This window comes from Streptomyces sp. NBC_00203 (assembly GCF_045206325.1).
Taxonomy (GTDB): Bacteria; Actinomycetota; Actinomycetes; order Streptomycetales; family Streptomycetaceae; genus Streptomyces; species Streptomyces lutosisoli.
Map to the genome: position 1 here is coordinate 5,035,836 of NZ_CP108126.1, position 57,671 is coordinate 5,093,506.

A 57,671-nucleotide genomic window follows, 5' to 3' on the forward strand; every position below is an offset into this window, starting at 1 on the left:
GGGGCGGCGCATCCGGCGACCGGGGGCACGCCGGGTGCACTCGGCGGCCAACCCTGAGTGGGCTGCTGGGGTGCGCGCACTCGCCGCCTCGGTGTGGGCACGTCGGTCCTGTCCGCCGACCGCGCCCCCTGCTTCCGCCCGGTTCCACTGAATGAGGCGGCGATTGGCAGATCCGTTCCACGCAGGGCCCCGCTCCACCCACGTACTCCTGCCTAGTCCTGCCTCCCGCTGGAACAGATCTGCCAATCACCCCCCTCCGGCACCCTCCGGCACCCTCCGCCCCCTTCCAGTCCCCTTTCCCCACGGCCCACCGGCCGCTCGCCGCTAAGCCAGCCCGGCGTGCCCCCACCGCCGAACGCGCCACCCCACTCACCGCTCGCCGCCAAACCCACCCGGCGTGCCGGCGAGGCGCGACCGCGCCCCACCAACCCCGGGCAACGACTCACCCCCGGCCGCCGGAAACCCACCCGGGGACCCCTCACCCCCGGCCGCCCGCTCGCTTCTCCCCCGTGCTGGAGCGGGCCGAGTCAAGGGTGGAGCGAAGCGGAATCGGCGCAGCCGACGCGTAGCGCAGCGGAGCGCCCTTTACTCGGCTCGCGGAAGCACGACACTGCCAAGAAGCGGGCGGCCCCAACGGCACCGTTCAGGAAGCCCGCGCCCCCGCGCCCCAAGTCAAGCCACCGTCAGCTTCCGGCCATCGAGAGCCCATTGCGGGGTATGTCGATCACCTCGGTTCGGTAAGGCGGAAGTCAGGATTCCAGATCTCTCTTGTTGTCACGCACTCAACAAGGAGAAGGTCTACGCGGGTCACACGGCCCCGCCGCCGGGGACACAGCACCGGCGCCGCGCAGCACCCGCACTGCCCCTGTCAACCACTCTCAGGAGGCTGTACGTTGCGTACCGCACCCCCCACAACCAGCACCAACAGATCGACCACACAGGCTAGTTGGCGACGAATAGGCGCCTCCGCCTTCGCCACCGCCGCCCTCGTGATCGGCGGTCTCGGCACCGCCGTCCACGCGAGCGCGGCAACCCCCGTTACTCCGAAGGCAGTCAGCGCCAAGGCCATCGCCGCCCAGGTCGCCAAGGCCCACGTGAAGTACACCTCGCAGTGTGACGCGACCCCGAAGAAGGGCTACGCCTCCTGCAACGCCCTGCGCGTCACCAGCGGCACCACCGCCTTCCAGGAGGAGCAGGCCGCCAAGAAGGGCATCGCCCCCAAGACCGTCAAGCCGAACGCCGCCTCCGCGACCCCCACCGGCTACGGCCCGAGCGACCTCCAGTCGGCGTACGGCCTGACCGACGCCGCCTCCTCCAACGGCTCCGGCGAGACCATCGCGATCGTGGACGCGTACGACGACCCGAACGCCGAGGCCGACCTCGCGACCTACCGCTCGTACTACGGCCTCTCCGCCTGCACCACCGCCAACGGCTGCTTCAGCAAGGTCAGTCAGACCGGTTCGACGACCTCCCTCCCCACCGCCGACAGCGGCTGGGCCGGCGAGATCTCCCTCGACCTCGACATGGCCAGCGCCATCTGCCCGAACTGCAACATCCTCCTCGTCGAGGCCAAGTCGTCCTCGATGGCCAACCTCGGCACCGCGGTGAACCGCGCGGTCACCAAGGGCGCGAAGTTCGTCTCCAACAGCTACGGCGGCTCGGAGTCCTCCTCCGACACCTCGTACGACTCCTCGTACTTCAACCACGCGGGCGTCGCCATCACCGTCTCCGCCGGCGACGAGGGCTACGGCGCCGAGTACCCGGCCGCCTCCAAGTACGTCACCGCGGTCGGCGGCACCAAGCTGTCCACGTCCTCCAACAGCCGCGGCTGGACCGAGAGCGTCTGGAACACCAGCAGCACCGAGGGCACCGGCTCCGGCTGCTCCTCGTACGACGCGAAGCCCACCTGGCAGACCGACGCGAGCTGCTCGAAGCGTATGATCTCCGACGTCTCGGCCGTCGCCGACCCGGCGACCGGAGTCTCCGTCTACGACAGCTACGGCTCCGACGGCACCGGCTGGAACACCTACGGCGGCACCAGCGCCTCGGCCCCGATCATCGCGTCCGTGTACGCCCTCGCCGGCACCCCGGGCAGCAGCGACTACCCGGCCAAGTACCCGTACGCCGCGGCCGGCACCTCCGCCCTCAACGACGTGACCAGCGGCAGCAACGGCTCCTGCACCACGAGCTACTTCTGCACCGCGAAGTCCGGCTACGACGGCCCGACCGGCTGGGGCACCCCGGAGGGCATCGACGCCTTCACCGGCTGACATCGACCTCCGAGCACCGAGCGGGTGCCGCCGAGGAAGGTATGTGGGGATACCCCGGCGGCATCTGAAACGGGCCGCGGCAACCAGCCGCGGCCCGTTCCCCTGTCCGCCTCCTGTCCGCGCGGCCCGTTCTACTCCCCCCGAGTCCGTTTCCGGCGCCATGACCACCGGTTTCGCCTTACTGACGAGCTGTTCAATTCCCTTGAAACGGCTGTGAGTTGAGTCAAGCGTCAACCACCTCCAAGCCATCCGGCGGCCATGGAGAAGTCACGTGAAGGCCCGCTTCGGTATGGCGGAAGTAAGGATTCCATAAGCCTCTTGTTGTCACGTACTCAACAAGGGATGGTCATCCGCGGGCCGCTCGGCCCACCGCCGGGGACCTCGTACCGGCGGCGCACCTGCACTGCCCCTGTCAACCACTTCCAGGAGGCTGTACGTTGCGCACCACACACCCCCAAAGACCGTCCGCGAGCGGTAGCCGCCGCCTCGGCCGGATAGGCGCGGCCGCCCTCGGCACCGCCGCCCTCGTCCTCGCCGGATTCGGCAGCGCCGGCAGCGCGGACGCCCAGGCGTCCCGCGTCGCGAAGGTCACCCCCCACGTCAGCTGGACCAAGGCGTGCGCCACGCCTACGAAGGCGGACGTCGCGGCCTGTAACGCCAAGCGCGTCACCAGCGGCGTCACCGAGTACATGTCGGAGAAGGCGTACGCCAAGGGCGTCACCCCCAAGGCCGCAGACGCCTCCACCCCGTCCGGCTTCGGTCCGACGGACCTCCAGGCCGCGTACGGTCTGACGTCGGCCGCCGCCTCCAACGGCTCGGGCGAGACCATCGCCATCGTCGACGCGTACAACGACCCCAACGCCGAGGCGGACCTCGCGACCTACCGCTCGTACTACGGCCTGTCGGCGTGCACCACCGCCAACGGCTGCTTCAAGAAGGTCAGCCAGACCGGCTCGACGACCTCGCTGCCGTCCAGCAACACCGGCTGGGCCGAGGAGATCTCCCTCGACCTCGACATGGCCAGCGCCATCTGCCCGAACTGCAACATCCTGCTCGTCGAGGCCAAGTCCGCCACCATCGCGAACCTCGGCACCGCCGTCAACGAGGCGGTGACGCTGGGCGCGAAGTACGTCTCCAACAGCTACGGCGCCTCCGAGTCCTCCTCCGACACGACGTACGACACCTCGTACTTCAAGCACACGGGTGTCGCCATCACCGTCAGCTCGGGTGACAGCGGCTACGGCGCCGAATGGCCCGCCGCCTCGCAGTACGTCACCGCCGTCGGCGGCACCGCGCTGACCAAGGCCACCTCCACCACCCGCGGGTGGACCGAGACGGTCTGGAAGACCAGCAGCACCGAAGGCACCGGCTCCGGCTGCTCCGCGTACGACCCGAAGCCGTCCTGGCAGACCGACACCGGCTGCACCAAGCGCACGATCGCCGACGTCTCGGCGGTCGCCGACCCGGCCACCGGCGTCGCGGTCTACGACTCGTACGGCATCACGGCGGGCTGGTACACCTTCGGCGGAACGAGCGCCTCGTCGCCCATCATCGCGGGCGTCTACGCCCTCGCGGGCACCCCGTCCACCAGTTCCTACCCGGCGAAGTTCCCGTACACGGCGGCCGGCACCTCGGCACTCAACGACGTGACCTCGGGCAACAACGGCACCTGCACCACCAGCTACCTCTGCACCGCCACGTCCGGCTACGACGGCCCGACCGGCTGGGGCACCCCTGAGGGGGTCGCGGCCTTCACCGGCTGACCTCCTGGGAGCGGGGGGCCGCCGGGGTCATGTGGGGATCCCCGGCAGCACCTGGAACGGGTCGCGGCAACCAGCCGCGGCCCGTTTTCCCGTGCCGGGAGACAGCGGGATAGCCTTTGGACATCGGCTGGACATCGGCGCGACGGCCCGTCAGAAACGGGACAGGCGTGCGGCATGGCTACGAGGCGGGCGGGGCGTGCGCCGCGTAGAAGGGGTTAACGACGGAACCACACCACAGGTTCCGCTCCGACTTCATTGCCCGGCGTGACCGGCCGTGATACACAGAGTGACCATACGACCCCCCGCATACCGTCACACGCCTCCCGCCAGGGTCCCGCGTAAGCCGGTGGCAAGGGATTCGTACGAAACCCGCCAATCAATGACGCCAAGTCGACATACGACGGCGTCTTTGTCGGCGAGAATGGGCCCGACCTCTGCGCGCAGTGGCAGAGGGTGCAGAACTACCCACTAGGGGCGGTGACTTACATGCTTTTCGCAGCCGATAAGGGCGACATCACCACGATCATCGGCGGGATCGCTCCGGACTGGGGTCCCTTCGGCAGCCTCGGCAACGAGGCGAAGGTGATGATCGAGGTCGTGATGGCGGTCGCCATCCTGCTCTGCCTCGGCATCGCGATCTGGGGCGCCGCCAAGCAGCGCATCGGCGCGACCGCCCTCCGCGACACCTTCAGCGCCGAACAGGGCAAGGGCCTCATCATCGCGGGCCTCACCGGAGTCTTCATCATCGGATCCCTCGGCACGCTCTTCACCATCGTGTACGGCATGGCGGTGTAGCGGTCCAGGGGGTGTCCGACACCCCCGCACCCGGCCGGGCGCGCCCGGATCCCTCTCCCCTCCGACCCACCTGTCCGTCGTGCCCACCGGCTGAGGTTGCGTTTCCCTGATGTCGAGTCACCACACCGCGCCCGCGCGGGAACCAGCACGGCTACCGTCGTACTACTTGGTTCAGCGAGAGGTTGAGGGGGCGTACGCGGCATGAGTCTCGGTGACGAACCCGGCGACGGCGCGCGCGGTGACGACGGGGGGTACGGGGGTTCCGGGCAGACACGCACCCGCTATCCCGACCGCACGGGCGACGTCTACGGCGGTGCGCGGCGCGGCCGCGGGTCTTCCTCACGGAGCCTGATCACGGTCGTCGGCGTCGTCGTCCTCCTGATCGCCGCCATCGCCTTCGCGAACCGTGGGGACGACTCCTCTTCGGGTTCGGGCAGCGGAGACAGCGACAAGACCAAGACCTCGCCCACGGCGGCTTCCGGGGAGCGCCCGGTGGATTCGAAGGCGGCGGGTATTCCGGCGGGGTTCGCGCACAGCGCGCAGGGGGCGCAGAGCGCTGCGGCGAACTATGCGGTGGCGTTGGGTTCGACGGGCATGTTCAAGACGGCCACTCGGCACGACATCGTCAACACCATCTATACGTCCGCTGCCGCCGGCCAGCTCCAGGGTCCGATGGACCAGGCGTACTCGGCGGACTTCCTCAGCAAGCTGGGGCTCGACGCGGACGGCAATCCGCCGGCAGGCAGCACCTTCGTCTCGCGCACGATTCCGGTCGGCACCAAGGTCCAGCAGTCCAGCGACAGCTCCGCCAAGGTCTCGGTCTGGTACATGGGGCTCATCGGTATGTCCGCCCAGACCTCGACCGATCCCGTCAGCTCGACCTGGAAGACGTGGACCTTCGAGCTCCAGTGGGACAGCGGTGACTGGAAGATCGTGACGGACTCCCAGAAGGACGGCCCCGCCCCGGTCCCGGGCGACGACAAGGCCGCCACCTCCGACGAGATCAGCAAGGCCATCGAGGAGTACGGAGGGTTCACGTATGCCCGGTAGCCGAAGCCACATCCTCAAACTCACGGCCGTCGTAGCCGCCGTACAGACCACGGCTGTACTGCTGGCCACCCGTGCCGCCGCGGCGCCATCCCCGACGCCGTCGCCGTCCACCTCGAAGGACCCGTGCGGCCTGCTGATCGGTCCCGCCAAGCAGTACTGCAAGAGCGACAAGGGAAGCGGCGGCTCCGGAAGCACCACCGACCCCAGCCTCACCTCCACCCTCGACCCCCTCTCCTCCCTCGCAAAGGGCTGCGCCGACGCCGCCTCCTGGACCGTCGACAAGCTCTCCGCCGCCGTGAACGACACAGCGAACGTCGACTTCACGAACCCCAAGTTCCTCCAGCAGTACGCGGTGGTCTTCGCGGCGTCGACGATCCTGACCCTGCTCCTGTGGCTGCTGGCCGTGGCGAAGAGGGCGGTGCGAGGTGTCCCCCTCACCACCGCGCTCTCCGAGGCGATCGGTTTCCTGTGGCTGACGGTGCTGGCGAGCGCCTTCACCCCGCTGATCCTCTACACCGTCGTGTCGGCGACCGATGGTGTCACCGAGGTTCTCGCCAAGACGACCGGCAACCAGACCGACTCGTTCTTCGGGACCTTCTCCGGCGCGCTGAACAAGGGCGAGGACATCGGCGGCGGCCCCATCATGCTCATCGTGGTGTCGCTGGTGTCGATCCTCGCGGCGGGTGTGCTGTGGCTGGAGCTCGTCATCCGCGCCGCCCTCCTCTACGTCGGCGCGCTGCTCGGCACCGTCGTGTACGCGGGCTTGGTCGACAAGAACCTGTGGGGCCACGTCCGCCGCTGGGCGGGGATCATGATCGCGGTGATCCTGGTGAAGCCGGTGATCGTGATCGTGCTGGGGCTGGCGGGGGCGCTGTCGACCGACAACGGCCCGGACGCGTTCTCCGCCGTGGTCTCCGGCCTCGCCATCATCCTGCTCGCCATCTTCGCCAGCGCGATGATCTACCGCTTCGTACCGGGCTTCGGCGACGAGATCGCCGGCTCCCGCAACAACCGCATCATGCAGGGTGCCGAGAGCAAGGCCGCGGCCGTGATCAGCTCACCGGCGACCCTGGTCGCGCAGGGCATCAAGACCCACAGCTCCCGCGCCGACAACAACGGCGGCGGAGGCGGCGGCAACCAGCCCCGCCCCGCCAACCCGGTGTCCGGCGGTGTGGCCGCGCACAGCACACGTACGCCGAACGGAGGCGGCGGATCTGTCCCCTCCGCCGCACCCCCACCGCGTACCAGCCCGGCCAACACCCCGCACGCGAGCAACACCCGCAACAGCAGTCCCAACCGCACGGGAGGTGAAGGGCGTTGACGACCGAGTCCCACGTGTCCCATCCGGTCACGCCCCGCCGTACATATCTGATCGGCCGCGCCCGGCCGAACGCGATCGTCGGCCGGAACCGTGAGTCCGGCGAGATCGCGCTCATCATCGGGGGCGCGTTCCTGGGCATGATGTGCGGCCTGCTCGTCCCTGTCCTCTCCCTGCGGATCGTGCTGCTGATGGGGTTCCCGCTGCTGGCGCTCGCCGCGGTGTACGTCCCCTACAAGCGCCGTACGTTCTACAAGTGGTTCGAGATCAACCGCAGTTACAAGCGGAGCCTGCGCCAGGGGACGGCGTACCGCAGCAATGTCATGGAGGCCGGTACGCGCGTCGACGGGCGGGAGATCGAGATCGGCCCGCCCCCGGGGATCGGACGGATCTCCTGGCTCGCCGCCCCCTTCGGCCCTGACGAGATCGCCGTCCTCCTCCACGCCGACCGCCGCACGGTGACGGCCGCCATCGAGATCGAGGGACCGGGCGTCGGTCTGCGCGACAGCGAGGACCAGGAAGCCCTCGTCGACCGCTTCGGCACCCTCCTCAAGCACGTCGCGAACGGCGACGGCTTCGTGACCCGGCTGCAGATGCTCGCGCGCACCCTGCCCGCCGACCCGGACGCCCACGCCAAGGACGTCTCCGTACGGGGCGACGAGCGGGCCCCCGGCTGGGTGCAGCAGTCGTACGACCAGCTCCAGTCCATGGTGTCGACTAGCAGCGAGCAGCACCGCGCGTATCTCGTCGCCTGCATGCACTACTCGCGCGAGCTGGCCGCCGAGGCCCAGGCGATGGCCCGCGCGGCCCGGCCGCAGGGCGGCAAGAAGGTGGACCGGGACGCGGGTCTCGCCGTCGTCATGGCGCGTGAGCTGACGGACATCTGCTCGCGGCTCCAGGAAGCCGACATCCGCGTACGGCAGCCGCTCGGTCAGGGGCGGCTCGCCTCCCTCGTGCACTCGATGTACGACCCCGACCACCCGATCGACCACATCCAGGCGATGACCAAGCGCAACGCCTGGCCCGCCGAGCTCGACGCCATGGAGCCCACCTACCTCCAGGCGAAGACCCGCGAGTCCTCCACCCGCGCCCCCTGGTGCCACGCCACGGCCTGGGTGAAGGAGTGGCCGATGACCCCGGTGGGCGTCAACTTCCTCGCCCCGCTCCTCGTCCACACCCCGGACGTCATCCGGACGGTGGCCGTCACGATGGACCTCGAACCCACCGAGGTCGCCATCGAGCGCATGCTGACGGAGAAGACGAACGACGAGGCGGAGGCGTCGCGCGCCGCCAAGATGAACCGGACCGTCGACCCCCGTGACGTGGCCTCCCACAACCGCCTGGACCAGCGCGGCGAGGACCTCGCGAGCGGCGCGGCGGGCGTCAACCTGGTCGGTTACATCACCGTCTCCTCCCGCTCGCCGGAAGCCCTCGCGCGCGACAAACGTACGATCCGCGCCTCGGCCGGCAAGTCGTATCTGAAGCTGGAGTGGTGCGACCGCGAGCACCACCGGGCCTTCGTCAACACACTGCCGTTCGCCACCGGAATCCGCAGGTAGGGGCTGATGTTCTGATGGGGCTGATGCTCTGATGCGGGATCCGCTGTCCGCCGCCACGGACGCCTTCACGTCCTTCCTCTTCGGCAAGGTCGAGACAACCCGCCTCCCCGTGCGTACGTCCACGGGCCAGGCCCAGGCGGTCTACCTGCCGACCGCCGCCCCGGGCCTCGGCGACTCGGGCGTCATCATCGGCCGCGAGGTGTACTCCGGGAAGGGCTACATCTACGACCCCTTCCAGCTGTACGGACAGCAGCTCCCGGCCCCGCACTGGCTGGTCCTCGGAGAGTCGGGGAATGGCAAGTCGGCGCTCGAGAAGACGTACGTACTCCGGCAGTTGAGGTTCCGTGACCGGCAGGTCGTCGTCCTCGACGCGCAGGGCGAGGACGGCGTCGGCGAATGGAACCTCATCGCGGAAGAGCTGGGGATAACTCCTATCCGCCTCGACCCGACCGCTGCCCTGGACATGGGCATCCGGCTCAACCCGCTCGACCCGGCGATCACGACGACGGGCCAGCTGGCGCTGCTGCGCACCATCATCGAGGTCGCGATGGGCCACGGCCTGGACGAGCGGTCCGGCTTCGCGCTGAAGGTCGCGCACGCCTACGTCAACGAGACGATCGTCGAACGCCAGCCGGTGCTGACCGACATCGTGGAGCAGCTACGGCACCCCGAGCCGGAGTCGGCCGAGGCGATGAACGTCGCCATAGACGACGTACGGGCGTGGGGTCTGGACGTGGCCCTGGTCCTGGACCGCCTGGTGGACGGCGACCTGAGGGGCATGTTCGACGGCCCCACCACGGTCGGAATCGACCTGGACGCCCCCCTCATCGTCTTCGACCTCTCCCACATCGACCGGAACTCGATCGCCATGCCGATCCTGATGGCGATCGTGGGCGTTTGGCTGGAGCACACGTGGATCCGCCCCGACCGGAAGAAGCGCATCTTCCTGGTCGAGGAGGCCTGGCACATCATCAACAGCCCCTTCGTGGCCCAGCTCTTCCAGCGCCTGCTGAAGTTCGGCCGACGCCTCGGCCTGTCCTTCGTCGCGGTCGTCCACCACTTGTCGGACGTGGTCGACGGGGCGGCGGCGAAGGAGGCCGCGGCGATCCTGAAGATGGCCTCGACACGGACGATCTACGCCCAGAAGGCGGACGAAGCACGGTCGACGGGCCGGGTGCTGGGCTTGCCCAGGTGGGCGGTGGAGATCATCCCCACCCTCACGCCCGGCATCGCGGTGTGGGACGTCAACGGCAACGTGCAGGTGGTCAAACACCTGATCACCGAGACCGAACGCCCCCTCGTCTTCACCGACCGCGCCATGACCGAGTCCTCCGCCGACCACCTCGCCGACGACGCCCTGCGCGCCGCGGAACTGGAGGCGGAGGAGCGGGCGGCGGCCTTCATGGAACAGCACCTCAGCGATCTGGACGATTCCTCCGAGTCCACAGTGGCCTGAGGGGTGGCGTGAGAGGTGACGTGAGATGAGACAGGACCAGCGCGACGGGCGTCGCGAAGGGGAAGGCGGCATCCCCGACGGGCTGTTGGTCGGGGTACTGGCCTTCCTCCTCGGCATGACGCTGATGGTGTGGACGGCGACGGGCCTCGCGGGCTGGTTCTCCCGCGGCGCCTGGCCACACGCCGTCACCTTCGCCCACACCCCCCTGGCCATGCGCCACCTCATCGGCCAACCGCACGACATGGCGGGCGCCTGGCCGTCCACCCCGGCCGCCCAGCTCTCCGGGTACGGCCTCTTCTGGGGCCTGTTCATCGGCCAGCTGATGGTGCTGCTGGTGCTGACGGTGTTCGTGATGGGGACGGTGGCGCGGTGGCGGGCGGGGAGGGCACGGAGGCGGGCGGAGGCGACGGCTGGGGTGGCGCCGGTGATGCCGGTGATGCCGGTGGTGCCGAGGCAGGCGGAGGAGCCGCGGCCGACGACGGCTGTTCGGACGGCTCCCTCTGCAACGGACGGTGAACGGGTGGGCGGGTGGGAAACCATCCGCGCCGAAGGCGCGGCTCCGACGGCTCCCGTTGCAACTGACGGTAAACGGGTGGGCGGTTGGGCAAAAACCCGCACCGCAGGCGCGGTCGTCCTGGCCCCGCCAGAATCCCGCCACACGACCGCAACCCAGGCCGTACGGGACGCGGAGGGCCCCGCCCTCATCATCACCTCGAACCCCGCCACGTGGTCGGAGACCAAGGACGCCAGAGCCAAACTGGGCCCCGTCCTCCTCTACGACCCCACGCACCTGTGCGACACCCCGGCCCGCCTCCACTGGTCCCCATCAACCGGCTGCGAGGACAAGGCAACGGCAGCAGCAAGAGCCACCGCCCTCCTCGCCCCCGTACGCCCCACCGCCAAGGTCGACCAGCCCATGGCAGACGTCGCGGAAACGCTCCTGCGCAGCTATCTGCACGCCGCCGCCGTGGAGGGCAAACCCTTCCGCCACGTCCACCGCTGGGCCCAGGGCACCCAGGTCCAGGACGCCGTACGAGCCCTCCGTACCAACCCCAAGGCCGCATCGGGCGCCGCCGGCGAACTCGAAGCCGCCCTCACCTCGCACACCGAACGCCGGGACATCGCCCAGGAGTTGACGGCCCGCGCGCTGTCCTCCCTCTTCACGGTCAACATCCGCGAGTCATGCACTGCAAATCGAACTGACAGCCTCGCCTTGGATTCCTTTGTGAACGAAGGGGGCACGCTTTATGTGGTCGGTGAACCCATCGAGGACCCCAAGGCGAACCCCGGCGCCATGCCGCTCCTGACGGCCCTCGCCTCAAGCGTGGTCGAGCGCGGCCGGCGCATGGCCGAACGGTCATCCTCCGGTCGCCTCGACCCACCACTTACGCTCGTCCTGGACGACGTCGCGGCCGTGGCCCCGCTCCCCCAGCTCCCGGACCTTCTGGCCACGGGAGCGGACCGGGGCCTGCCGACGCTGGCTCTCCTCCGCTCCCAGGAGCAGGCGCGGTCCCGTTGGCCCCAGTACGAACTCCCCCTCTAGCGGGCCCCGGCGTCCGGCCGCTCGATCACCAGCTCCAGCTCCAGCTCCCCGGAATCCCCCGGCGCCGCCACGGTCCGCCCACTCGGCACGAACCCGGCCTTCCGGTAGAACGCCTCCGCCCGGCTGTTCTTCTCGTGCACGAAGAGCCGTACGCGATCGAGCCCGATCCGCCAGGACCACTCAAGGGCGGCGTCGAAGAGCGCCCCGGTCACACCGACCGCACTCCCCCGGTGCTCGGGCCGCACATAGACCCCCACCAGGTGCCCCTGGCGCTGCTCGACCACGACGTCGTTGAAGTCCCGCTCCCCGGCCTCCTCGACCAGCACGGCCACGGATCCGCCCCACACCCCGTCCGCGTCCTCGGCGATGAACTGCTGCCGCTCCGTCGTCCCCTCGGCCGCCCCGGCCGCCCGCTCCTGCCAGAACGCGTCGGGCCTGGCCGCGGCATCCTCGTACGACTCAAGGAACGCGAGATGCGCGACGGGGTCCCGCAGGGCGTCGAGCCGGAGCTCCTTCACCTTGGCCCACTCGTCGGCACGTATGGAACGGATCACGTGGTTCATGGGAGCCACCGTAGTACGCGCGTACGACATCACTCATCCGATATCCCCCGGACATCCACCCTGCCGACGCCCGCCGTCCGGGCCCCCGTCATGCTCTTCCCTGTACGCACATTGATCCAGGGGAGAAAGCCGCATGACCAAGGTCCAACTAGAGGAACTCCGCGAGGTCATCCACCCTGCGGGCAAGCTGGAGAGCAGGGCGGAGCACTGGGCCGGCCGCCTCTACATGCGTGCGCTCTCCCTGCGGGTGACCCGCTTGATGCTGGGCACGCGCTTCTCACCGAACCAGATCACGACGGTGATGGTCTTCGCGGGCGTGCTCTCCGGGGTGGCCCTGGTCATCCCCGGCCTGGGCGGCGCCGTACTCTCCGTCGTCTTCATGCAGCTGTACCTGCTGCTGGACTGCGTGGACGGCGAAATGGCCCGCTGGCGGCGCCAGTTCAGCCCCCTCGGTGTCTACCTGGACCGTCTCGGCGCCTACCTCGCCGACGCCGCCGTCATGGTCGGCATGGGCGTCCGCGCCGCCGAACTCGGCCTGGACCCCTACCTGGTGGCCGGACTGGCGGCGGCCATCGGTGTGCTGCTCCTGAAGTCGTCCTCCGACCTGGTCCACGTGGCCCGCTCGGACAGCGGCATGGAGAAGGCCACCGACCAGTCCGTGGTGCCGCGCTCCAGCGGCCTCGCCCGGGTCCGCAGCCTCGCCTCGGCCGTCGGCCTCCACCGCCTGGTCAACGGCATCGAGTGCACCATCCTGCTGCTCGTGACGGCCGTCGTCGACCTGGCGCTCGGCGACCTGACGGCGACGAAGATCGCGACCGTAGCCGTGACGGCGATCGTCTGGCTGCTCGTCCCCGCGCACATCGTCTCGATCGTCGCGTCCTCCCGCCTGAAGTAACCGCACTCCCGCAAGCCCCCGCTCCCGGAGGGAAGCGGGGGCTCGCGTACGTCCCTCAGTGATCGTCACTAAATGGTCGACACTCAGTCGTCGTCATCCAGTTCCGCGGCCTGGTCATTGGGCACAGCCCCGTACAGATCATGCCGAGGCGCCGGCATCACGGACTCGGCTCCCCGCACGCTCTTCCAGATCGCCTCGTTGAAGGTCCGCTCGTCGATCTGGTCCTCCTTGGTGAGGTCCTGTTTCGCGGACACCTTCGCCATGGGCGAGTTGACCGTGTTCACAGCCGCCAGATCGGTCGACGGCTTCACAGCGTCGTACGCCTCGACACGCGGCCGCGCCGTGAACGAGTTCACCATCGGCGTCGCGTACGCGTCGAACTGCGTCATCGGCGACAGCCCGAGCAGCAGCTCGATCGTCCGCACCATCGAGGCGGTGCTGTAGAAGGTCGAGTCGACCCGCCCGGTCTGCGTATACGGGCTGATGACCTGCGAGATCGTCCGATGCGCGTCCACATGGTCAGGCCCGTTCTGCGCGTCGTCCTCGGTCACGAAGATCGCCGTCGACTTCCAGAACTTGGAGTGCGAGACCTCGTCGACCAGTTGCCCGAGCGCCCAGTCGTTGTCGGCGACGTACGCCTGCGGGGTCGGCATGCCGGCCTTGGTCCCGGAGGTATGGTCGTTCGGCAGCCGCACCATCTCGAAGGCGGGCAGCTCCCCGCTCGCCTCGTACCCCTGGAACTCCTTCTTCCACTCCTCGATCCGCGGGCTCCCACAGGTCGTACCGCGCGCGGGGAAGGTGTTCGCCGAGTCGGGGCAACTGAGGTTGTACGGCCCGAAGTCGTGGTCGGTCCCGGCGTTCAGCACCGGATCCTGGGCCGCGCCCTTCCCCGCCGCGTCCGCGTTCACGTAGAACCCGTAGTTGCGGAAGCCGACGCCCTTGTCCGCGAGCCGCTGCCAGATGTACGCGTGCTCGGGATCCTTGTTGGGCGCGATGGCCGGGTCACCGTTCTCGGACGGATACGAGTGGTTGCGCCCGGAGTAGTTGGCGGGCCATCCCTGTTCGCTGTACGGGTTGGAGTTGGCGGCCACGGTCCAGTTCCACCCCTGCGCGCTCACCTCGGCGTCCGCGTAGAAGTTGTCCAGCGTCACGAACCGCTGCTCCAGCGCACGGGCGTTGGGCGCGGAGTCGTCCCCGAACAGGTTGAGCGAGGCGTCCCCGTTGCCCTGGCCCAGCGATCCGAACTCCTGGTCGTACGTCCGGTTCTCCTTCACCACGTAAATGACGTGCTTGATCGGCGACTTCTCCCCGACCCGTCGCGGCACGACCGCCCCGGTCGCCCGCGGACTGTCCTTCTGCTCGAACCCGTTGTTGGCGACGACGGTCCGCGTCCACCGTCTCAACTGCTTCGCCCCGCCGTCCAGTTGGACGGTCGACAGGGTCCCCTTCATCATCGACCCGGAGTACTGGTCGGGCGAAGTCGCCGCAGTGGACGTCGGGTTGGGATACCCGGGCCCGTTGTTCGGCCCCGCTCCCAGCCCCTTGGCATTGGTGACATACAACTTCCCGTCATACGCGATGACGGCCGTCGGATACCAGGCGGTCGGGATCAGCCCGTCCGTCTTCCCATCCTTCAGGTCTACGACAGCGATGTCGTTGTTCCCCGAGTTGGCGACGTAGAGCCGCCGCCCGTCCTCGGAAAGCGCGAGCGCGTCGGGATTACTGCCCACGGGAGCGTGCCGGTACGGCGCGAGCCCGATGGTCCGCGTGACCTTGCGCGTCGTGGCATCGATGACGCTGACCTGGTCACTGTCCCCATTGGCGACGTAGAGGGTGTCCCCCTCGGCGTCGGCGACCACGGCATTGGGATGCGTCCCCACCTCGATGGAGTCGCTCTGCACGGGAGCCGCCCCACTGACATCCAGCACACTGACGGTGTTGCCGCCCTGGTTGGTGACATACGCGGTGTTCCCGCCATCAGCGAGGACGACGGCGTACGGGTCGTGCCCCACGGGCGTGGTCGCCATCGAACCGTCGCCGAGATTTACAACGGTCACAGCGTCCGCCAGCCGGTCGGCCACGACGAGCCGCTTCCCGTCGGGCGTCACGGCGATCCCGGCCGGATACATGTTCACGGCCTGCCCGTCGGGGTTCTTCGTGGGCAGCTTGACGGGGTCCTTCTCCGTCAGCCGCCCGTCCGCCACGTCATACGTGTGGATGATCTCGCGCCCGCCCCCACTGACGTAAGCGCGCTTGCCGTCGGGACTGAAGGCGAGCCCGGTGAAAATCGCCGCTGGGCTCTTGTACGAGATGGTCTGCACGACCTCCGAGTCCTCGGGGTCGACCACCTGCAAGGACTGGGTGCCCTGACCGGCGTTGCTCACCAGGAGCATGCTCTTGTCGGGCGACAGCACCGCGTTGAGCGGGAGGTTCCCGAGCTGGGCCTGTTGGCCGGCGGGGGTGACTTTGTAGCCGACGGGGGTGATGGCCGTTCCATCGTCCTTCGGACCTGCGGAGCCCTGCCCACCCGCGGCCGCGAGCGCGACGGCAGCCCCGGTGGCGAGAACGGCGGTACCTGCCAGCACAGTGACAACTCGACGTCTGTTTCTGCGTCTCAGGACCATGAGTCACGACGGTGACGCGAGGGCGTGACGGGAGAGAGGACTGTTGTTGACGTGGACATGACCGCACGGTGAACGCGAAAAAGCCCCAACTCTAGGTGTATACCCAAGAGTTGAGGCTTCTTCTCAAAATTTGTTCGGCGGCGTCCTACTCTCCCACAGGGTCCCCCCTGCAGTACCATCGGCGCTGTGAGGCTTAGCTTCCGGGTTCGGAATGTAACCGGGCGTTTCCCTCACGCTATGACCACCGAAACACTATGAAACTGTCAACCGGAGCCGTGGCATAGCTACGACGGTTGTTCGTGGTTTCAGAACCAACACAGTGGACGCGAGCAACTGAGGACAAGCCCTCGGCCTATTAGTACCAGTCACCTCCACCCGTTACCGGGCTTCCAGATCTGGCCTATCAACCCAGTCGTCTACTGGGAGCCTTACCCTCTCAAGGAGGTGGGAATACTCATCTCGAAGCAGGCTTCCCGCTTAGATGCTTTCAGCGGTTATCCCTCCCGAACGTAGCCAACCAGCCATGCCCTTGGCAGGACAACTGGCACACCAGAGGTTCGTCCGTCCCGGTCCTCTCGTACTAGGGACAGCCCTTCTCAATATTCCTACGCGCACAGCGGATAGGGACCGAACTGTCTCACGACGTTCTAAACCCAGCTCGCGTACCGCTTTAATGGGCGAACAGCCCAACCCTTGGGACCGACTCCAGCCCCAGGATGCGACGAGCCGACATCGAGGTGCCAAACCATCCCGTCGATATGGACTCTTGGGGAAGATCAGCCTGTTATCCCCGGGGTACCTTTTATCCGTTGAGCGACGGCGCTTCCACAAGCCACCGCCGGATCACTAGTCCCGACTTTCGTCCCTGCTCGACCCGTCGGTCTCACAGTCAAGCTCCCTTGTGCACTTACACTCAACACCTGATTACCAACCAGGCTGAGGGAACCTTTGGGCGCCTCCGTTACTCTTTAGGAGGCAACCGCCCCAGTTAAACTACCCATCAGACACTGTCCCTGATCCGGATCACGGACCCAGGTTAGACATCCAGCACGACCAGACTGGTATTTCAACGACGACTCCACAAACACTGGCGTGCCTGCTTCAAAGTCTCCCAGCTATCCTACACAAGCCGAACCGAACACCAATATCAAACTGTAGTAAAGGTCCCGGGGTCTTTCCGTCCTGCTGCGCGAAACGAGCATCTTTACTCGTAGTGCAATTTCACCGGGCCTATGGTTGAGACAGTCGAGAAGTCGTTACGCCATTCGTGCAGGTCGGAACTTACCCGACAAGGAATTTCGCTACCTTAGGATGGTTATAGTTACCACCGCCGTTTACTGGCGCTTAAGTTCTCAGCTTCGCCACCCCGAAGAGTGACTAACCGGTCCCCTTAACGTTCCAGCACCGGGCAGGCGTCAGTCCGTATACATCGCCTTACGGCTTCGCACGGACCTGTGTTTTTAGTAAACAGTCGCTTCTCGCTGGTCTCTGCGGCCACCCCCAGCTCATGAAGTAAATTCAATCACCGGTGATGGCCCCCCTTCTCCCGAAGTTACGGGGGCATTTTGCCGAGTTCCTTAACCATAGTTCACCCGAACGCCTCGGTATTCTCTACCTGACCACCTGAGTCGGTTTAGGGTACGGGCCGCCATGAAACTCGCTAGAGGCTTTTCTCGACAGCATAGGATCATCCACTTCACCACAATCGGCTCGGCATCAGGTCTCAGCCTTAATGTGCGACGGATTTGCCTATCGCACGGCCTACACCCTTACCCCGGGACAACCACCGCCCGGGATGGACTACCTTCCTGCGTCACCCCATCACTCACCTACTGCAGGTCTGGTCCGTCGGCTCCACCACTCCCCTTTGCCCGAAGGCTCCGGGGCGGCTTCACGGACTTAGCATCGCCTGGTTCAATGTTTGACGCTTCACAGCGGGTACCGGAATATCAACCGGTTATCCATCGACTACGCCTGTCGGCCTCGCCTTAGGTCCCGACTTACCCTGGGCAGATCAGCTTGACCCAGGAACCCTTAGTCAATCGGCGCACACGTTTCTCACGTGTGTATCGCTACTCATGCCTGCATTCTCACTCGTGAACCGTCCACCACTGCCTTCCGGCGCGGCTTCACCCGGCACACGACGCTCCCCTACCCATCACAGCGGGCGTTGGCCCTATTGCTGCAATGACACGACTTCGGCGGTACGCTTGAGCCCCGCTACATTGTCGGCGCGGAATCACTAGACCAGTGAGCTATTACGCACTCTTTCAAGGGTGGCTGCTTCTAAGCCAACCTCCTGGTTGTCTCTGCGACTCCACATCCTTTCCCACTTAGCGTACGCTTAGGGGCCTTAGTCGATGCTCTGGGCTGTTTCCCTCTCGACCATGGAGCTTATCCCCCACAGTCTCACTGCCGCGCTCTCACTTACCGGCATTCGGAGTTTGGCTAAGGTCAGTAACCCGGTAGGGCCCATCGCCTATCCAGTGCTCTACCTCCGGCAAGAAACACACGACGCTGCACCTAAATGCATTTCGGGGAGAACCAGCTATCACGGAGTTTGATTGGCCTTTCACCCCTAACCACAGGTCATCCCCCAGGTTTTCAACCCTGGTGGGTTCGGTCCTCCACGACCTCTTACAGCCGCTTCAACCTGCCCATGGCTAGATCACTCCGCTTCGGGTCTTGAGCGCGCTACTGAATCGCCCTATTCGGACTCGCTTTCGCTACGGCTTCCCCACACGGGTTAACCTCGCAACACACCGCAAACTCGCAGGCTCATTCTTCAAAAGGCACGCAGTCACGAGAGTGCATGCAAGCATGCACTCCGACGCTCCCACGGCTTGTAGGCACACGGTTTCAGGTACTATTTCACTCCGCTCCCGCGGTACTTTTCACCATTCCCTCACGGTACTATCCGCTATCGGTCACCAGGGAATATTTAGGCTTAGCGGGTGGTCCCGCCAGATTCACACGGGATTTCTCGGGCCCCGTGCTACTTGGGTGTCTCTCAAACGAGCCGTTGATGTTTCGACTACGGGGGTCTTACCCTCTACGCCGGACCTTTCGCATGTCCTTCGCCTACATCAACGGTTTCTGACTCGCCTCACAGCCGGCAGACTGTGAAAGAGAGATCCCACAACCCCACATGCGCAACCCCTGCCGGGTCTCACACGCATATGGTTTGGCCTCATCCAGTTTCGCTCGCCACTACTCCCGGAATCACGGTTGTTTTCTCTTCCTGCGGGTACTGAGATGTTTCACTTCCCCGCGTTCCCTCCACATACCCTATGTGTTCAGGTATGGGTGACAGCCCATGACGACTGCCGGGTTTCCCCATTCGGAAACCCCCGGATCAAAGCCTGGTTGACGGCTCCCCGGGGACTATCGTGGCCTCCCACGTCCTTCATCGGTTCCTGGTGCCAAGGCATCCACCGTGCGCCCTTAAAAACTTGGCCACAGATGCTCGCGTCCACTGTGCAGTTCTCAAACAACGACCAACCACCCATCACCCCCGGTTACCACCGGAGTTCACTGGGGCCGGCACTGAAGGCAGCCGTAATCGGCCGTACCTTCAGACACCCAACAGCGTGCCCGACACCCTCGCCACTCATGATCAGCTTTCCACGCCCCGAAGGACAGTACTCACAGCCCGAGATGACTGACGGTGCCGAATAATCAACGTTCCACCCATGAGCAACCACCGTCGGACGTGTGCCGACGTAATGGCCCTGGACCACCAAGCAAAGCTCGGCGGCCTAGATGCTCCTTAGAAAGGAGGTGATCCAGCCGCACCTTCCGGTACGGCTACCTTGTTACGACTTCGTCCCAATCGCCAGTCCCACCTTCGACAGCTCCCTCCCACAAGGGGTTGGGCCACCGGCTTCGGGTGTTACCGACTTTCGTGACGTGACGGGCGGTGTGTACAAGGCCCGGGAACGTATTCACCGCAGCAATGCTGATCTGCGATTACTAGCAACTCCGACTTCATGGGGTCGAGTTGCAGACCCCAATCCGAACTGAGACAGGCTTTTTGAGATTCGCTCCGCCTCGCGGCTTCGCAGCTCTTTGTACCTGCCATTGTAGCACGTGTGCAGCCCAAGACATAAGGGGCATGATGACTTGACGTCGTCCCCACCTTCCTCCGAGTTGACCCCGGCAGTCTCCTGTGAGTCCCCATCACCCCGAAGGGCATGCTGGCAACACAGAACAAGGGTTGCGCTCGTTGCGGGACTTAACCCAACATCTCACGACACGAGCTGACGACAGCCATGCACCACCTGTACACCGACCACAAGGGGGCGACCATCTCTGGCCGTTTCCGGTGTATGTCAAGCCTTGGTAAGGTTCTTCGCGTTGCGTCGAATTAAGCCACATGCTCCGCTGCTTGTGCGGGCCCCCGTCAATTCCTTTGAGTTTTAGCCTTGCGGCCGTACTCCCCAGGCGGGGAACTTAATGCGTTAGCTGCGGCACCGACGACGTGGAATGTCGCCAACACCTAGTTCCCACCGTTTACGGCGTGGACTACCAGGGTATCTAATCCTGTTCGCTCCCCACGCTTTCGCTCCTCAGCGTCAGTAATGGCCCAGAGATCCGCCTTCGCCACCGGTGTTCCTCCTGATATCTGCGCATTTCACCGCTACACCAGGAATTCCGATCTCCCCTACCACACTCTAGCTAGCCCGTATCGAATGCAGACCCGGGGTTAAGCCCCGGGCTTTCACACCCGACGTGACAAGCCGCCTACGAGCTCTTTACGCCCAATAATTCCGGACAACGCTTGCGCCCTACGTATTACCGCGGCTGCTGGCACGTAGTTAGCCGGCGCTTCTTCTGCAGGTACCGTCACTTTCGCTTCTTCCCTGCTGAAAGAGGTTTACAACCCGAAGGCCGTCATCCCTCACGCGGCGTCGCTGCATCAGGCTTTCGCCCATTGTGCAATATTCCCCACTGCTGCCTCCCGTAGGAGTCTGGGCCGTGTCTCAGTCCCAGTGTGGCCGGTCGCCCTCTCAGGCCGGCTACCCGTCGTCGCCTTGGTGAGCCACTACCTCACCAACAAGCTGATAGGCCGCGGGCTCATCCTTCACCGCCGGAGCTTTTAACCCCCACCCATGCGGGCAGAAGTATTATCCGGTATTAGACCCCGTTTCCAGGGCTTGTCCCAGAGTGAAGGGCAGATTGCCCACGTGTTACTCACCCGTTCGCCACTAATCCACCCCGAAGGGCTTCATCGTTCGACTTGCATGTGTTAAGCACGCCGCCAGCGTTCGTCCTGAGCCAGGATCAAACTCTCCGTGAATGTTTACCCGTAATCGGGTGGACACCACGAGAGCGGAACCAAGGAGAGGAATAATCCCCTCGGTTCACAGCGTCCTCGCTGTGCGCCTACCGAACATCGTCCGGCAGGACTTTTTCAAAGGAACCTCGTCCCAGCCGATCGGCCGGAGACGGGGTATCAACATATCTGGCGTTGATTTTTGGCACGCTGTTGAGTTCTCAAGGAACGGACGCTTCCTTTGTACTCACCCTCTCGGGCTTTCCTCCGGGCGCTTCCCTTCGGTCTTGCTTTGTTTTTGTTTCGTTCTTGCGTTTCCGACTCTATCAGATCGTTTCCGGTCCGATTTTCCTCGGTGCTTTCCAGGTTTCCGCTTCCGCGTTTCCCTTTCCGGCGTTTCCGACTCTATCAGATCCTTTCGGGCCTGATTCCCAGTCAGCGGGGCTTGTCTTCGCGGCTGTTGGGCCGTTCCGACGTCCCAAACTTTAGCGGATCCTCCCGGCAGTTCCTAATCGGGCCGCCGTGTCCGAATCGAATTGAATTCGGGCACGCCGAATTCGCCCCGGTCCGGGAGATCGTGCTGGTGGTTTGGGTGCCGCATCAGCGGCGGAGGTGCTACCGAAGAACCGTTACGGCTCCGTGGCAACTCGAAGAACCTTACGGACCGGGCGGGACGATGTCAACCGCCGCTGTCAAGATCTTTAATCGAGGTCGCTGAGCCGGCCGCCCGCGTCCGGCTGGGCGTGCTCCACGCGTCGTAGAAGACGGGTCAGAGCCTCACCCAGGACGCCGCGCTCCTCGGTGGACAGGTCCTGGAGCAGGTCCTCCTCGAAGACCGAGGCGAGGCGCATCGCCTCAAGCCACTTCTCGCGCCCCTCGTCCGTCAGCTCCACGATGACGCGTACACGATTGGACTCGTCGCGCTCCCGGGTGACCAGCCCCTCCGAGACCATCCGGTCGATGCGGTGGGTCATCGCGGCCGGGGTGAGGCCCAGCCGCTTGGCGAGCTCGCTCGGGCCCAGGCGGTACGGGGCGCCGGCGAGGACGAGGGCCTTGAGGACCTCCCACTCGGCGCTGCTGATCCCGAGTGCGGCGGTCTGGCGGCCGTAGGCGACGTTCATGCGCCGGTTGAGGCGGGAGAGGGCCGAGACGATCTTCTCGACCTGGGGGTCGAGGTCCTGGAACTCGCGCTGGTAGGCGGCGATCTGTTCTTCGAGTGTCGGCTCACTGACGCCGGGGGTGTCGCCCATGACCGCAGTATCGCACGCCATCACTTGGCCTTGAAGTCCTTCAAGGTGTACTGTTCAAGTTCTAACTTTAGCTTCGAAGTCTTCAGGCCTGCATCCATGTGCCCTGAAGGCTTCACGACCAAGGCAGGTGAAAGTGACCAGGGCGATGGGCGCAGCGATGCGCCGGATCCACGTGGGCAACGCACTCAGCGCGTTCGGGCTCGGCTTTACCGTCCCCTTCCTCTACGTCTACGTGGCGCAGGTTCGGGGACTCGGCTCCATGACGGCGGGCATCGTGCTCGCCGTCTTCGCCGTGGCCGCTCTTGTCGTGCTGCCGTTCGCCGGGCGGGCCATCGTCCGGCGCGGCCCGCTGCCGGTGCTGCTAGCCGCCCTGGTCACCGCCGCCTTGGGAGCTCTGAGCCTCGGGCTCGCGAACAGCGCCACGACCGTGCTGCTGTCAGCGGCCGCGCTCGGTGCCGGGCAGGCCGTGATGCAGCCGGCGCTCGCGACGATGATCGTGGACTGCTCCTCGGCGGACACGCGGTCGCGCGCCTTCGCGATGCAGTTCTTCCTGCAGAACCTCGGGTTCGGTGTCGGTGGTCTGATCGGCGGCCACATCGTCGACACCTCGCGGCCGGGGTCGTTCACCCTGCTGTTCTCGATCGAGGCGGCGATGTTCCTGCTGCTCGTCGTGATCATGTCGACCGTACGGATGCCGCACGCGCCGCGGATCAAGGGTGACGCGCCGCAGGCCAAGGGCGGCAGCTGGAAGCAGCTGCTCGACAACCGGGCCATGGTGCAGCTGTCCATGTTGGGCTTCGTGCTGTTCTTCGCCTGCTACGGACAGTTCGAGTCGGGGCTCTCCGCGTACGGCGTCGAGGCGGCCGGGATCTCCACGTCCGCGCTCGGTACGGCGATGGCCGCGAACACCGCGGTCATCGTGATCGCGCAGTTCGCCGTGCTCAGGTTCGTCGAGCGCAGGAAGCGGTGCCGGGTGATCGGCGCGGTCGGTCTGATCTGGGCGGTCGCGTGGCTCGCGGCCGGGTACGCGGGCCTCGGCCACGGCAGCCAGACCATGGCCACGGCGGCCTTCATCTCGACGTACGCGCTCTTCGGACTCGGCGAGGCGATGCTGTCGCCCACCATCGCACCGCTGGTCGCCGATCTGGCGCCGTCGGGCATGGCCGGTCAGTACAACTCGGCTTTCGCCCTGGTGAAGCAGCTCGCGCTGGCGATCGGTCCCGCGGTGGGCGGCCCGATGGGGGCGTCGCTGCACGGCCCGTACATCGTGACGTTCCTTCTCTTCTCGCTCGGCATCACGTTCCTGGCCGTGCGGCTCGGTCGGCAGCTCACCCCCGTGCAGAACCAGCCGTCGCTCGCGAAGAGCCGGGTGGTCGCGCAGGGCGGGACGCCGGCGGAGCCGGTCCCGGCGAGCGCCTGACGGACGACGGACCGGCAGACGTACGACGGCCGCCACCACGTTTTCGGACGTGGTGGCGGCCGCTTTTGTCTCTCAGCGGACCCCCGTCACCAGGTTGGCCGTAAAGGGGAGCGTCGCGCTGCCGTCGGGGGCGGTGCGGTCCGCGAGGTGTTCATGGACCGCTCGGCCCGCGCGTACGAGGGCGTCGTCGCCTTCGTTGTCGACGATCGCCTGGCCCCAGGACGTCGACGAGAGCTGGCCGGGGGCGTACTCGGCCAGCGGCGGGAAGGCGATGCCGAAGCTGACCTCGCGGCAGGTGACGTCCTGGAAGCCGGCGGTGCGCAGGGCGGTGGTGAGGCGTTCGGCGGTGCCGGAGAAGGCGCCCTCGTAGTCCGCGGCGATCTCTGGGCCGCCGTACTCCTTGACGGCCTCGTACTGGGCCACGAAGTACGGGATCAGGTTTCTGGCGGCCCAGGTGGTGGCGGCGAAGCGGCCTCCTGGGCGGGTCACTCGGGCCGTCTCCGCGAAGGCGGCATCCAGGTCGGGGAAGAACTGGGCGCCCTGCTGGCACACGACCGCGTCGAAGATGGCGTCCTCGTAGGGGAGTTTGTCCGCGGGGGCCGCCGTGAACGCGATGTCCGGGTACATCCGGGGCGCGCGTTCCCTGGCCACCCTCACCATGCCGTCGTTGACGTCCGCGCCCGAGACGCGGCCTGCCGGGCCGACGCGGGCGGCTGCCGCGCGGGCCGCGAAGCCTGTGCCGCATGCCAGGTCCAGGACCGTGGCGCCGGGGAACAGGTCCACGGCGTCCAGCACCGCCTCCACGAAGGGCGCCATGAACGGCGCGGCGTACTGCTCGTAGCGCTCGGGAGCACTTCCTTTGAGCTGAAAACCCGTTTCGTCTGCCATGGGGGAGCTACTAGCACCGGGCGGACCAGACGGCTAGGTGACGCGCGGGCCTGTACGCACCGGGCTTCCTCGCCCCAGACCCCCCTCAAAGATTGCGCCGTTCCCCGCGCCCCTGAAAGTCGGCTGCGGGACGGTGGGGGCTGGTCGCGCAGTTCCCCGCGCCCCTAACGGCTCGGGGCTGCGCCCCTTCGCCCCCGGCCCGCCCCGGGTGCTTTCAGGGGCGCGGGGAACTGCGCGACCAGCCCCCACCCACCCGCAGCCAAAGAACCGGCATACGGGGTCTGGGGCGGAGCCCCAGGAACGGGATGGGACGGGTAGGGGCGGCGGGGGCGAAAACACGCCCCTGGCAGGCGCGCTCAGTGTTCCCCGCGCGGTAGCGCGAACTCGCACCACACCGCCTTGCCGCCCCCAGGGGTACGCCGCGACCCCCAGCCGGAGGCAATCGTGGCGACGATGGCGATCCCCCGGCCGGCCTCGTCGGCGGGATCGGCGCGGCGCCGACGGGGAAGGTGATCGTCGCCGTCCGTGACCTCGATGATGAGGCGCCGGTCGGTGCGCCGCAGCCGCAGCCGCATGGGCGGGGTGCCGTGTTGCAGCGAGTTGGCGACGAGCTCACTGGCGGCCAGGACCCCCAGGTCGTGCAGCTCGGCCGAAAAACGCCAGCTCGTCAGCACGCCGGAGGCGAACGCACGCGCGCGTGGCGCCGCCTCCACACCCCCGAGCAACTCCAGGGCGGCATTGCGGAAGAGCTCGCTGTCCGGCCCCGTACGCGCGGGGTGCTGAAGGACCAGGACCGCCACGTCGTCGTCATGGTCGGCCGTGACACCCGCCGAACGGACAAGGCGGTCGCAGACCACCTGGGGGCTGCCGGTGGCGCCTGCGAGGGCGCGCTCCAGGGAGGCGATGCCCTCGTCCAGGTCCTCGTCGCGGCGCTCGACCAGGCCGTCGGTGTAGAGGACGGCGGTGGAGCCGGGGCCCAGCGGCACCGAGCCCGAGGCGTGCAGCCAGCCGCCGGTGCCGAGCGGCGGCCCGGTGGGCTCGTCGGCGCGGTGGACGGTGCCGCTCTCGTCGCGGACCAGGATGGGGAGGTGGCCCGCCGAGGCGTACACCAGCCGCCCCTCGTTGGGGTCGTGGACGGCGTACACGCACGTGGCGATCTGGTTGGCGTCGATCTCGGTGGCGAGGCCGTCGAGAAGTTGCAGGACCTCGTGGGGAGGAAGGTCGAGGCGGGCGTAGGCACGTACGGCCGTACGGAGCTGGCCCATGACCGCCGCGGCGCGCACCCCGCGGCCCATGACGTCGCCGATGACGAGCGCCGTACGGCCGCCGCCGAGGGTGATCACGTCGTACCAGTCGCCGCCGACCGCGGCCTCCGTGCCGCCGGGCTGGTAGGTGGCCGCGATGCGCAGGTCGTCGGGCTCCTCCAACTCCTGGGGGAGGAGGGAGCGCTGGAGAGTGACGGCCGTTTCGCGCTGGCGGCGCTCGCTGGCGCGCAGCCGCTCGGCGGCCTCGGCGTGGTCGGTGACGTCGGTGGCGAAGATCAGTACGCCGCCGCCCTGGCCCTCGGGGGAGGTGTCGACCGGTGTGCAGGTGAAGGTGTACGAGCGGCCGCTCTTCACCTTGCGGGACTTGACCGTGCGGGGCTTCGCGCTGCGCAGTACCTGGTCGAGGAGCGGCAGCAGGCCGAGCTCGTCCAGCTCGGGCAGCGCCTCGTGCGCGGGCTCGCCGACGGGGCGTACGCCGAAGGCCGCCGTGTAGGCGTCGTTGACGTACGCGAGGCGGTGCTCGGGGCCGTGCACGAGGGCGACGAGCGCGGGGACGCGGTCGAGGACCTCGCGCACCGGCAGCTCGTCGACGGCGAGCGCGGGCGGAGTGTCGTCGGTCAGCTGCTCGGCGCGGGCCGCGGGCACGGAGCCTTCCCCTCGTCGGTCCGGGGAGACCGTGTGCTCGGTCCGCGCTGCGGCGCGGCGCTGCGTTCCGGGGAGCCGGGCGCTCCAGCGCGTGAAGTTCACAGTGGGGAAAGCCTCGTGGGATAGAAGGGCGAGCGGTGGGCCCGCCCAAAGTCGTGGACCAGTCTGGCAGTCTGGCCGACCGGGCCGACATCCGTCAGACGCCGGCCCGACCGGTGGAGTTCCTGGGTCCGGTCAGGACGACCCCTTCGGGTCGAGCTTCGGGTCGAGAGGAGGCTTTCCACCGGCCGCGAGTTCGAACTCCGCTCGGGGGTGTTCGAGCGAACCGAGGGACACGATCTCCCTCTTGAAGAGCCCCGCCAGGGTCCATTCGGCAAGCACGCGAGCCTTGCGGTTGAAAGTCGGCACCCTGCTCAGGTGGTAGACGCGGTGCATGAACCAGGCAGGATAGCCCTTCAGCTTGCGCCCGTAGACGTGCGCGACGCCTTTGTGCAGCCCCAGGGACGCCACCGAACCGACGTACTTGTGGGAGTACGTCTCCAGCGCCTCGTCCCGCAGGGAGTGCGCGATGTTGTCGCCGAGGACCCTGGCCTGACGCACGGCGTGCTGGGCGTTGGGCGCGGTCTCCTTGTCGGGCTCGGCGGCGGTGACGTCGGGGACGGCGGCGGCGTCTCCCGCGGCCCACGCGTGCGTGACGCCGTCGACGGTCAGCTGGGGAGTGCACTGGAGGCGGCCGCGCTCATTGAGGGGGAGATCGGTCGCGGCGAGGATCGGGTGCGGTTTCACTCCGGCGGTCCACACGACCGTACGCGTCGGGAAGCGCGCGCCGTCACTGAGGACGGCGACCCGGTCAGCGCACGAGTCGAGGCGGGTCTCCAGGCGTACGTCGATGTTGCGACGGCGCAGCTGGGTGACCGTGTACTTGCCCATCTCCTCGCCGACCTCGGGGAGGATGCGGTTCGAGGCCTCGACGAGGATCCACTTCATGTCCTCGGGCCGGACGTTGTGGTAGTAGCGCGCGGCATAGCGGGCCATGTCCTCCAGCTCGCCGAGCGCCTCGACGCCGGCGTAACCGCCTCCTACGAAGACGTAGGTCAGGGCCGCGTCGCGGATCGCGGGGTCTCGGGTGGAGGAGGCGATGTCCATCTGCTCGATGACGTGGTTGCGCAGGCCGATGGCCTCCTCGACCGTCTTGAAGCCGATGGCGTAGTCGGCGAGACCGGGGACCGGGAGGGCGCGTGAGATCGAGCCGGGGGCGAGCACGAGTTCGTCGTACGTGATCTGCACCGGACCCGCGCCCTCCTCCTCGGTGGCGAGCGTGGTGAGCGTCGCGGTGCGCTTGGCGTGGTCGATCGACTGGACCTCGCCGATGACGATCCGGCACTGGTCGAGGACCCGGCGCAGCGGGACGACGACATGGCGGGGCGAGATCGAGCCCGCGGCGGCCTCGGGAAGGAACGGCTGATAGGTCATGTACGGCTCGGGTGAGACGACCGTGATCTCGACCTCGCCCCGTTTCAGTTCGGGCTTCAACTTCCTCTGCAGGCGCAGAGCGGTGTACATCCCGACGTAGCCGCCGCCGACAATGAGAATGCGCGCGCGTTCCTTCACCATCCCATGACGCACCCAGCTCTTGCGTTTGTCCACAGGCCCGACAATTTGTGTGACCGGCCGCCGACAACGCGCAGGGTTGGCCGATTTGCCGGAGTCCGCGGAAGATGCGCAGGTCAGCGGGGGTGAGCAGGGTACGCGGAGGGGGCGCAATCGGGACGTAACCGTCCCGTACTCCGATCGGGGGGCGCTCCGTGCGGAACCTGCCCCTTCTGAATTGACCCCCTCTCAACTATGTTCGTGTGTCGACGGGGTGTAGGGGGATGCGCTCGACGAGTCCGCAGGGCGGGCTCGTGCTCACAAGCTTGTTCCGCACGCTCCGGCTGCCAATGGCGGGGAGAGTCTCCGGGGGGAGACGTCATTACCGGGGGAACGCTTATGCACATTCAGGATTCTCATTGGGCTTCCGCGTCTGCCATCGCGTCCGGTGGCACGGTCGGCGCGGCGGCGAGCGGCAATGGCCGCGGTCCGGGTGAAGGATCGCGTACGGCGCCGCTGCGTGTGGACGCACAGCGCAATCTGGAGCACGTACTGCGCGCGGCGCGCGAGGTCTTCGGCGAGCTGGGGTACGGCGCGCCGATGGAGGACGTGGCGCGGCGCGCGAGGGTCGGTGTCGGCACGGTGTACCGGCGCTTCCCGAGCAAGGACGTCCTGGTCCGCCGGATAGCCGAGGAGGAGACCTCCCGGCTGACCGACCAGGCACGCGCGGCGCTCGGCCAGGAGGACGAGCCGTGGTCGGCGCTCTCGCGCTTCCTGCGTACGTCGGTGGCCTCGGGTGCCGGGCGGCTGCTGCCGCCGCAGGTGCTGCGGGTCGGCGTCGCGGAGGACGGGGCCGAGGCGGACGAGGCGCGGGTGCCGCAGCAGCGGTCCGGGCTCACTCCCGAGCTGCGGCTCGTCGAACAGCGGCCGGTGCCCGAGGAGGAGTCGGCGGTCGTGGCGGCGGACGACGCCGGTGCGGCGGCACTGCTCGAGGTGGTCGGCCGGCTGGTGGACCGGGCGCGCGCGGCGGGCGAGCTGCGGGCGGACGTCACCGTGGCAGATGTCCTGCTGGTCATCGCGACGGCGGCACCCTCGCTGCCGGACGCCGCCCAGCAGGCCGCGGCCTCGTCCCGGCTTCTCGACATCCTGCTGGAGGGGCTGCGCTCACGTCCGGCGTGAGCGTCCTTTGAGTACCGGGCCTTCCCGTGAGAACCGGGCCTTCCGTGAGTACCGGGCCTTCCTGGGCGCGGGTGCTGCGCCACTCGCGCCGGGTCTGCACCACTCGCGTACCGGGTACGGCGGGCAGCGGAGCCCGCGACAGCGCGCCCCGGACATTTCAGGCGTAACGGCAACTCCCGTCCGCGAGCCGTTCGTTGACTATTCCCCAAACGAGTGACCACTAGTGCGGTCGTGTGGCAAGTCCCCACGGACGAGTGGTTGGTCCGTACTGGGGAGCCGCGCCCCTGAAGCGTGTGGCACTCTTTCCCGGTATTCGGGTCCGAGTGTGCAGGCGGGGGCTTTCCGCGATGAGCGTTGACGGGCGGGACGAGTCACTCGGTGACGGTGGCGCGGAGACCGGCGGGCCGCCCTCACAGCAGGTGCCGAGCCAGGGTGGCCCCTCGACGGGCCGCGCGGCGCCTTCGGGCGACAGTGGCCCGGAACCCAGCGTTCCCGCGCAGCGCGACCGCTTCGACCGGCGCGACGGCGGCGTCCTGCCGCCCCCGGTCGATCTGTCCCCGGCCGATCTGTCCCCGGTCGGACTGGCCCCGTCCGACGCCGATCTGATCGAGCGGATGCGCGCGGGTGACGACACGGCGTACGAGGCGCTGTACCGGCGCCACGCGGACGCCGTGCGCCGCTACGCCCGCACCTGCTGCCGGGACGCGCACACCGCCGACGACCTCACCGCTGAGGTGTTCGCCCGCATGCTCCAGGCCGTACGCGGCGGCAGCGGGCCCGAGCATGCCGTACGCGCGTATCTGCTGACCACGGTCCGCCGTGTCGCCGCGAACTGGACGAAGTCGGCGAAGCGCGAGCAACTGGTCGACGACTTCGCGGTGTTCGCCACGCAGGCCGCCCGCGGCTCCGAGGTGTCCGACGACGACACATTGGACCTCGGCGCCGACGTGCGCGCGATGCACGAGGCCGAGCAGTCCATGGCCATGCAGGCCTTCCGCTCACTGCCGGATCGCTGGCAGGCCGTGCTGTGGCACACCGAGGTCGAGGACGAGTCGCCGAGCGAGGTCGCCACGCTCTTCGGACTCGACGCCAACGGCACGCGCGTGCTCGCCAGCCGCGCCCGAGAGGGCCTCAAGCAGGCCTACCTCCAGGCGCATGTGAGCGCCACGCTCAGCATGGACGAGGAGTGCGCGCGCTACGCCGACCGGCTCGGCGCCTACGCCCGCGGCGGGCTGCGCACCCGCGCCGAACGCGGGCTGCGCAAGCACCTGGAGGAGTGCGCCAAGTGCCGACTGGCCGCGGGCCAGATCAAGGAAGTCGCCAGCGGGATCCCGGCGGTCGTGCCGGTCGCGGTCATCGGCTGGTTCGGCGCCGCCGGCTACGCGAAGGCCGTCGCCCTCATCGCCGGTGGCGCCGGCGCGGGTGCGGCCGGAGCCGCGGGCGCGGCAGCCGCGGCGAGTGGCGGCTCGGGCGGGGCGAGCGCGGGTGGCGGCGCAGCGGCCTCGGAAGGAATCGGCGCGCCGGTCAAGGCCGGTATCGCGGCGGGTGTCGTCGCGGTGGCTGCGGCGGCGGTGGCGCTCGCCCTGGTCGGCAACGACAGCCCCGCCAAGAAGCCCGAGGCCAAACCAGCCACCTCACCCGCCGTCGAGGCGCCACTGCCGTCGCCGAAGCCCCCGAAGAAGACGCCTGCGCCGAAGCCACCGGTCGTGGTCGCCCCCACCCCGACTCCCACGCCGACGCCTTCCCCGACACCCAAGCCCACCCCGAAGCCCACACCCAAGCCGTCGCCAACCCCCACCCCGACAAAGGCGAAGCCGAAGCCCACGCCCAAGCCGACCCCGACCCCGACGCCCCCTCCCGCACCGGTCGTCTACCAGTGGAGCGAGCTGGAGTACGGCGTCAACGGCGACCACATCAAGCCCGAGATGCGGCTCGGCGAGAGCAGCTGGGTGTGGCAGCGCGACGGGGTGTCGATCGCGAACACGATGTACGCGCACGGGGTGACCGTCCACGGCCAGTCCTCCGTCACCATCGACCTCAACCGCAGCTGCTCCTCGTACGACGCGATGGTCGGCGTCGACGACCTGACGATGGGCCTCGGCAAGGCGCGCTTCTCCGTGTACGCCGACGGGTCACAGCTGTGGAAGTCGCCGCTGATCGAGGGCGGTGACCAGGCGATCCCCGTCCATGTGAACCTCACCGGCCACAAGACGATCCGCCTCGCCGTCGAACCCCACTCACCGTTCGACTCGGCGGCGCTGGCGGACTGGGCGGAGTCGAAGTTCCTGTGCCAGTGAGCGGGCACGGCTCTGAGGCGCGTGAGCGGATGCGGCTCCGGTGCGCGTGAGGGCGTGCGGCTCCGATGACGGGAAACACACGGGCACTTGTGCCTGAGCGAGGTGAGGTGAGCCCGAGCGGCTAGTCGGCGGTGGGGTGCTCATTCAGCGCCTCGGCCAGGTCCCGCAGCGCGTCGTCCGTGGTGAAGTCCGAACCCTTGGCCCGCTCGGACTCGTAGCGGACAGGTCCGAGGGCCGCGAGCGCGGCTGCCTCCGTACGCTCGGCTTGGACGCGCTCGCGCGGGGGACGCGGATGGCCGCCGCGCCAGCGGGCACCGGCGGCGAGCAGACGGATCGCGTGCGGGAAGTCGCCCAGCTCGGCCAGGAGGCCCGCCCCGACATCGAGGAAGCCCGCCTTCACCACATCGGCGCACCACGAGTCCACCGCCTGCCGCAGGGCGTCGAACAGCTTCCGCAGACCGCGCTCCGGACCGGACTCGGCGGTTGTGACGAGCGCGTCCACCCAGTTCAGTGCCGCCACGAACTGCGGAGGCGGGGTTCCTTGGAAGCCATCCTCTCGCGCCTGCTCACACAGTTCGCGCGCGAAGGCGACCTCGCCGTCGTCCAACGCCACCTGGGCCCGCAGCAGACGGATGAACGCCCGGGAATCCGTCACCCCGTACCGCTCGGCCGCCGCACTCGCCTCGTCCAGAGCGGTCAGCGCCCGGGACCGCTCGCCCGCGCGATAGGCGATCTCGGCCAGCCGCGCCATGAGGAACGGCGTCTCGGCATACGCGCCCACCTCGAAGGCGAGCCGCAGCGCCTCCTCGTACTCCCCCTTCGCCTCGTCGAACAGGCTGCGCGCCATCGCCGCCTCACCGGCCGCGCTGCACACCTGGGCCCGCATCCAGCGGTCCCCCACCCTGCGGCTGAGCACCCGCAGCTCCGCCAGGTCGTCGTCCACGCCGTCCATACCGCCCGGGGCGTCGACGACCATGTGCGTACGGAACATCAGGGTGACGCCGATCTCCCACTCGCCCCCGTACGCACGGCAGTTGGCGACCGCCGCGTCCATGACGGGCCGCAGATCGTCCGCGCCGCCCAGGAAGTAGGAGGCCATCGGCCAGATCAGTCCCGGCATCCGGGCCGCGTCCGGGCCGCCCTTCTCGAAGACGGCCCGCACCCGCTGGATGTACTCCCGCATCGGCCCGTCCACCCGCCCGTCCAGCGAGCCGACGTCCATCTTCATGAACAGGTGGAACAGCCGCAGCCGCATCCGCATCCCGCGCAACGGGTGCTCATCGCGCTCGGGGGCGTCGAGGAAGACCGCCACGGGGTCGACGGCGTCCAGCTCGGCGAGGAGGGCGTCACCGGAGACGGGCCGAGACCCGACGGGCAGCGCGCCCTCTCCAGGCTCTCCAGGCTCTCCAGGACCTGCGCCCGTGTCTTTCCGGGCACCCATGGTCGTGCCGGTCCGGGTACCCATGCTCGCGCCCGTCCCAGAGCCCGTTCTCGTGCCCGGCCGACTGCCCACAGCGGCGCCAGTCCCAGGGCTCACGGCCTGCGGCCTCCCTGGGGCAGGCGGGGCACCGGGCCCGGTCGCGTCGAGCATCGCGCCCAGCCGCAGCACGAGGTCCGTCCATTCCGTGCCCTCGCGGCGGAAGTTGCGCAGCCACCAGAACCAGCCCATGGCGAGGACCATGGCACCGCCCTCCTCCTCGTCACCGGCGACGATCGCGCGGAAGAGGGCAGCCCTGATGTTGTCGAGCTCGGTCTCCAGCCGCCGGATCCACGGGAGTTGCTCGGCGGAACGCAACAGCGGCTCGGCCTCCTCGACCAGCGAGCGCACCCATGCGCGATGCCGCCGCTCGGCCGCGATGCGCAGTTCGGGGACCTCGGCGGCGCGCTCGGTGGCGTACTCGTGGATGGTCTCCAGCATGCGATAGCGCATGCCGCCAAGCCGAACGCCATCTACGTGGCCATCTCCATGGCTATCTCCATAGACGCCTCCCTCCCCACCCTCGTCTCCCTCTCCGTCATACGGGGTGGCGACGATCAGGGACTTGTCGACGAGCGCCCCGACGAGATCGGCCGCGGGCCCGGTGCACACGGCCTCCGCGGCCGCCAGGTCCCAGCCGCCCGCGAACACGGACGCCTCGCGCAGCACGGTCCGCTCCCGCTCGTCGAGCAGGTCCCAGGACCAGTCGACGACGGCGCGCAGGGTCTGCTGGCGGGGCAGCACCGTGCGGCTCCCGGAGGTGAGCAGCCGGAAGCGGTCGTCGAGCCGGTCGGCGATCTGACGAGGGGTGAGCAGCCGCAGCCGGGCGGCGGCCAGCTCGATGGCCAGGGGCAGACCGTCGAGGCGCCGGCAGATCTCGTCCACGGCCGCCGAGTCGTGGAACGCGACGTCGGCGTCGGGACGCACGGCCGACGCCCGCTCCATGAAGAGGCGGCGCGCGGGATCGGGCGGCAGGGGCTCGACAGGGCGCACCAACTCGCCGGGCACGCCCAGGGGTTCACGACTGGTGGCGAGGATCGTGAGCCCCGGGCAGTGCGTCAGCAGAGTCTCGGCGAGCTCGGCCGCCGCGCCGATGACATGTTCGCAATTGTCAAGGATCAAGAGCTGGCTGCGCGGGGCGCAGTACTCGACGAGCAGGGCGACCGGGTCGTCCTGCGGGACCGCCATCTCGTTGGTGATCAGCACGGTTTCGCGCAGACCGAGGGCACTGACCACGGCACCCGGGACCGCCTCGGGCCGGTCGAGCGGGGCCAGCTCGACCAGCCACGCCTGCGGAAGCCCGGCGGCGGCTTCCTCGGCGAGGCGGGTCTTTCCCGAACCACCTGGTCCGGTCAGGGTGACCAGGCGTGCCCTCTGAACATCCGAACGGATGGCTCCGAGTTCGGGTTCCCGCCCGACGAATGAGTTCAGACGGGGACGAATGTTCCCGCTCCGCGGGGGCCGGAAGAGATCGCCCGACTCGACGGAACCGGCGGGCGCCGCCCCGCCGGCACGGACTTGGGGGCGAGCCGTGTCCCCTGCCCGAGCCCCGTTCCCGTTCCCGTTCCCCTGCCAGTACCCATGCCCCTGCCCGTACTCCTGCCCCTGCCCCTGCTCGCGCCCCTGCTCCGGTTGCGGATTCTGTTGCGGGTCCAGCAACTCCGCGTGCAGCGCGCGCAGTTCCCGCCCGGGATCCGCTCCCAGACCGTCCATCAGCCCGCGGCGCACCCCCTCGTACGCAGCCAAGGCATCCGCGCCTCGGCCGGCGTCGCGCAGGGCGCGGATGAGCAGGACGTGCAGCGCCTCGTCGTATGGGTGAGCCGCCGTCAGTTCCTTCAACTCCGGTACGACGTCGGAGGCGCGGCCGAGCCGCAGGTCCGCGTCGACGCGGGCTCGCTTCGCCTCCAGGCGGAGGGCCTCCGGGCGGGTCGCGGCGGTGCGGTCGGGGAGGTCGGCGAGGGCGGGGCCGTGCCACAGGGCGAGGGCCTCGCGGAGGCGGTCGGCGGCGGTTGTGGCGTCACCTTGGTCGAGTGCGGCCTTACCCTGCGCCACCAGTCGCTCGAAGACGAACAGGTCCACGTCGTCCTTGGTGGCCCGCAGGCGGTAGCCGCCCGCCTCGGAGGTGACCGTGTCCTTGCCGATGGCTCGGCGGAGGCGGCCGACCAGTGCCTGTAGGGCTGCGGGGGCGTCCTGTGGGGGATCGTCCGCCCACACCTCGTCGATCAGGGTGTCCGGGGTGGTGGTGTGTTCGGGGCGCTGGGCCAGGGCCGTGAGCAGCGCGCGTACGCGGGGGCCGCCCACGGTTATCTGGGCGCCCCGGTCGTCCTCCACCTGGGTGACCCCCAGAATCCTGTACCGCACCCACCCATTCTCACCGTCCCCGCAACCCGCGGCATCGGCTTTCCCCGGCGAGCCTTATCGGGCACGGTTTCCGCCCGCGGTGGTGCAGGCAGTGCGTTTCTCGCCCCCGCCGCCCCTACCCGTCCCATCCTCCAGGGGCTCCGCCCCTTCGACCCCGTTCGGTTGTGTGTCGGGTGCGGGTGGGTGGGGGCTTGTCGCGCAGTTCCCCGCGCCCCTTGGGTGGGTGGGGGTGGGGGTTGTTTGTCGGCTGCGGGTCCGTGCGGACTGGGCGCGCAGTTCCCCGCGCCCCTAAAGGACAAAAGACAAAGGCACCCGGGGCTGCGGCCCGCGATCCCCCAGGAACCGTTCGTCACACGGACCCGCACCCGGCGACGCACAGCCCCAGCCGACACGCACCCGCAGCCGGCGACGCACGACGGCCCCACCCACCCTCACCCGGTACGACGGCGGCGCAGTCGGCGACGCAGCGAAGGGGCCGTGTCGGTACGTCCAGCCCGTCGCTTACGTGGTTATGGGCAAGTTCATGCTGTGGAAGCAGGCAGTAATGCCCACCGGCGACGGGCTGGACGTACCGGCACGGCCCCGACCCACCCACCAACGCCGCCTACCCCCTCCGAACCGCCCCCGCCCCCGCACCCGCACCCAATGCCCGCCCCTGCGGCACAATCCCGGCCGGGACGGCGCGCTGTCGGGCGGGTGTTCCCGTCCAGCACGTTCCCCGCCGGGCCAGCAACCGGCGTAGCCACAGTTCCAGGGAGACCAGGTCGGCGAGACCGTCGAGGGGCAGGGGCTCGCCCTCCGCGGCCGCGCGGAGGGCCTTGCGGACGACGCGGGCCTCGACGAGGCCCGCCTGGGCGAGCAGGGGTGTGTCGAAGAGGGCGATCAGGGAATCCGCGGCCACCCGCAACCCCGTGCGTGCGGCCGCCGCCGAGGACGCGTGGGACGGTGCGCCCCACCCGGGAGGCAGATCCGCCACCCCGGCCCCCTCCAGCACCGTACGGAGGATCGCCGCGCGAGCGCCCGGCTGCACCCGCAGCGCCTCGGGAAGGTCACGGCACGCGCGTACCACCTGGTTGTCGAGGAACGGCGCGTGCAGCCGCTGGAAGCGGATCTCGGCGGCCTGCTCCAGGACGCGCACATCGGCCGCGTGACGCGCGAGCGCCGAACGCGCGCGGAAGTCGCCCGGCCGCTGCCCGGGCCCGACCCCCGGCCGCCCCGTCGCCCCTTGCAGGCGAACCGATACTTCAGCAAGCGCCTCACCGGTCAGCCAACGCGCCGCGGGCCCGGGCCTGGCCCAGGTGAGCGCGGCGAGCGACGCCCCCACGGCACCCCCCGGCTCCTCGAACCGCCGGTGCAGCAGCCGGTCGGCGAGCACGTCGACGCCGGTGCGGTACGGCGTACGGGCCAGCTTGCGCGCGGCGCCGTACACGCGCGCGGGGACCATCACCGAACCGTCCGCCTTCGCCAGCGCCGCGACGGGCCGCACCAGGTGACGCCGTTTGCGGTCCATCAGCAGGTCCGCGAGCCGCGCCGGATGGGCGTCCAGGACCTGCCGGGCCCCGTACCCCGTGAAGTGGTCCGCGCTCCCGGCCGACAGCCGCGCGCGGTGCCGGGCCGCCGTCACCAGTGACGGGCCCGGTTCGTCCGTCAGGGGGCCGTCCAAGTCGGCGTAGGGGAGCACCTCTTCGCCCCCGGTGACGACCACATGGTGCAGCCGGGGATTCGCGGCGAGCGTCCCGGCCCGCTCCAGCTCGGCCTCCCGTCCGCTGACGGCAAGGTCGTTGAAAGTGACCGCAAGAAGTCGCTCACCAGCGCCCGTGCCGTGCCCCAGAACAGTCCCCGGCGCCCCTGGAAGCCCCGCGGCGAGCAGCGCCAGCGTCCCCGAAGCGGGCCCTCCGGAGAGGTCGGCGCCGATCCCCGGCACCGGCATCCCGCGCGCGGCGCGCCGCTCGGCGGGCCCCATCCCGGGCACGGGCCCGGGGTCCACATCGGTGCCCGGCACATGACGCGGCGCGGCGAGACGCGCGCGTACGGCCTCTACGAGGGCGTCGCGCACGGCGTCCACGGCGCTCGTGGGGTCGGCCGAGGGCGCCGCGACCGCGAGGGAGGCGACCGGCTCGTACCCGGCGATCTCGCGCGCCCCGGCGCGCAGGATGAGCGCGTGCCCCGGCGGGATGCGCCGCACGCCGTCGTACGGGGTCGAGTCGTGCACCGCGGCCGGTACGTCGGGGGCGGCGAGCAGGGCCGCCAGGTGCCCGAAGTCCAGGTTCGCCTCGATGAGGTCGGCGAGGGGGAGCGCGGCGGTCGCGTAGGCCGTGCCGCCCGCCCAGGGGGTGTAGAACACGGGCCGCGCGCCCGCGAGATCGCCGCAGACGGTCACCCGCCGGCCCACCTGGACGACTGCCGTATAGCTGCCGGACCAGTTGGTCAGATGCCGAATCGCCCCTCCGCGCGCGGCGAACAGCCCGACGCGCAGCTCTTCGTCGGAGGCTCCGCAGGTGCCGAGTACGGCGATACGGTTCTGCGCGTCGGCCTTCACGACGCGCACCTCGTCGGGACGCCAGTCGCCGACGGCCCAGAGTGGATCGGGGTCGCCCCACAGGAGTTGGGAACCCACCGGGTGCACGGTCTCGCCGTCGCTTCCGGTGGCGCCCGCCGAGCCGATCTCAGGCGTTCTGGCGACGGTGCTGCTCCACCCCACCAACCATCGCATCGCCGCCTCCACAGGCTGTGGACAACCAGTGCACCGTACGAACTCGGCACCATGCTGCCACGAAGGACGCGCGTGGGAGGGCTCCTGCGGCGGCTTGCGCACCCTGAAGTGCGCCCCCGTGCGAGCGCCCGCGCCGCCAAGAAGCCGACGCACAACCGATGTCGGGCGAAGTCGAGCCGCCGCGCCGCCGACGAGAGGCCGCCTCCGGGCAAGCTCCCCGAGCCACGTCCGGGCGACGTCCGAGCGTCGTCCACCCCCCGCCGGGCCGACGCGAATGCGCCCCCGATACGCTCCCCCAAAACACCCTACGCGCCCTCAACTGACGTGGTAGGAGCCCTAATTGCCTCCGAGAGCCACCATCGATTTTCAGCCAAATCGGCTGCGGGCGGACAGGAGCGCACACGCTCCGTACAGGCCCTGCGCACCGCTCCGGCAACGCACAGTCCGGGAGGCGGAGTTCGCCTCCCGGACCGGTCCGCCGCCCGCGGGGATGTAGGCGGCGGTGTCCCCCAGCCCACTGGATCCAGTACAGCGGGCCGACCCACGCACGTTCCATGGAAGCGCTCCCCCAATGGCCGGAGAAGAGCGCACGGACGGGCGCACGGCCACACAGCGGGAGCACGCCGCAACCGTCCGTACTGTCGTACGGACCACAATCCCGCCATCCGGAACCAGGCCTCTTAACGCTTGGGATTGGGCGAACTACGCTGGGTTTACGAATGCCGCGTGGTTATGCCAGCGCGGCAGCCGTCTGTGTCGAGGGGTGGCGCATGTCCAGGGAGCAACGCGGGCCGAACGAAAAACTCGGCGCCGTTCTCGCCCTCGCGGGAATCAGCAACGCAGGACTCGCACGACGCGTCAACGACCTTGGCGCTCAACGCGGGTTGACTCTTCGCTACGACAAGACGTCGGTGGCGCGCTGGGTGTCGAAGGGAATGGTGCCGCAAGGTGCGGCGCCGCACCTCATCGCGGCCGCCATCGGCCAGAAGCTCGGCCGCCCGGTGCCGCTCCACGAGATCGGCCTGGCGGACGCGGATCCCGCACCCGAGGTGGGCCTCGCCTTCCCCCGTGACGTCGGACAGGCGGTGCGGTCGGCGACAGAGCTGTACCGCCTCGACCTCGCCGGGCGCCGGGCCGGCAGCGGCGGCATCTGGCAGTCGCTCGCCGGGTCATTCGCAGTGAGCGCATACGCAACTCCCGCTTCACGGTGGCTGATAACCCCGGCCGACAGCTCGGTGGCGCGCGAGGTGAGCCCCGGTGAGGGCTCCGGAGCACCGCTGAAAGTCGGCCACAGCGACGTGCAGAAGCTCCGCGAGGCAGCCGAGGACGCCAGGCGCTGGGACTCCAAGTACGGAGGCGGCGACTGGCGTTCATCCATGGTGCCCGAGTGCCTGAGGGTGGAGGCGGCGCCTCTGCTGCTCGGCTCCTACTCGGACGAGGTGGGCAGAGCCCTCTTCGGAGCCAGTGCCGAGCTCACCCGCCTCGCCGGGTGGATGGCCTTCGACACCGGCCAGCAGGAAGCCGCCCAGCGCTACTACATCCAGGCGCTGCGCCTCGCCCGAGCGGCCGCCGACGTGCCCCTGGGGGGCTACGTACTCGCGTCCATGTCCCTCCAGGCGACGTACCGGGGCTTCGGCGACGAGGGCGTCGACCTCGCCCAGGCCGCTCTGGAACGCAACCGAGGACTGGCGACAGCCCGCACCATGAGCTTCTACCGCCTGGTCGAGGCACGCGCGCACGCGCGCGCCGGCGACGCCCAGGCGGCCGGCGCCGCCCTGAAGGCCGCCGAGGGCTGGCTGGAGCGGGCCCGGGACGGCGACAACGACCCGTCCTGGCTCGGCTTCTACTCGTACGACCGTTTCGCCGCCGACGCGGCCGAGTGCTACCGCGACCTGAAGGCGCCACGCCAGGTGCGCCGCTTCACCGAGCAGGCGCTGTCGAAGCCGACGGAGGAGTTCGTACGCTCCCACGGCCTGCGACTCGTGGTGTCGGCGGTCGCCGAGCTGGAGTCGGGCAACCTCGACGCGGCGTGCGAGCAGGGCGTACGGGCGGTGGAGGTCGCGGGGCGCATCTCCTCCGCGCGCACCACCGAGTACGTGAAGGATCTCCTGCACCGGCTGGAGCCGTACGGCGACGAGCCGCGCGTGGCGGAACTGCGGGAGCGCGCACGGCCGCTGCTCATGGCCCCGGCGTAGGCGCTCCGCTTGGGGCAGGGTCCCTCGCATCTGCCGGGTTCCTGTGGTTTCGGGGCTGCGGGTGGTCTGTGGCTGGTCGCGCAGTTCCCCGCGCCCCTTTGGGGGCGCGGCCCGCCTCCGCCGGGTTTGAAGGCATTGTCAGTGGCGCAGTGCACTATCGAAGCCGGGAGGTGGAGCAGGTGCCGAGCGTGTACGACTGCGATGTGCTGGTGATCGGCGGCGGGATCGTCGGCCTGTCGACGGCGTATGCGATCACGCGCGCGGCGCCGGGCACCCGGGTGACGGTGCTGGAGAAGGAGCAGGGTCCCGCCCGGCACCAGACGGGGCGCAACAGCGGGGTGATCCACAGCGGGATCTACTACCGCCCGGACTCCCTGAAGGCGCGGTACGCGGTGCGGGGCGCCGCCGAGATGGTCAAGTTCTGCGCGGAGTACGGCATCGCACATGCCGTCACCGGCAAGCTGATCGTCGCCACGGACAAGGCGGAGCTGCCCCGGCTGCACGGACTGGTCCAGCGCGGCCGGGAGAACGGCATTCCGGTACGGGAGCTTGGCCCGGCCCAGATAGCGGAGTACGAGCCGGAGGTGCGCGGCCTCGCCGCCATCCACGTCGGCACCACGGGGATCTGCGACTTCGTCGCGGTGGCCCGGCAGCTCGCCGAGTCCTCCGGGGCCGAGATCCGGTACGGGGCGGCTGTCGTCCGCGTCGACCAGCGCCCCGGCGTCGGCGCCGCCGTCCGTACGGCCGACGGGGCGGTCGTCCGCGCGCGCGTGCTGGTCAACTGCGCGGGGCTGCACTGCGACGAGATCGCCCGGCTCGCCGGGGACGACCCCGGCATGCGGATCGTGCCCTTCCGCGGCGAGTACTACACGCTGGCGCGGCCCGAGCTGGTGCACGGACTGGTCTATCCCGTGCCCGACCCGGCCTTCCCCTTCCTCGGGGTGCACCTCACCCGGGGCATCGACGGACACGTCCACATCGGGCCGAACGCGGTGCCCGCGCTCGCCCGGGAGGGGTACGGGTGGGGTGTCGTCCGGCCCCGGGAGCTGGGCGCGACCCTGGCCTGGCCCGGTTCCTGGCGGATAGCCCGGCGGCACTGGCGGTACGGGGCCGGGGAGCTGCGGCGTTCACTGTCGAAGCCGGCGTTCACCGATGCGGTGCGGCGGTTGCTGCCCGCGGTGACCCCGGACGACCTTGTCCCCGCGCCTGCCGGGGTGCGGGCCCAGGCCGTCCTGCGCGACGGGACCCTGGTGGACGACTTCCTGATCCGGGAGGGCCCCCGGACCGTGCACGTACTGAACGCTCCCTCCCCTGCGGCTACGGCTTCGCTGCCGATCGGGAGAGAGGTCGCACGGAGGGCACTGGCTACGTTGGCGGCGGCGTGAGGGGGTAGTTCTCGCCCCCGCCGCCCCTACCCGTCCCATCCTCCAGGGGCTCCGCCCCCAGACCCCCGCTAAAGATTGCGCAGTTCCCCGCGCCCCTAAAAGGGGCGCGGGGAACTGCGCAATCTTTTAGGCCAGCCCCCATCCGCCCGCAGGCGAAACACAACCCACGGGGTCGAAGGGGCGGAGCCCCTGGGGGATGGGACGGGTAGGGGCGGCGGGGGCGAAGAACATGCCCTCTCCGCCCCGTAAAATCGATCCCACTGTGTCTGACTCCCTTCACTTCCCCGAAGAACCCGCACCCGCCGCCGCCCCCACCCCCGACGGCTCGCTGCATCACGCCCGCGCCAAGGGCGAGCCCCGTTTCCCGGACGGGCCGAAGGCCGACCCCGCGGGGTCGCACTTCGAGCGGCGGATCCGGAGTTTTCAGCCGCGGCGGAGCCGGGTGACGACCGGGCAGGCGGACGCGTTGCAGCGGCTGTGGCCCAAGTGGGGTCTGGACATCGACGGGCAGCGCACGATCGATCTCGCGGAACTGTTCGGGTCCGACCTCCCCGTCGTGCTGGAGATCGGCTTCGGCATGGGCGAGGCCACCGCGCAGATGGCGGCCGAGGACCCGGAGACCGGAATCCTCGCGGTGGACGTGCACACCCCGGGTCAGGGCAATCTGCTGAATCTCGCCGACCGGAACGGACTGTCCAACATCCGGGTCGGCAACGGCGACGCGATCATCCTGCTCAGGGAGATGCTCCCGCCGGAGTCCCTGAACGGCCTGCGCGTGTACTTCCCCGACCCCTGGCCCAAGAAGCGGCACCACAAGCGGCGGCTGATCCAGCCGGAGTTCCTCAGCCTCGTCGCGACCCGCCTCAGACCGGGCGCCCTCGTGCACTGCGCGACCGACTGGGAGCCGTACGCCGAACAGATGCTCGAAGTGCTGAGCGCGCACCCGGACTTCGAGAACACCCAGCCCGACGGCGGTTACGCGCCACGTCCCGACTTCCGGCCGCTGACCCGTTTCGAGGGCCAGGGACTGGACAAGGGTCATGTGGTGAACGACCTCCTGTTCCGGCGCGTACAGCACCTCGTACACCACCCGGACCAGCAGTCCAGCGGCGACTGAAGCCCCGCACACGGCACCAGGCGCCGTCGCGGGCTGTGCCCCTGTCTCGTTAGGGTCAATGCCGTGGCCACGTGTCCCCCGTACCCGACGCACCCCAGCGGTCCCGCCGGCGGTGCGCTGCGGCACGCGCACTGGTGGCAGCGGAAGCCTGTGCGCTACGGCGCGCTGATCACACTCCTCGCGATATCGGGGCTCGTGATCCTGGCCCTCGTCCGCGAACAGACCGGCACCGAGGGCTTTCTGGTGGGCCTCGGCCTCGCCGTGTTCCCCGTGCCGCTGCTCGTCGCCGCCTTCCGGTGGCTGGACCGGGTCGAGCCCGGGCCCTGGCGGAACCTGCTCTTCGCCTTCGCCTGGGGCGCCTGCGCGGCCGCGTTGATAGCGATCGTCGCCAACAGCTTCGCGACCAGATGGATAGCGACGGCGACCGCGGACCCGTCCAGCGCCGATACCCTCGGTGCGACCGTGATAGCGCCGATCGTGGAGGAGTCCGCGAAGGCCGCCGCCGTGCTGCTGGTCTTCCTCTTCCGCAGACGGGACTTCACCGGGATCGTCGACGGTGTCGTCATAGCCGGGGTCACCGCCACCGGCTTCGCGTTCACCGAGAACATCCTCTACCTCGGCACCGCCTTCGGCACCGACCAGCTCAGCGGCGAGCGCGGGCTGGCGTCCGTCACCGCCGCGACCTTCTTCGTCCGCGTGGTGATGTCACCTTTCGCGCACCCGCTGTTCACCGTGCTGACCGGCATCGGCTTCGGCATCGCGGCCATGTCCGCCGAACGCCGGCATCTGCGCCGCGTACTGCTGCCGCTGGGCGGGCTGCTGCTCGCCATGGGCATGCACTCCGCCTGGAACAGCTCGTCGAGCTTCGGGGAGTACGGGTTCTTCGCGGTGTACGCCGCGTTCATGGTGCCCGCGTTCGGGCTGCTGACCTGGCTGGCCATCTGGACACGGCAGCGGGAGCTGCGGACCGTGCGCGCGGAACTGCCCGCGTATGCCCTCGCCGGGTGGCTGACCGCGCCGGAGCCGTACGTACTGGGGTCGATGCGGGCGCGGCGGCTCGCCCGTGAGTGGGCGGGACATCACTTCGGGAAGGCCGCGGGGCGCTCGGTCGCGGAGTACGAGGCGTACGCGACCTCGTTGGCGTTTCTCCGTCATCGGGGGCGGCGGGGGCGTGCGGGGGCCGACTTCGTCGTACGGGAGCGCGAGTTGCTCGACGAGCTGTGGCGCCGCCGGGACATCGCCCGGCCGGCCCTGGCGTACGCCGCCCGGGCGACGGCTCCGGTGGTCCCGGTACCCCCGCCGTGGCCCGCACACGGCTACGCGCACACCTACGGCCAGCCCTACGCCCAGCCCTACGGACCTCCCGCGTACAACCCGTACCGCACGTAGCTTCTTCGCCCCCGCCGCCCCTACCCGTCCCATCCCTGGGGGCTGCGCCCCCAGACCCCCCTAAAAGACTGCGCAGTTCCCCGCGCCCCTAAAGAACTTGGGGGCGGGCGTGGGATCGCGGGGCGCAGCCCCGCGCCTTAGGGGCGCGGGGAACTGCGCGACCAGCCCCCACCCACCCCCAGCCAAGGAACCGGCCTACGGGGTCTGGGGCGGAGCCCCAGAGGGATGGGACGGGTAGGGGCGGCGGGGGCGAAGAAACCCGGCAGCCGCTACGCCGAGGCCTCCGTCAGCTTCCCGAGGTCGCCGTCCGTCAGGACCAGGTCCGCCACCCCCAGCAGCGCCGGCAGCTGCTCCACCGTCCGAGCCGAAGCAATCGGCGCCGCGACCGTCGGCTGAGCGGCCAGCCACGCCAGGGCGACCGTGGCCACCGGAACCTCGTGGGCCTGGGCGACCTCGTCGAGGGCGGCCAGGACCCGGACACCGCGCTCGGAGTCGAGGTGGCGGCCCGCGCCCGCGGAGCGAGGCGAGTCGACCGTCGCGCCCGGGCGGTACTTGCCGGTGAGGAAGCCGGAGGCGAGCGCGAAGTACGGGACGGCGGCAAGGCCGGTGCGGGAGGCAACCCCCTGGAGCGAGCCCTCGTAGGTGTCGCGCGAGACGAGGTTGTAGTGCGGCTGGAGGGCGACGTACCGCGCGAGGCCCTCACGGTCGGAGAACTCCAGGGACTCCTGGAGCCGCTCGGGCGAGATGTTGGAGGCGGCGATGTGGCGCACCTTGCCGGCCTTCACAAGTTCGTCGAGCGCACCGATGATCTCCTCGACCAGCACCTCCGGCTGGTCGAAGTGCGTGTAGTAGAGGTCGATGTGGTCGGTGTCCAGGCGGCGCAGGGACGCCTCGGCCGCGGCCTTGATATTGGCGCCGGACAGCCCCGGGAACTCGGGGTGCTGGCTGACCTTGGTGGCGACCACGACGTCGGAGCGGTTCCCGCGCGCCTTGAGCCACTTGCCGATGATGGTCTCGGACTCGCCGCCCTTGTTGCCCTCGCCCCATGACGAGTACGAGTCGGCGGTGTCGAGGAAGTTGCCGCCGGCGGCCGCGTACGCGTCGAGCACGGCGAAGGACTGCGCCTCGTCGGCGGTCCAGCCGAAGACGTTGCCGCCGAGGGAGAGCGGGAAGACCTCGAGGTCGGACGAGCCAAGCTTGCGGAGAGAAGTCATGATCAGCTTCAACGCCCGCACCGGATGGCTGTATTCCACACAGACCGGACCGGCAGCCCTGACGTCGGGGGGTTGTCGTCAGGACCGCCGGGGACCAGGAAGAAACCACGCCGGCCTCAAAAGAAGCCGACCCCAGGAGATGCCGACCTCAAGAGGAGCTGGTCTCAGAAGAAGCCGGCCTCAGAAGAAGCCGGCCTCAAGAGAAGCCGGCCTCAAAAGGAACCGGAACCGGAACCGGCCTCAGGGATTGAGCCCCTTGCTGCGCAGCCACGTCATCGGGTCGATCGCGGTGGCGGCGCCGTCGGGGTGGACCTCCAGGTGCAGGTGCGGCCCGGTGACATTGCCCGTCGCGCCCACCCGCCCGATGACGTCACCCGTGGCGACCTTCTGCCCCACGCTGACGCTGATCGACGACTGGTGGCAGAACCACAGCTCCGTACCGTCGTCGAGGGTGAGGATCGTGCGGTAGCCGTACGCGCCCGCCCAGCCCGCCTCGGTGACGGTGCCGCTGTGGATCGCCTTGATCAGCGTGCCGGTGGGCGCGGCGAAGTCGAGGCCCGTGTGGTAGCCGGAGGACCACATGGAGCCGGCGTCACCGAAGCGCCCGGTCAGCGTGTACGAGGAGGTGGGCAGCGAGTAGCTCTTGGCGAGCTCGGCGAGACGCTTGGCCTCGGCGGCCTGCTTGGCTGCCTCGTCCGCCTTCTTCTTGGCGGCGGCGGCCTTGGCCTCGGCGTCGTCCTGCTGCTTGGCGGCGAGCGCGACGGCCTGCTTCGCGGCGGCGGCCTCGGCGGCCTGCTGGGCCGCGCTGTCGACCTGGTCCTGCTGCGACTCGGCCTGCTGGATGATGCGGGCGCGCAGCGCCTCACCCGCGTCGGTGCTGCCCTGCGCGGTGTCGGTGCTGGTCAGGCCGGCGCTGGTGAGCGGGGTGGAAGAGCCCTTGGGCGTAGCGGAACCGCCGTCGGATATCAGGGCCTTGGCCGATTCGGTGACCGACGACAGGTCGGGCAGCGAGATCGAAACCGGCGGCTTGCCGGGCGCGGCGGTGGCCATGCCACCCGCACCCACTGCGGCTATGACGCCGACGCCGAGAACCGTGGAGCTGCGGGCGAGTCCCCCACCGCGCTGCTTGCTGACGCGGTGCCGGCCGCGAACGGGACGGACGGAATCCTCAGTGGGGTTCCACTCCTCCCAAGGCCCCTCGTCGTTGCCGTAGGCGTAGCCGAAGGGCTGTGTGTCGTTCGGCGCGAACGAGGTTGGCTGGGCAGGCCGGTTGGACGCCACGTGGGCGCACTCCTTTCCTTCCTTCTCGCCTACCGGGTTAGCTGACGGGTTCGGAGCAGGAAGGTCTCCTACGCGCGTATACCTGTCGTGTTCCCACGACGGAATACGCTCGATTCACCCCAAGTTGGTGGTTCCCCGGTTCCCTTGCGGGATTCGGCGCGTGCGCACGGAGCCATCTCTTGTGACGGCTGGGACGACCGCGCTGCGTTATCGAACGTTAATAGACCCGGGTACCGGATTCCAAGCTGTTCGGACTGATCGTTAACGCTTTTGGCCAGGACTTTGGGGTCACCACCGGCGTAAACCGGGCGAGTTGACCACGTTCCATAAACGTCGATTCAGTTGACGGTGTGTCAGTTGTTATGCGGAGGGGCACTGCCCGATCACCCCTCGTGACAACGATCAAGAAAGCCCCTCAGTGGCCTCCCCGGGACGCCGTACGGCGAGCAGCGCCATGTCGTCCGTCAGGGCGCCGCCCGTGTGCCGGCGGACCTCCTCGGCGAGGGCGGTCAGCAGGGCGTCGGGCCCGGGGAAGGCGCGGCCGACGAGACGCGGGGCGGGATCGTAGAACTCCCCGCGGTCGTCGCGGGACTCGGACAGGCCGTCGGTGTGGAGGAGCAACGTGGCTCCCCTCGGGAATCCGGCCGCCATCGCCCGGTCGGGCCAGGTGCCCAACTCGCCCATGCCGAGCGGCAGCGCGGGATCCTCGGTGGCGAGCGCGACGAGCGTGCCGTCCGCGTGCAGGAGCAGCGGCGGGGGATGGCCGCGGTTGACGATCCGTACGACGTCCGCGCCGTGCGGGATCTCCGCGAGTACGGCCGTCGTGAACCCCTCGAAGGCGTCCAGCCCGTCCCGCCGGGTCCCTTCGCGGGCCAGCGCCCGCTCAAGACGGCAGGCGACCTCCTCCAGCGTCGCCTCCTGCTCGGCCGCCTCCCGGAACGCCCCGATCACCACAGCCACGGCGGCCACCGCGCCCATCCCCTTCCCGCGTACGTCGCCCACCACCAGCCGTACGCCGTGCGGGGAGTCCTGCACCGCGTACAGGTCGCCGCCGATGAACGCGTCCGCCTGCGCCGCCTCGTACCGCGCCGCGACCTCCAGTCCGCCGATCCGCTCCTCGGGCTCCGGCAGCACCGCGCGCTGCATGGACTCGGCGATCTCCCGGACCGAGGCGAGCCGTTCGTCGCTGCGGCGGACGAGGATGTTGATGAGCACGGCCAGGACGGCGGCCGTGGCCACGGTGGCCATTTCGGTGACCGAGTCGACGTTCAGGACGATGTCGAGCTTGAGGTGGACCGCGAGGACGGCGGCGATGGTGAGGATGCCGGTGAGGACGGTGCCGAGCGGCGAGTACAGAGGCGCGGCCACGAGGGGAGCGGCCGTGAAGAGGGGGGCCGCGGTGAAGTCCGACGGGGTGACGTAGTCGTAGACGGCTCCGACGGCGATGAGCAGTGCGGGGAGTGTCCGGACGAAGGCCCGTGCGTACGAGATCCTGCGGCGGGCCGGGTCCGGCGGGACGGGGCTGTCGGTCCGCTGCTCGTCTGCTTGCTGCCCCACTCGTTCAGGGTTCATGGAGTGGGGGGTGGGGGCGAGCGGTGTGGACCGACCGGGGGACGTGGGACGCGGGTCCTCATACACCAAGGGCCGGAACTCGTGAATCCGAGTTCCGGCCCTTGGCCTTCAGTAGCGGGGACAGGATTTGAACCTGCGACCTCTGGGTTATGAGCCCAGCGAGCTACCGAGCTGCTCCACCCCGCGTCGTTGAAACCAGTGTACGCCATCCGCGGGACCCCCAGCACACACGTTTCCCACCAGCGGTTTCTCGCCCCCGCCGCCCCTACCCGTCCCATCCCCAGGGTGGGTTCTTTGGCCGCGGGCCGGTGGGGGCTTGTCGCGCAGTTCCCCGCGCCCCTTAAGGGGCGCGGGGAAACCGCCGGGGCTAGCCCAGGAGGTGGTGGTTGGGGGCGGTCGCGCGTTGCTCGTACTCCGGGAGTACGACGACGTCGGCACCCTCGGCTGCCAGCAGCGCGTTACCGTCGGCGCCGGCAACGAACGTGTCGGGCTCGCGCCAGGCGGTGACAACCCTCCGTACCCCCGCGTCAAGAATCAGGCGGGCGCACGGCGCGGGCCGGGAGGCACGGCGGGCGCACGGCTCCAGGCTGCTGTACACCGTGGCGGAGCCAAGACGCGGGTCGGCGGGGTCGATCTTGGCGAGCGCCGCCTCCTCGGCGTGGACCACGGAATCGTCACCCTCACGGGAGTGGCCCCGGGCCAGCTCGGTCCCGTCGGCGGCCACGACCACCGCCCCCACACTGAACGCGGTCTCCGAAGGCGGACACAACTCCGCCAGCTCACACGCGAGCCCCAACCAGTGCCGGTCCGCGGCCGAGGCGAGCCCCCCGACACCGGGCGCCGTGGGGACGTACCGGATGAGGACGACATCCCCGACGGGCCGTGTTTCCACCAGCCGCATCCGCCCGGCGGGATACACCCCGGGCCCGAACAGCCGCGGCGCGTCCACCTCCCCCACGAACAGCGGTGCGACGGCGAGCTGCAGCTCGTCGGCGAGCCCCTCCCGCATCAGCTGGGTGTGCACCCGCCCGCCCCCTTCGACCATGAGGCGCCGTACACCTCGTACGTCATAAAGGTGTTCCAGCAATACACGCCAGTCGAGTTCGGGTCCGGTCGACACCACCTCGACGCCGAGGCCGTACAGGAGGCCGGAGGCCTTCCCCGCGCCCTCGTCCGTCGTATAGACGACCTTCTCGCCGCCCGTGTGCCAGAACTGCGCCGCCGGGTCGAGGTCGCCGGACCCGCTGACGGTGACCTTCAGCGGGTACTCGGGCCGCCCGGAGGCGATCCGCGCCGCGCGCCGCTCGGCCGAGTTGACCAGGAGTCGCGGATTGTCCGAGCGAAGCGTGCCCGCGCCGACCAGGATCGCGTCGCTGGACGCCCGTACCTCGTCGACCCGGTCGAAGTCGGCGGCGCCCGAGAGCAGCAGCCGCTCGGGGCCGGTGTCGTCCAGGAAGCCGTCGAGGGAGACGGCGGCGGACAACAGGACGTAGGGGTGGGGCATGGGGCGCACCCTCCAGCTCCGAGCTCTCGGCTCCTAGTGGTTCAACTTTTAAACAGTACCTAGACTGGCGGCATGACGACCCGCTGGCTCTCGCCCGCCGAACAACGCGCCTGGCGCTCGTTCATCGCCGCCTCCTCGCTCCTGGAGGACACGATCGACCGGCAGCTCCAGGCGGAGACCGGCATGCCGCACCTTTACTACTCCATCCTGGCCATGCTCTCCGAGGCACCGGACCGGCGGCTGCGGATGACCGACCTCGCCGAGATCCTGAAGATCACCCGCAGCCGGCTGACGTACGGCGTGACCCGGCTGGCGAACGACGGCCTGGTACGCCGGGAGGGCTGCCCCAGCGACAAGCGCGGCCAGGTCGCGGTGCTCACGGACGAGGGCATGACCGTCCTGGAGCGGGCGGCGCCCGGCCATGTGGAGCAGGTCCGGGCGGCACTCTTCGACCATCTGACCCCGGAGCAGGTCGGACAGCTGGAGGAGATCTCCGCGAGCATCACTCGGGGCATCCAGGGCGAGAATCCCGGGGCCTGCGGGGAAGATCTGCCGTGGCGGCGACGTTCCTCCTGAGGCCGGCAGGCGTCAGGAGCCAATCGACCAAAAGCGTTGCTTGAAGTTTAAAGCACCGTGTACTGTCTCTCCCCTGAGGTAGTGCTTCAAAACTGAAGCACTACTCCAGACTGGCACCACAACTGGCACCACACCCGCTGGACCGGAGAGACAACATGCGCGATTTCCCCACCGCCACGGTGCGCACCCGCGTCACTGTGCCCCTGCGTTTCGGCGACGGCTACTCGGTCGACGCGGACCTCGTCACCTTTCACGGTCTCGCCGACGAGAAGGAACACCTCGCCGTCGTCCTCGGCAAGCCCGCCGCGAACCCGCTGGTGCGACTGCACTCCGAGTGCCTGACCGGCGATGTCTTCGGCTCGGCCCGCTGCGACTGCGGCCCGCAGCTGCGCGAGGCGGTGGAGCAGATCGCGGAGCGGGGCGGCGTACTGCTGTACCTCCGCCAGGAGGGCCGCGGCATCGGCCTCTACAACAAGCTCGACGCGTACGCCCTCCAGGACCAGGGCCTCGACACCTACGCCGCCAACGCCGCCCTCGGCCTGCCCGAGGACGGCCGCGACTACACGGCCGCCGCGCAGATGCTCCAGGCCCTCGGCATCGACTCCCTGGACCTGCTCTCCAACAACCCCGACAAGGCCGACCAGCTGCGCGACCTCGGCATCACGGTCTCCCACCGCGTTCCGACGGGCGTCTTCACCACGGCCCACAACGTCCGCTACCTGCGCGCCAAGGTCCTCCAGACCCAGCACACACTGCCCCTGCCGGAGCTCACGGCGGGCTGACACCCTCCTCACCGGCCATCCGCCGAAGCCGCCTGACCTCCGCCACCAGCCGGGGCACGGCGTCCCTCGCCATCGCGATGAACGCCGCGTTCTCGTCCCAGCGTTCGTCCGCGCAGTCGACGTAACGCGGCTGCTGCACCAGCGTCGCCGCGACGATCTCACCGTGGTCGAACGCCGGCCACCGCTCACCCCGCCCGGTGTCCTCGACCGTGCTGACCGCCACGAGATTCATGGCGTAGTCGTCGTCCAGGTTCCGCACGAACCACGGTCCGGGCGTGGCCGCCGCGCACAGCTCGTCGATCGCGTCGAGGTCGAGCCCGTCATCCGCCATGTGCGGAGTGTCCGCCATGTCCGCCATCCCGTGCCCCCATTGACCGATCCGATGTCCCGGTCAAGGATCGTTGAACAGGGCCGGCGGTCCGACGGTCCGGCGGATTTCTCGCGGCGGGAGAAACAGTCAGTGGAGTCAACGGCGCAGTCCTCCAAAGCCATCGCCCTGCTGCGCGAGCTGGGCGCGGCGGACATCGAGCACCCGGGCGGCACCCTGCTCGCACACCTGGTGCGCGTACGGGACCGGCTGGCCCGCTGGGAGGCCCGCCCCGCGCTCCAACTCGCGGGCCTGTGCCACGCGTTCTACGGAACCGACGGCTTCGCCACCGCCCTCCTGCCGACCGACCGCCGCGCCGAACTCACCGCCGTCATCGGCCCCGAGGCCGAGTCCCTGGTCCACTTCTACGCGAGCTGCGACCGCACGGCCTCCTACCCGTCCCTCGCGGACCCCTCCGGCGCCTTCCACGACCGCTTCACGGGCACCGTCTCGACACCGGCCGTCCCGCTGCGCCGCGACTTCGCGGAACTCACCGCCGCCAACGAGCTGGACCTCGTGGACGAGAACCCCGAATGGCGCAAGCAGTGGGGCGCGGACCTCCTGGACCTCTTCACCGGCTTCCGGCCGCTGCTCAGCGCGCACGCGTGGCGCGACTGCGAGGACATCCTGGCCGCCTCCTGACCCACTTCTTGCCGCCCGCGCTCGCCAAGATCGACATTCCCCCTGTTTCTCGCCCTAGGGAGTAGAGGGCCGTGTTTCCGCCACGGCTCCGGAACCTGAGGAGAACAGCACATGCACAGCGGCATCGACTCAGCTGCTGCGGATCGGCCCGCCGCACACGACGAGGAGGAGCGGCAGCTGGTGGCCGATCTGCTCCGCCTGCGTCTGCGCCTGGACGAACTCGCGGCCAGCCAGGTCGTCTCCGCGAGCCGGCGGCTCGCTCTGGAGATGGCACCCGTCCTCGAACCCGTCTGGGGCCTCGTCGCCGACCGGCGCAAGGGCGTGGGCTTCCTCATGCAGTACGGGACCGCCGATCCGGCCGAGCACGCTGTCCGCGGCAACGCCGCCGTCGCCGAAGCGGCCGTACAGACGTATCAGCGGCCGCGGCTGCTCGGCGCGGAGGGCAGCCAGGTGTGGGCGGCTCTGGCGCGGCCGGCCGACACGCTGCTCGCCCACGTCCGCGAGCCGCTGAGCCTCGGCGTGCGGCCGGGCGCCGGCGACACCGGTGCGGAGGCGCGCTCCACCCTGTCGCTCCAGGTGGACGTCCGTCCTGTGCTGCCCGGCACACTCCACGGAAGCTGGGAGCGCGAAGCCTCGATCGTCCCGGCGCTGCGTGCCGTGCTGCGGCGCTGGTGCGATCTGGCCCGCCACAGCAGTGCCGACAGCAGCGCGGGGGAGGTCGCGCGGCTGACGCTGGCGGCGGCCCTGCTGGCCCGCGGCGCCGCTCTGGACGGGGACACCGCGACCGTACGGTGGTTCGTCAAGCGCTGGCTGGGGCTGAACGCCACGGGCACGCGCGTCGACGGGACGATAGCCGCGCTGCTGGAGGACGGCTGGACCCGCCGCACCGTGGACGCCGAGTTCTCCGCCGTCCAGGACTCGGTCGCGGACGTGCGCATCGAGTCCCTCTACCAGCACCGGCTGCACAGGCCCGTATGGGAGACCGAGCTGCGCGGAGCGCCCGTGGCCCTGCTGTCCGATCTCGCGTCGGCGCGCGAGGGGGAGCAGTTCGACCTCGCCTCCGGCGAAGCCGAGGACGACGTGACCGCCATCGTCAGCCGAACCCTGATGACCGAGCAGATGCACTCCGTACTCGACACCCTCTCCGAGCGCGAGGCGAAGCTGGTCCTGGGGCTCTTCGAGGGCGAGCGGACACAGGCCCAGCTCCAGGCGGAGCTGGGCATCACCCGGTACCGGTTCGAGAAGATCCGCCGCGATGTCATGCGCAAGCTCCGGCATCCGTCCCGATCGCAGGTGCTCCGTGACTACCTCGACTGACCACCGGACCCCGGCAGCCCCGGCCCCCACTCCTGGCCCCATCCCCGACCCCGACGCCGACCGGGGCTGGATCCGGGTCCGGTTCCCCCGCGGCACGCGCTGCGTCACCCTGCTGGGGACCGGAAGCCTGACCGTCGCGATCACCCACGGAGACGTGGCGCAGGACCCCACGCGTCTGTGGGCCCTCGTCGCACTCAACATCGCAACCATGGCGTACGACCTCACCGACCGCTGGCTGCAACATCGTCCGGCGGGGAGGACCTAGGCCGAAAGGGCAGGGCCCGGAACCAGGACCCCAGGACCGACGCCGAACGCCCCGACCCACCGAGGTGGTTCGGGGCGTTCAGTGGTCCGGAGGAGGTTCCTCCGCCCTGTGCGCGGTAGACCCTGTGGGACTCGAACCCACAACCAATGGATTAAAAGTCCACTGCTCTGCCAATTGAGCTAAGGGTCCACGCACCGGCCGACGCCGATGCGCAACACCGGCCTGTGCCGATGCATCCCCGAGCATAGCCGGACGAGGCCGGGACTCCGATCGGGTATCGGCGACCCGGCCACGCCAAAAGCGTGCAAGGTTACGGATCGACCGGTTCGGGCGCGCCCTTGCGGGCCGTCTCGCGGGCGATCGTGCGGTGGTGGTCGGGGTTGAGGAACCAGTGGCGGGCCGAGGCCAGCCACCAGGTCGCCGCGAAGCCGAGGACGACGAGGACGGCGATCGGGGCGTAGTTGAAGGTCTCCCAGGTGACCGGCGAGACCTGGGGCAGCATGAACAGGACCGTGATGACGACCACCCAGGCGACGGCGACCACGCCCACGGGACGGGACCAGCGGCCCAGGTGCCAGGGCCCGCGCTCGAAGGCGTCGCCCTTGCGCACCCGCAGCAGCGTCGGGATGACGTACGCGACGTAGAGCCCGATGACCGCGATCGAGGTCACGGCGGCGTAGGCCGCGTAGTTGATCAGGTACGGGAGGCCGAGGACGAGTGCGGACAGCGCCGCCAGCCATACGGCCGCGACCGGTGTCCGGGTGCGCGGGCTGACGGTGTGCCAGATGTGCGAGAAAGGCAGCGCGCCGTCGCGCGAAAAGGCGTAGATCATGCGGCTGTTGGCCGTGACCGACGCCATCCCGCAGAAGAGCTGTGCGCCGATGACGACCAGGAGGAGGAGCTTCCCGGCCGTGGCGCCCAGCGCGTCGAGCAGGATCTGGGCCGGGGGCGCGCCCGTCGCCGAGCCCAGCTCATCGTCGTACGACTGAATGGCGAAGGTGAAGCCGAGGAGCAGCACGAAGCCGGCGATCCACGACGTCCAGATGGACTGCACGATGCCCTTCGGGCCGGCCGTGGAGGCGTCGTGGGTCTCCTCCGTCATATGGGCGGAGGCGTCGTACCCGGTGAAGGTGTACTGGGCCATGAGGAGTCCGATGAGGACTACGTAGACCCCGCTGCCCCAGCCCGTGTTGTTCACGAAGTGCGTGAACACGAAGCTCGTCGACTGGTGGTGGTCCGGTACGAAGGCGAGCGCGCCCACGATGACCCCGACGCCCACCACGTGCCACCACACGCTGATGCTGTTGAGGAGGGCGACGATCCGGACGCCGAAGGTGTTCAGGAGGCCGTGCAGGACCAGGATCCCGGCGAAGAGGAGGACCGTGCGGCCCGGTGTCACCTTGAAGTCGAACTGGAGGTTCAGATAGGCGCCCAGGAAGGACGCGGCGCCGAAGTCGATGCCGGCGGTCACCGCGATCTGGCCCAGGACGTTGAACCAGCCCGTGAACCAGGCCCAGGCGGCTGCGCTGCGGGGCGGGGCCAGCCGGTGCGCCCAGAAGTACAGCCCGGCCGAGGTCGGATAGGCCGAACAGATCTCGGCCATGGACAGCCCCACGAACAGCGTCATCAGTCCGACCGCGACCCAGCCCCAGGTGATCACGGCGGGACCGCCGGTGTTCATGCCGAACAGATACAGCGTCAGACACCCCGACAGGACCGAGATGATCGTGAAGGAGACCGCGTAGTTGGAGAACGCCGACATGCGGCGGGCGAGAACCTGCGTATAGCCGAGCTGGGCAAGCCGTTCTTCGTCCGACAGCCCACTCGCTATGGCGTCATCTGTCATGCACCCAGCGATTCCCTTGCCAGGGGCACGACATGCGCCAATTCAGGAAGCGGTTTGGCCTAAAAAAGGCCCTTGTAGCTCTGCCAGCCGGGGGCGATCTTCACCCGCGAGCCGAACGATCCGTTCCCCTTGCCGTCGTTGCGGTAGAGGTTGCCGGAGGTTATCGCCGGTCAGGTCGCCGGGCGGGATGAGGACGTTGTACGCCGACCAGCCCGTACCCGGCCCGGAGGGATTACCGGGGCAACGAGAAAGGCCCGTACGACCGAAGTCGTACGGGCCCTCGAAAGCCGATCGGCGTCAGCGCCGACAGTCAGCTGTTGCGATCAGCTGCTGCCGTCAGCCTCTGCGGTCAGCCGTTGCGCTTCCAGCGCGGCTTGTCGTCACGGCGGCCGAAGGAACCGGTGTTGGTGCCGGTGCCGGTGCCGCGGTGGTCGTCGCGACGGCCGGACGGACGGTCATGGCCGCCGGCGCGGAAGCCGCCGGCGGGACGGTCGCCCTGACGGTCACGGTTGAAGGGACGGTCGCTGCCACGGTGGCCGGCACGGTCGTCGCGACGCTCGAAGGTACGGCCGCCACGGTCGTCACGGTTGAAGCCGCCACCACGGTTGTCGTCACGACGCTCGAAAGAACGGCCGCCATGGTCATCGCGGTTGAAGCCGCCACCACGGTTGTCGTCACGACGCTCGAAAGAACGGCCGCCACGGTCATCGCGGTTGAAGCCACCGCCACGGTTGTCGTCACGACGGAAGCCGCCGCGGTCGTTGTCGCGGTTGAAGCCACCGCTGCGGTTGTCGCGGTTGAAGCCACCGCCGCGGTTGTCGTCACGACGCTCGAAAGAACGGCCGCCACGGTCATCGCGGTTGAAGCCGCCACCACGGTTGTCGTCACGACGGAAACCACCACGGTCGCCGCCACGGTCGTCACGACGGCCGCCGCGGTCGTCGCGGTTGAAGCCGCCACCACGGTTGTCGTCACGGCGGAAGCCGCCACGGTCGTTGTCACGACGCTCGTAGTTGCCCCGCTCGTCGCGGCGCTGACGCGGCTCGTACGCGGGACGCTCGGCCGGCTCGGCGGCGACGGCCTCGGCGGCCGGGGCCTCGACGACGGCCTGCTCGGCGGCGGCCTCGGCGGCAGCGGCGACGGCCACCTCCGGGTCCTCGCCCCGCTCACGCGCGGCACGGGCGACCAGGCGGTCGGCCTCCCCACGCAGCTCGACCGCACGACGCTGCGCGCGCTCCAGCTCCTTCGTGAGCTGCGAGACCTCGCGCTCGGCCTGCTGCGCGGCGTCGCCCGCCGACTGGGCCTGGACCTCGGTCATCGAACGGGCGCCGGTGATCTCGGCGACCTCGGGCTCGAAGGCCGTACCGGAGTTGATGATGTGACGCGCGGCGTCGACGCCCGCGTCCTCCATCAGCCGGAAGATCTGACGACGCTGGTGCGGCAGGGACAGCGACACGACGGTGCCGGAGCGGCCCGCGCGAGCGGTACGGCCGGAGCGGTGCAGGTAGTCCTTGTGGTCACCGGCCGGGTCCACGTTCAGGACCAGGTCGATGCCGTCCACGTGGATACCGCGCGCGGCGACGTCGGTCGCGACGAGCGCGTTGACGTAACCGTCCTTGAAGTCGGCCAGCGTCCGCGTACGGGCGCCCTGCGTCATGCCGCCGTGCAGCGCGTCGGCCTTCACACCGGCGTCACGCAGCTGCTCGGCGATGCGGTCGGCGCCCAGCTGGGTGCGGACGAAGATGATCGTGCGGCCCTTGCGGGAGGCGATCGCGGCGGTGACCGGCGCCTTGTCCTTGGGCTTCACGATGAGGATGTGGTGCGACATGGTCGTGACGTTGCCCTGGGCGCTGTCGACCTCGTGCGTGACCGGGTTGGTCAGGTAGCGCTTGACCAGCGTGGAGATCTCGTTCTCCATCGTGGCCGAGAACAGCATGCGCTGGCCGCCGGCGGGCACCTGGTCGAGCAGCTCCGTCACCTCGGGCAGGAAGCCCAGGTCGGACATCTGGTCGGCCTCGTCGAG

General features: G+C 69.3%; 36 protein-coding genes, 2 tRNA genes, 3 rRNA genes and 1 riboswitch (1 of these 42 only partly in view). Of the genes, 21 read left to right on the forward strand and 20 right to left on the reverse strand.

Annotated features, from left to right (window positions below; genetic code table 11):
* Positions 1-893: 893 nt before the first annotated feature.
* The 8 genes from OG975_RS22640 to OG975_RS22675 all read left to right on the forward strand — a co-directional run bounded on the left by OG975_RS22640 (position 894) and on the right by OG975_RS22675 (position 11,754).
* Positions 894-2,270: a peptidase S8 gene (locus tag OG975_RS22640; protein WP_406331167.1), complete on the forward strand. Its 1,377-nt coding sequence runs from the start codon at positions 894-896 to the stop codon at positions 2,268-2,270.
* A 437-nt stretch (positions 2,271-2,707) separates the two neighbouring features.
* Entirely contained in the window at positions 2,708-4,033 is a 1,326-nt protein-coding gene (locus OG975_RS22645; RefSeq protein ID WP_406331169.1) for a peptidase S8, read from the forward strand.
* Positions 4,034-4,519: 486 nt separating this feature from the next.
* Positions 4,520-4,828 (forward strand): hypothetical protein, encoded by a 309-nt coding sequence (locus OG975_RS22650; RefSeq protein WP_028804304.1) that lies wholly within the window; start codon positions 4,520-4,522, stop codon positions 4,826-4,828.
* A 201-nt stretch (positions 4,829-5,029) separates the two neighbouring features.
* On the forward strand, positions 5,030-5,878 hold the full coding sequence (locus OG975_RS22655; RefSeq protein WP_406331171.1) for a hypothetical protein: 849 nt from the start codon (positions 5,030-5,032) through the stop codon (positions 5,876-5,878).
* Positions 5,868-7,199 (forward strand): hypothetical protein, encoded by a 1,332-nt coding sequence (locus OG975_RS22660; protein WP_406331172.1) that lies wholly within the window; start codon positions 5,868-5,870, stop codon positions 7,197-7,199. Before OG975_RS22655 ends, OG975_RS22660 begins: the two co-directional genes overlap by 11 nt.
* Positions 7,196-8,755 carry an SCO6880 family protein gene (locus OG975_RS22665; RefSeq protein ID WP_406331173.1) on the forward strand — a complete coding sequence of 520 codons (1,560 nt, stop codon included), beginning with the start codon at positions 7,196-7,198 and terminating at the stop codon, positions 8,753-8,755. The genes OG975_RS22660 and OG975_RS22665 overlap by 4 nt, the downstream gene beginning before the upstream one ends.
* 31 nt (positions 8,756-8,786) lie before the next feature.
* Positions 8,787-10,211, forward strand: a complete 1,425-nt coding sequence (locus OG975_RS22670; protein ID WP_406331174.1) for an ATP-binding protein — start codon at positions 8,787-8,789, stop codon at positions 10,209-10,211.
* 25 nt (positions 10,212-10,236) lie between these two features.
* Complete coding sequence (locus tag OG975_RS22675; protein WP_406331175.1) at positions 10,237-11,754, forward strand: type IV secretory system conjugative DNA transfer family protein; 1,518 nt, start codon at positions 10,237-10,239, stop codon at positions 11,752-11,754.
* On the opposite strand, the gene OG975_RS22680 is transcribed toward OG975_RS22675, so the two are convergent.
* Entirely contained in the window at positions 11,751-12,317 is a 567-nt protein-coding gene (locus OG975_RS22680) for a GNAT family N-acetyltransferase (protein WP_406331176.1), read from the reverse strand. The two genes, OG975_RS22675 and OG975_RS22680, sit on opposite strands and share 4 nt — an antisense overlap.
* A gap of 133 nt (positions 12,318-12,450) precedes the next feature.
* Between OG975_RS22680 and OG975_RS22685 the strand changes: the two genes are divergently transcribed.
* Positions 12,451-13,212, forward strand: a complete 762-nt coding sequence (locus OG975_RS22685) for a CDP-alcohol phosphatidyltransferase family protein (RefSeq protein WP_406331178.1) — start codon at positions 12,451-12,453, stop codon at positions 13,210-13,212.
* Between the two features lie 83 nt (positions 13,213-13,295).
* Here OG975_RS22685 and OG975_RS22690 read toward each other — a convergent pair whose 3' ends face one another.
* From OG975_RS22690 to OG975_RS22710, 5 genes are all read right to left on the reverse strand, one after another.
* On the reverse strand, positions 13,296-15,797 hold the full coding sequence (locus tag OG975_RS22690) for a beta-propeller fold lactonase family protein (protein WP_406331179.1): 2,502 nt from the start codon (positions 15,795-15,797) through the stop codon (positions 13,296-13,298).
* A 171-nt stretch (positions 15,798-15,968) separates the two neighbouring features.
* Positions 15,969-16,085: ribosomal RNA gene (rrf, locus tag OG975_RS22695) — 5S ribosomal RNA — on the reverse strand.
* Between the two features lie 86 nt (positions 16,086-16,171).
* Positions 16,172-19,294: ribosomal RNA gene (locus OG975_RS22700) — 23S ribosomal RNA — on the reverse strand.
* A gap of 315 nt (positions 19,295-19,609) precedes the next feature.
* Positions 19,610-21,135: ribosomal RNA gene (locus tag OG975_RS22705) — 16S ribosomal RNA — on the reverse strand.
* Together the 16S, 23S and 5S rRNA genes form the textbook arrangement of a ribosomal RNA operon.
* A 677-nt stretch (positions 21,136-21,812) precedes the next feature.
* Positions 21,813-22,361 carry a MarR family winged helix-turn-helix transcriptional regulator gene (locus tag OG975_RS22710; protein WP_406331180.1) on the reverse strand — a complete coding sequence of 183 codons (549 nt, stop codon included), beginning with the start codon at positions 22,359-22,361 and terminating at the stop codon, positions 21,813-21,815.
* Positions 22,362-22,506: 145 nt separating this feature from the next.
* Between OG975_RS22710 and OG975_RS22715 the strand changes: the two genes are divergently transcribed.
* On the forward strand, positions 22,507-23,781 hold the full coding sequence (locus OG975_RS22715) for an MFS transporter (protein ID WP_406331181.1): 1,275 nt from the start codon (positions 22,507-22,509) through the stop codon (positions 23,779-23,781).
* A 72-nt stretch (positions 23,782-23,853) separates the two neighbouring features.
* Here the strand turns inward: OG975_RS22715 and OG975_RS22720 are convergent, their stop codons facing one another.
* The 3 genes from OG975_RS22720 to OG975_RS22730 form a co-directional block, all read right to left on the reverse strand.
* Positions 23,854-24,669: a class I SAM-dependent methyltransferase gene (locus tag OG975_RS22720; protein WP_406331182.1), complete on the reverse strand. Its 816-nt coding sequence runs from the start codon at positions 24,667-24,669 to the stop codon at positions 23,854-23,856.
* A gap of 356 nt (positions 24,670-25,025) precedes the next feature.
* Positions 25,026-26,681, reverse strand: coding sequence for a SpoIIE family protein phosphatase (locus OG975_RS22725; RefSeq protein ID WP_406331183.1), 1,656 nt, complete (start codon positions 26,679-26,681; stop codon positions 25,026-25,028).
* A 132-nt stretch (positions 26,682-26,813) separates the two neighbouring features.
* Positions 26,814-28,193 (reverse strand): NAD(P)/FAD-dependent oxidoreductase, encoded by a 1,380-nt coding sequence (locus OG975_RS22730; protein WP_406336405.1) that lies wholly within the window; start codon positions 28,191-28,193, stop codon positions 26,814-26,816.
* A gap of 375 nt (positions 28,194-28,568) precedes the next feature.
* Here OG975_RS22730 and OG975_RS22735 point away from each other — a divergent pair, with 375 nt between their 5' ends.
* Positions 28,569-29,348, forward strand: a complete 780-nt coding sequence (locus OG975_RS22735; RefSeq protein WP_406331184.1) for a TetR/AcrR family transcriptional regulator — start codon at positions 28,569-28,571, stop codon at positions 29,346-29,348.
* 347 nt (positions 29,349-29,695) lie between these two features.
* Positions 29,696-31,645 (forward strand): sigma-70 family RNA polymerase sigma factor, encoded by a 1,950-nt coding sequence (locus OG975_RS22740; protein ID WP_406331185.1) that lies wholly within the window; start codon positions 29,696-29,698, stop codon positions 31,643-31,645.
* A 121-nt stretch (positions 31,646-31,766) separates the two neighbouring features.
* Here the strand turns inward: OG975_RS22740 and OG975_RS22745 are convergent, their stop codons facing one another.
* The gene (locus tag OG975_RS22745; protein ID WP_406331186.1) at positions 31,767-35,483 is read right to left on the reverse strand and encodes a BTAD domain-containing putative transcriptional regulator; all 3,717 of its coding nucleotides are present in this window, start codon (positions 35,481-35,483) and stop codon (positions 31,767-31,769) included.
* A 604-nt stretch (positions 35,484-36,087) separates the two neighbouring features.
* On the reverse strand, positions 36,088-38,196 hold the full coding sequence (locus OG975_RS22750; protein ID WP_406331187.1) for an asparagine synthase-related protein: 2,109 nt from the start codon (positions 38,194-38,196) through the stop codon (positions 36,088-36,090).
* A gap of 770 nt (positions 38,197-38,966) precedes the next feature.
* Between OG975_RS22750 and OG975_RS22755 the strand changes: the two genes are divergently transcribed.
* The 4 genes from OG975_RS22755 (at position 38,967) to OG975_RS22770 (ending at position 44,282) form a co-directional block, all read left to right on the forward strand.
* On the forward strand, positions 38,967-40,391 hold the full coding sequence (locus OG975_RS22755; RefSeq protein ID WP_327429883.1) for an MFS transporter: 1,425 nt from the start codon (positions 38,967-38,969) through the stop codon (positions 40,389-40,391).
* A gap of 149 nt (positions 40,392-40,540) precedes the next feature.
* Positions 40,541-41,776, forward strand: coding sequence for an L-2-hydroxyglutarate oxidase (lhgO, locus tag OG975_RS22760; protein WP_406331188.1), 1,236 nt, complete (start codon positions 40,541-40,543; stop codon positions 41,774-41,776).
* A 262-nt stretch (positions 41,777-42,038) separates the two neighbouring features.
* Positions 42,039-42,893, forward strand: coding sequence for a tRNA (guanosine(46)-N7)-methyltransferase TrmB (gene trmB, locus OG975_RS22765; RefSeq protein WP_406331189.1), 855 nt, complete (start codon positions 42,039-42,041; stop codon positions 42,891-42,893).
* Positions 42,894-42,956: 63 nt separating this feature from the next.
* The gene (locus tag OG975_RS22770) at positions 42,957-44,282 is read left to right on the forward strand and encodes a PrsW family intramembrane metalloprotease (protein ID WP_406331191.1); all 1,326 of its coding nucleotides are present in this window, start codon (positions 42,957-42,959) and stop codon (positions 44,280-44,282) included.
* Between the two features lie 269 nt (positions 44,283-44,551).
* Here OG975_RS22770 and OG975_RS22775 read toward each other — a convergent pair whose 3' ends face one another.
* The 5 genes from OG975_RS22775 to OG975_RS22795 all read right to left on the reverse strand — a co-directional run bounded on the left by OG975_RS22775 (position 44,552) and on the right by OG975_RS22795 (position 49,853).
* A complete protein-coding gene (locus OG975_RS22775; protein ID WP_406331192.1) occupies positions 44,552-45,496 on the reverse strand; it encodes an aldo/keto reductase in 945 nt (314 codons plus the stop codon).
* 240 nt (positions 45,497-45,736) lie between these two features.
* Positions 45,737-46,777 carry a M23 family metallopeptidase gene (locus tag OG975_RS22780; protein ID WP_406331193.1) on the reverse strand — a complete coding sequence of 347 codons (1,041 nt, stop codon included), beginning with the start codon at positions 46,775-46,777 and terminating at the stop codon, positions 45,737-45,739.
* An 11-nt stretch (positions 46,778-46,788) separates the two neighbouring features.
* Positions 46,789-46,946: riboswitch (cyclic di-AMP (ydaO/yuaA leader) on the reverse strand.
* Positions 46,947-47,179: 233 nt separating this feature from the next.
* Positions 47,180-48,349, reverse strand: a complete 1,170-nt coding sequence (locus OG975_RS22785) for a PP2C family protein-serine/threonine phosphatase (protein ID WP_406331194.1) — start codon at positions 48,347-48,349, stop codon at positions 47,180-47,182.
* A gap of 112 nt (positions 48,350-48,461) precedes the next feature.
* A tRNA-Met gene (locus tag OG975_RS22790) sits at positions 48,462-48,535 on the reverse strand.
* A gap of 181 nt (positions 48,536-48,716) precedes the next feature.
* Complete coding sequence (locus OG975_RS22795) at positions 48,717-49,853, reverse strand: dihydrofolate reductase family protein (RefSeq protein WP_406331195.1); 1,137 nt, start codon at positions 49,851-49,853, stop codon at positions 48,717-48,719.
* Positions 49,854-49,925: 72 nt separating this feature from the next.
* On the opposite strand from OG975_RS22795, the gene OG975_RS22800 reads away from it, so the two are divergent.
* Positions 49,926-50,429, forward strand: a complete 504-nt coding sequence (locus tag OG975_RS22800; protein WP_406331196.1) for a MarR family winged helix-turn-helix transcriptional regulator — start codon at positions 49,926-49,928, stop codon at positions 50,427-50,429.
* A 155-nt stretch (positions 50,430-50,584) separates the two neighbouring features.
* Positions 50,585-51,211 carry a GTP cyclohydrolase II gene (gene ribA, locus OG975_RS22805; RefSeq protein ID WP_330305645.1) on the forward strand — a complete coding sequence of 209 codons (627 nt, stop codon included), beginning with the start codon at positions 50,585-50,587 and terminating at the stop codon, positions 51,209-51,211.
* On the opposite strand, the gene OG975_RS22810 is transcribed toward ribA, so the two are convergent.
* Positions 51,198-51,542, reverse strand: a complete 345-nt coding sequence (locus OG975_RS22810) for a hypothetical protein (RefSeq protein ID WP_406331198.1) — start codon at positions 51,540-51,542, stop codon at positions 51,198-51,200. The two genes, ribA and OG975_RS22810, sit on opposite strands and share 14 nt — an antisense overlap.
* A 129-nt stretch (positions 51,543-51,671) precedes the next feature.
* Here OG975_RS22810 and OG975_RS22815 point away from each other — a divergent pair, with 129 nt between their 5' ends.
* The 3 genes from OG975_RS22815 (at position 51,672) to OG975_RS22825 (ending at position 53,802) form a co-directional block, all read left to right on the forward strand.
* Positions 51,672-52,220, forward strand: coding sequence for a DUF6817 domain-containing protein (locus OG975_RS22815; RefSeq protein WP_406331200.1), 549 nt, complete (start codon positions 51,672-51,674; stop codon positions 52,218-52,220).
* 111 nt (positions 52,221-52,331) lie between these two features.
* The gene (locus OG975_RS22820; protein WP_406331202.1) at positions 52,332-53,537 is read left to right on the forward strand and encodes a hypothetical protein; all 1,206 of its coding nucleotides are present in this window, start codon (positions 52,332-52,334) and stop codon (positions 53,535-53,537) included.
* A complete protein-coding gene (locus OG975_RS22825) occupies positions 53,521-53,802 on the forward strand; it encodes a hypothetical protein (RefSeq protein ID WP_406331204.1) in 282 nt (93 codons plus the stop codon). The genes OG975_RS22820 and OG975_RS22825 overlap by 17 nt, the downstream gene beginning before the upstream one ends.
* Before the next feature lie 116 nt (positions 53,803-53,918).
* On the opposite strand, the gene OG975_RS22830 is transcribed toward OG975_RS22825, so the two are convergent.
* The 3 genes from OG975_RS22830 to OG975_RS22840 all read right to left on the reverse strand — a co-directional run.
* Positions 53,919-53,991: transfer RNA gene (locus tag OG975_RS22830), tRNA-Lys, on the reverse strand.
* A gap of 121 nt (positions 53,992-54,112) precedes the next feature.
* Entirely contained in the window at positions 54,113-55,648 is a 1,536-nt protein-coding gene (locus OG975_RS22835; protein ID WP_406331205.1) for an amino acid permease, read from the reverse strand.
* Between the two features lie 349 nt (positions 55,649-55,997).
* Positions 55,998-57,671, reverse strand: partial view of a DEAD/DEAH box helicase gene (locus OG975_RS22840; RefSeq protein ID WP_406331206.1) — the 3' portion only. Its footprint extends 585 nt past the window's final position; the window shows 1,674 of its 2,259 coding nt (coding positions 586-2,259); its start codon lies beyond the right edge, outside the window — the gene reads right to left on this strand; the stop codon is at positions 55,998-56,000.

Excerpts from the sequence above, each read along its gene's own strand:
- OG975_RS22650 (WP_028804304.1), top strand. The coding sequence starts at position 4,520 with ATGCTTTTCGCAGCCGATAAGGGCGACATCACCACGATCATCGGCGGG.
- OG975_RS22655 (WP_406331171.1), top strand. The coding sequence starts at position 5,030 with ATGAGTCTCGGTGACGAACCCGGCGACGGCGCGCGCGGTGACGACGGG.
- OG975_RS22660 (WP_406331172.1), top strand. The coding sequence starts at position 5,868 with ATGCCCGGTAGCCGAAGCCACATCCTCAAACTCACGGCCGTCGTAGCC.
- OG975_RS22670 (WP_406331174.1), top strand. The coding sequence starts at position 8,787 with ATGCGGGATCCGCTGTCCGCCGCCACGGACGCCTTCACGTCCTTCCTC.
- OG975_RS22675 (WP_406331175.1), top strand. The coding sequence starts at position 10,237 with ATGAGACAGGACCAGCGCGACGGGCGTCGCGAAGGGGAAGGCGGCATC.
- OG975_RS22680 (WP_406331176.1), bottom strand. The coding sequence starts at position 12,317 with ATGAACCACGTGATCCGTTCCATACGTGCCGACGAGTGGGCCAAGGTG.
- OG975_RS22685 (WP_406331178.1), top strand. The coding sequence starts at position 12,451 with ATGACCAAGGTCCAACTAGAGGAACTCCGCGAGGTCATCCACCCTGCG.
- OG975_RS22710 (WP_406331180.1), bottom strand. The coding sequence starts at position 22,361 with ATGGGCGACACCCCCGGCGTCAGTGAGCCGACACTCGAAGAACAGATC.
- OG975_RS22715 (WP_406331181.1), top strand. The coding sequence starts at position 22,507 with ATGGGCGCAGCGATGCGCCGGATCCACGTGGGCAACGCACTCAGCGCG.
- OG975_RS22720 (WP_406331182.1), bottom strand. The coding sequence starts at position 24,669 with ATGGCAGACGAAACGGGTTTTCAGCTCAAAGGAAGTGCTCCCGAGCGC.
- OG975_RS22730 (WP_406336405.1), bottom strand. The coding sequence starts at position 28,193 with ATGGTGAAGGAACGCGCGCGCATTCTCATTGTCGGCGGCGGCTACGTC.
- OG975_RS22735 (WP_406331184.1), top strand. The coding sequence starts at position 28,569 with ATGCACATTCAGGATTCTCATTGGGCTTCCGCGTCTGCCATCGCGTCC.
- OG975_RS22740 (WP_406331185.1), top strand. The coding sequence starts at position 29,696 with ATGAGCGTTGACGGGCGGGACGAGTCACTCGGTGACGGTGGCGCGGAG.
- OG975_RS22750 (WP_406331187.1), bottom strand. The coding sequence starts at position 38,196 with ATGCGATGGTTGGTGGGGTGGAGCAGCACCGTCGCCAGAACGCCTGAG.
- OG975_RS22755 (WP_327429883.1), top strand. The coding sequence starts at position 38,967 with ATGTCCAGGGAGCAACGCGGGCCGAACGAAAAACTCGGCGCCGTTCTC.
- OG975_RS22775 (WP_406331192.1), bottom strand. The coding sequence starts at position 45,496 with ATGACTTCTCTCCGCAAGCTTGGCTCGTCCGACCTCGAGGTCTTCCCG.
- OG975_RS22785 (WP_406331194.1), bottom strand. The coding sequence starts at position 48,349 with ATGAACCCTGAACGAGTGGGGCAGCAAGCAGACGAGCAGCGGACCGAC.
- OG975_RS22795 (WP_406331195.1), bottom strand. The coding sequence starts at position 49,853 with ATGCCCCACCCCTACGTCCTGTTGTCCGCCGCCGTCTCCCTCGACGGC.
- OG975_RS22800 (WP_406331196.1), top strand. The coding sequence starts at position 49,926 with ATGACGACCCGCTGGCTCTCGCCCGCCGAACAACGCGCCTGGCGCTCG.
- ribA (WP_330305645.1), top strand. The coding sequence starts at position 50,585 with ATGCGCGATTTCCCCACCGCCACGGTGCGCACCCGCGTCACTGTGCCC.
- OG975_RS22810 (WP_406331198.1), bottom strand. The coding sequence starts at position 51,542 with ATGGCGGATGACGGGCTCGACCTCGACGCGATCGACGAGCTGTGCGCG.
- OG975_RS22820 (WP_406331202.1), top strand. The coding sequence starts at position 52,332 with ATGCACAGCGGCATCGACTCAGCTGCTGCGGATCGGCCCGCCGCACAC.
- OG975_RS22835 (WP_406331205.1), bottom strand. The coding sequence starts at position 55,648 with ATGACAGATGACGCCATAGCGAGTGGGCTGTCGGACGAAGAACGGCTT.